Origin of the sequence: Rhizobium sp. RSm-3 (assembly GCF_001854685.1) — a bacterium.
Lineage (GTDB): Bacteria > Pseudomonadota > Alphaproteobacteria > Rhizobiales > Rhizobiaceae > Rhizobium > Rhizobium ecuadorense.
Genome location: NZ_MAWZ01000020.1, coordinates 1 through 53948, shown reverse-complemented (window position 1 = coordinate 53948; position 53948 = coordinate 1). Strand labels below are relative to the sequence as shown.

General features: G+C 62.3%; 58 protein-coding genes (1 of these 58 running past the window's edge). 33 read left to right on the top strand and 25 right to left on the bottom strand.

Features of this window, described 5'->3' with window-relative positions:
* The 10 genes from BBJ66_RS18245 to BBJ66_RS18195 form a co-directional block, all read left to right on the top strand.
* Positions 1 to 284 carry the final stretch of a ligase-associated DNA damage response exonuclease gene (locus BBJ66_RS18245; protein WP_071088773.1) on the top strand. Its footprint begins 727 nt before the window's first position, so the window shows 284 of its 1011 coding nt (coding positions 728–1011); its start codon lies off the left edge, out of view; it ends in the stop codon at positions 282 to 284.
* Positions 285 to 638: 354 nt separating this feature from the next.
* On the top strand, positions 639 to 2264 hold the full coding sequence (locus BBJ66_RS18235) for a cisplatin damage response ATP-dependent DNA ligase (RefSeq protein ID WP_071088769.1): 1626 nt from the start codon (positions 639 to 641) through the stop codon (positions 2262 to 2264).
* Positions 2265 to 2383: 119 nt separating this feature from the next.
* A complete protein-coding gene (locus tag BBJ66_RS18230; RefSeq protein ID WP_049734501.1) occupies positions 2384 to 3304 on the top strand; it encodes an alpha/beta hydrolase family protein in 921 nt (306 codons plus the stop codon).
* A 49-nt stretch (positions 3305 to 3353) separates the two neighbouring features.
* Positions 3354 to 3578 carry a hypothetical protein gene (locus BBJ66_RS18225; protein ID WP_071088767.1) on the top strand — a complete coding sequence of 75 codons (225 nt, stop codon included), beginning with the start codon at positions 3354 to 3356 and terminating at the stop codon, positions 3576 to 3578.
* 92 nt (positions 3579 to 3670) lie between these two features.
* Complete coding sequence (locus BBJ66_RS18220; protein ID WP_071088765.1) at positions 3671 to 4477, top strand: L,D-transpeptidase; 807 nt, start codon at positions 3671 to 3673, stop codon at positions 4475 to 4477.
* A 174-nt stretch (positions 4478 to 4651) separates the two neighbouring features.
* Complete coding sequence (locus tag BBJ66_RS18215) at positions 4652 to 5386, top strand: L,D-transpeptidase family protein (RefSeq protein ID WP_003569537.1); 735 nt, start codon at positions 4652 to 4654, stop codon at positions 5384 to 5386.
* Between the two features lie 269 nt (positions 5387 to 5655).
* The gene (locus BBJ66_RS18210; RefSeq protein ID WP_003546468.1) at positions 5656 to 5865 is read left to right on the top strand and encodes a cold-shock protein; all 210 of its coding nucleotides are present in this window, start codon (positions 5656 to 5658) and stop codon (positions 5863 to 5865) included.
* Between the two features lie 212 nt (positions 5866 to 6077).
* Positions 6078 to 6362, top strand: coding sequence for a cold-shock protein (locus tag BBJ66_RS18205; protein ID WP_071088763.1), 285 nt, complete (start codon positions 6078 to 6080; stop codon positions 6360 to 6362).
* Between the two features lie 56 nt (positions 6363 to 6418).
* Positions 6419 to 6655: a 30S ribosomal protein S21 gene (gene rpsU, locus BBJ66_RS18200; protein WP_003569533.1), complete on the top strand. Its 237-nt coding sequence runs from the start codon at positions 6419 to 6421 to the stop codon at positions 6653 to 6655.
* Between the two features lie 122 nt (positions 6656 to 6777).
* Positions 6778 to 7011 carry a hypothetical protein gene (locus tag BBJ66_RS18195; protein WP_003580252.1) on the top strand — a complete coding sequence of 78 codons (234 nt, stop codon included), beginning with the start codon at positions 6778 to 6780 and terminating at the stop codon, positions 7009 to 7011.
* A 43-nt stretch (positions 7012 to 7054) separates the two neighbouring features.
* Here the strand turns inward: BBJ66_RS18195 and BBJ66_RS18190 are convergent, their stop codons facing one another.
* A complete protein-coding gene (locus BBJ66_RS18190) occupies positions 7055 to 7543 on the bottom strand; it encodes a MarR family winged helix-turn-helix transcriptional regulator (RefSeq protein WP_049734498.1) in 489 nt (162 codons plus the stop codon).
* A 220-nt stretch (positions 7544 to 7763) separates the two neighbouring features.
* Between BBJ66_RS18190 and BBJ66_RS18185 the strand changes: the two genes are divergently transcribed.
* A complete protein-coding gene (locus tag BBJ66_RS18185) occupies positions 7764 to 8186 on the top strand; it encodes an organic hydroperoxide resistance protein (RefSeq protein WP_064837534.1) in 423 nt (140 codons plus the stop codon).
* A gap of 271 nt (positions 8187 to 8457) precedes the next feature.
* Here the strand turns inward: BBJ66_RS18185 and BBJ66_RS18180 are convergent, their stop codons facing one another.
* On the bottom strand, positions 8458 to 8964 hold the full coding sequence (locus BBJ66_RS18180) for a MarR family winged helix-turn-helix transcriptional regulator (RefSeq protein ID WP_071088761.1): 507 nt from the start codon (positions 8962 to 8964) through the stop codon (positions 8458 to 8460).
* An 86-nt stretch (positions 8965 to 9050) separates the two neighbouring features.
* On the opposite strand from BBJ66_RS18180, the gene BBJ66_RS18175 reads away from it, so the two are divergent.
* From BBJ66_RS18175 to BBJ66_RS18165, 3 genes are read left to right on the top strand one after another with little or no spacing between them, the layout of a single operon-like run.
* Positions 9051 to 9779: a DUF899 domain-containing protein gene (locus BBJ66_RS18175; RefSeq protein WP_071088759.1), complete on the top strand. Its 729-nt coding sequence runs from the start codon at positions 9051 to 9053 to the stop codon at positions 9777 to 9779.
* A gap of 36 nt (positions 9780 to 9815) precedes the next feature.
* Positions 9816 to 10280, top strand: coding sequence for a DUF1579 domain-containing protein (locus BBJ66_RS18170; RefSeq protein ID WP_049734494.1), 465 nt, complete (start codon positions 9816 to 9818; stop codon positions 10278 to 10280).
* A 52-nt stretch (positions 10281 to 10332) separates the two neighbouring features.
* Complete coding sequence (locus BBJ66_RS18165; RefSeq protein ID WP_071088757.1) at positions 10333 to 11112, top strand: VOC family protein; 780 nt, start codon at positions 10333 to 10335, stop codon at positions 11110 to 11112.
* Positions 11113 to 11310: 198 nt separating this feature from the next.
* Here BBJ66_RS18165 and BBJ66_RS18160 read toward each other — a convergent pair whose 3' ends face one another.
* From BBJ66_RS18160 to BBJ66_RS18145, 4 genes are all read right to left on the bottom strand, one after another.
* The gene (locus BBJ66_RS18160) at positions 11311 to 12831 is read right to left on the bottom strand and encodes an ABC-F family ATP-binding cassette domain-containing protein (protein ID WP_071088755.1); all 1521 of its coding nucleotides are present in this window, start codon (positions 12829 to 12831) and stop codon (positions 11311 to 11313) included.
* A 525-nt stretch (positions 12832 to 13356) separates the two neighbouring features.
* Positions 13357 to 13959 (bottom strand): hypothetical protein, encoded by a 603-nt coding sequence (locus BBJ66_RS18155; RefSeq protein ID WP_128146184.1) that lies wholly within the window; start codon positions 13957 to 13959, stop codon positions 13357 to 13359.
* Positions 13960 to 14150: 191 nt separating this feature from the next.
* Positions 14151 to 15743 (bottom strand): ABC-F family ATP-binding cassette domain-containing protein, encoded by a 1593-nt coding sequence (locus BBJ66_RS18150; RefSeq protein ID WP_071088751.1) that lies wholly within the window; start codon positions 15741 to 15743, stop codon positions 14151 to 14153.
* 356 nt (positions 15744 to 16099) lie between these two features.
* Positions 16100 to 17665 carry a helicase HerA-like C-terminal domain-containing protein gene (locus BBJ66_RS18145; protein ID WP_071088749.1) on the bottom strand — a complete coding sequence of 522 codons (1566 nt, stop codon included), beginning with the start codon at positions 17663 to 17665 and terminating at the stop codon, positions 16100 to 16102.
* Positions 17666 to 17864: 199 nt separating this feature from the next.
* Between BBJ66_RS18145 and BBJ66_RS18140 the strand changes: the two genes are divergently transcribed.
* Together BBJ66_RS18140 and BBJ66_RS18135 are read left to right on the top strand one after the other, a co-directional pair.
* Positions 17865 to 18260: a hypothetical protein gene (locus tag BBJ66_RS18140; protein WP_049734489.1), complete on the top strand. Its 396-nt coding sequence runs from the start codon at positions 17865 to 17867 to the stop codon at positions 18258 to 18260.
* Positions 18261 to 18407: 147 nt separating this feature from the next.
* Positions 18408 to 18722, top strand: a complete 315-nt coding sequence (locus BBJ66_RS18135) for a hypothetical protein (RefSeq protein ID WP_071088747.1) — start codon at positions 18408 to 18410, stop codon at positions 18720 to 18722.
* Positions 18723 to 18734: 12 nt separating this feature from the next.
* Here the strand turns inward: BBJ66_RS18135 and zwf are convergent, their stop codons facing one another.
* The 5 genes from zwf to BBJ66_RS18110 form a co-directional block, all read right to left on the bottom strand.
* Complete coding sequence (zwf, locus tag BBJ66_RS18130) at positions 18735 to 20252, bottom strand: glucose-6-phosphate dehydrogenase (protein WP_071088745.1); 1518 nt, start codon at positions 20250 to 20252, stop codon at positions 18735 to 18737.
* Between the two features lie 142 nt (positions 20253 to 20394).
* Entirely contained in the window at positions 20395 to 21165 is a 771-nt protein-coding gene (gene tam, locus BBJ66_RS18125) for a trans-aconitate 2-methyltransferase (protein ID WP_071088744.1), read from the bottom strand.
* A gap of 111 nt (positions 21166 to 21276) precedes the next feature.
* The gene (locus tag BBJ66_RS18120) at positions 21277 to 22551 is read right to left on the bottom strand and encodes a hemolysin family protein (protein WP_049734486.1); all 1275 of its coding nucleotides are present in this window, start codon (positions 22549 to 22551) and stop codon (positions 21277 to 21279) included.
* Between the two features lie 470 nt (positions 22552 to 23021).
* Positions 23022 to 23489, bottom strand: a complete 468-nt coding sequence (locus tag BBJ66_RS18115) for a cupin domain-containing protein (protein ID WP_071088742.1) — start codon at positions 23487 to 23489, stop codon at positions 23022 to 23024.
* A 341-nt stretch (positions 23490 to 23830) separates the two neighbouring features.
* Entirely contained in the window at positions 23831 to 24874 is a 1044-nt protein-coding gene (locus tag BBJ66_RS18110) for a zinc-dependent alcohol dehydrogenase family protein (RefSeq protein WP_071088740.1), read from the bottom strand.
* A gap of 248 nt (positions 24875 to 25122) precedes the next feature.
* Between BBJ66_RS18110 and BBJ66_RS18105 the strand changes: the two genes are divergently transcribed.
* The gene (locus BBJ66_RS18105; protein ID WP_071088738.1) at positions 25123 to 26010 is read left to right on the top strand and encodes a branched-chain amino acid aminotransferase; all 888 of its coding nucleotides are present in this window, start codon (positions 25123 to 25125) and stop codon (positions 26008 to 26010) included.
* A gap of 291 nt (positions 26011 to 26301) precedes the next feature.
* Here BBJ66_RS18105 and BBJ66_RS18100 read toward each other — a convergent pair whose 3' ends face one another.
* Positions 26302 to 27204, bottom strand: a complete 903-nt coding sequence (locus tag BBJ66_RS18100; protein ID WP_071088736.1) for a LysR family transcriptional regulator — start codon at positions 27202 to 27204, stop codon at positions 26302 to 26304.
* A 138-nt stretch (positions 27205 to 27342) separates the two neighbouring features.
* Between BBJ66_RS18100 and BBJ66_RS18095 the strand changes: the two genes are divergently transcribed.
* The 4 genes from BBJ66_RS18095 to nadE all read left to right on the top strand — a co-directional run bounded on the left by BBJ66_RS18095 (position 27343) and on the right by nadE (position 32473).
* Positions 27343 to 28584, top strand: coding sequence for an HlyD family secretion protein (locus tag BBJ66_RS18095; RefSeq protein ID WP_071088734.1), 1242 nt, complete (start codon positions 27343 to 27345; stop codon positions 28582 to 28584).
* Between the two features lie 72 nt (positions 28585 to 28656).
* Positions 28657 to 30276, top strand: coding sequence for an MDR family MFS transporter (locus tag BBJ66_RS18090; RefSeq protein ID WP_071088732.1), 1620 nt, complete (start codon positions 28657 to 28659; stop codon positions 30274 to 30276).
* A 29-nt stretch (positions 30277 to 30305) separates the two neighbouring features.
* Positions 30306 to 31511: an adenylate/guanylate cyclase domain-containing protein gene (locus BBJ66_RS18085; protein ID WP_071088730.1), complete on the top strand. Its 1206-nt coding sequence runs from the start codon at positions 30306 to 30308 to the stop codon at positions 31509 to 31511.
* 128 nt (positions 31512 to 31639) lie between these two features.
* A complete protein-coding gene (gene nadE, locus BBJ66_RS18080; protein WP_071088727.1) occupies positions 31640 to 32473 on the top strand; it encodes an ammonia-dependent NAD(+) synthetase in 834 nt (277 codons plus the stop codon).
* Positions 32474 to 32482: 9 nt separating this feature from the next.
* Here nadE and gstA read toward each other — a convergent pair whose 3' ends face one another.
* On the bottom strand, positions 32483 to 33166 hold the full coding sequence (gene gstA, locus BBJ66_RS18075) for a glutathione transferase GstA (RefSeq protein ID WP_049734477.1): 684 nt from the start codon (positions 33164 to 33166) through the stop codon (positions 32483 to 32485).
* A 128-nt stretch (positions 33167 to 33294) separates the two neighbouring features.
* Between gstA and BBJ66_RS18070 the strand changes: the two genes are divergently transcribed.
* Positions 33295 to 33906 (top strand): TetR/AcrR family transcriptional regulator, encoded by a 612-nt coding sequence (locus BBJ66_RS18070; protein ID WP_071088725.1) that lies wholly within the window; start codon positions 33295 to 33297, stop codon positions 33904 to 33906.
* A 2-nt stretch (positions 33907 to 33908) separates the two neighbouring features.
* On the opposite strand, the gene BBJ66_RS18065 is transcribed toward BBJ66_RS18070, so the two are convergent.
* Positions 33909 to 35144 (bottom strand): multidrug efflux MFS transporter, encoded by a 1236-nt coding sequence (locus tag BBJ66_RS18065; RefSeq protein ID WP_071088723.1) that lies wholly within the window; start codon positions 35142 to 35144, stop codon positions 33909 to 33911.
* Positions 35145 to 35259: 115 nt separating this feature from the next.
* Here BBJ66_RS18065 and BBJ66_RS18060 point away from each other — a divergent pair, with 115 nt between their 5' ends.
* A complete protein-coding gene (locus tag BBJ66_RS18060) occupies positions 35260 to 35601 on the top strand; it encodes a nuclear transport factor 2 family protein (protein ID WP_071088721.1) in 342 nt (113 codons plus the stop codon).
* A 15-nt stretch (positions 35602 to 35616) separates the two neighbouring features.
* Here BBJ66_RS18060 and BBJ66_RS18055 read toward each other — a convergent pair whose 3' ends face one another.
* The 3 genes from BBJ66_RS18055 to BBJ66_RS18045 form a co-directional block, all read right to left on the bottom strand.
* Complete coding sequence (locus BBJ66_RS18055; protein WP_049734473.1) at positions 35617 to 36348, bottom strand: sulfite exporter TauE/SafE family protein; 732 nt, start codon at positions 36346 to 36348, stop codon at positions 35617 to 35619.
* A 58-nt stretch (positions 36349 to 36406) separates the two neighbouring features.
* Positions 36407 to 37060 carry a class I SAM-dependent methyltransferase gene (locus BBJ66_RS18050; RefSeq protein WP_071088719.1) on the bottom strand — a complete coding sequence of 218 codons (654 nt, stop codon included), beginning with the start codon at positions 37058 to 37060 and terminating at the stop codon, positions 36407 to 36409.
* Between the two features lie 106 nt (positions 37061 to 37166).
* On the bottom strand, positions 37167 to 37493 hold the full coding sequence (locus BBJ66_RS18045) for a hypothetical protein (protein WP_071088717.1): 327 nt from the start codon (positions 37491 to 37493) through the stop codon (positions 37167 to 37169).
* Positions 37494 to 37704: 211 nt separating this feature from the next.
* On the opposite strand from BBJ66_RS18045, the gene BBJ66_RS18040 reads away from it, so the two are divergent.
* The 3 genes from BBJ66_RS18040 (at position 37705) to BBJ66_RS18030 (ending at position 40046) form a co-directional block, all read left to right on the top strand.
* A complete protein-coding gene (locus BBJ66_RS18040; protein WP_003569477.1) occupies positions 37705 to 38307 on the top strand; it encodes a superoxide dismutase in 603 nt (200 codons plus the stop codon).
* Between the two features lie 135 nt (positions 38308 to 38442).
* Entirely contained in the window at positions 38443 to 39135 is a 693-nt protein-coding gene (locus tag BBJ66_RS18035; RefSeq protein ID WP_071088715.1) for an HAD family hydrolase, read from the top strand.
* A 65-nt stretch (positions 39136 to 39200) separates the two neighbouring features.
* A complete protein-coding gene (locus tag BBJ66_RS18030; protein ID WP_071088714.1) occupies positions 39201 to 40046 on the top strand; it encodes a metallophosphoesterase in 846 nt (281 codons plus the stop codon).
* Positions 40047 to 40245: 199 nt separating this feature from the next.
* Here BBJ66_RS18030 and BBJ66_RS18025 read toward each other — a convergent pair whose 3' ends face one another.
* Positions 40246 to 40938, bottom strand: coding sequence for a helix-turn-helix transcriptional regulator (locus BBJ66_RS18025; protein WP_049734470.1), 693 nt, complete (start codon positions 40936 to 40938; stop codon positions 40246 to 40248).
* A gap of 130 nt (positions 40939 to 41068) precedes the next feature.
* Here BBJ66_RS18025 and BBJ66_RS18020 point away from each other — a divergent pair, with 130 nt between their 5' ends.
* Entirely contained in the window at positions 41069 to 41704 is a 636-nt protein-coding gene (locus tag BBJ66_RS18020) for a LysE family translocator (protein WP_071088712.1), read from the top strand.
* A 42-nt stretch (positions 41705 to 41746) separates the two neighbouring features.
* Here BBJ66_RS18020 and BBJ66_RS35375 read toward each other — a convergent pair whose 3' ends face one another.
* The 6 genes from BBJ66_RS35375 to BBJ66_RS17995 all read right to left on the bottom strand — a co-directional run bounded on the left by BBJ66_RS35375 (position 41747) and on the right by BBJ66_RS17995 (position 47805).
* Entirely contained in the window at positions 41747 to 42034 is a 288-nt protein-coding gene (locus BBJ66_RS35375; protein WP_083335583.1) for a MurR/RpiR family transcriptional regulator, read from the bottom strand.
* Between the two features lie 90 nt (positions 42035 to 42124).
* Positions 42125 to 43084 (bottom strand): sugar phosphate isomerase/epimerase family protein, encoded by a 960-nt coding sequence (locus BBJ66_RS18015; RefSeq protein WP_071088710.1) that lies wholly within the window; start codon positions 43082 to 43084, stop codon positions 42125 to 42127.
* Positions 43081 to 44085, bottom strand: a complete 1005-nt coding sequence (locus BBJ66_RS18010) for a Gfo/Idh/MocA family oxidoreductase (protein WP_071088708.1) — start codon at positions 44083 to 44085, stop codon at positions 43081 to 43083. Before BBJ66_RS18010 ends, BBJ66_RS18015 begins: the two co-directional genes overlap by 4 nt.
* A gap of 110 nt (positions 44086 to 44195) precedes the next feature.
* Positions 44196 to 45119: a sugar ABC transporter substrate-binding protein gene (locus BBJ66_RS18005; RefSeq protein ID WP_049734467.1), complete on the bottom strand. Its 924-nt coding sequence runs from the start codon at positions 45117 to 45119 to the stop codon at positions 44196 to 44198.
* A gap of 101 nt (positions 45120 to 45220) precedes the next feature.
* Positions 45221 to 46231 carry an ABC transporter permease gene (locus tag BBJ66_RS18000; protein ID WP_071088706.1) on the bottom strand — a complete coding sequence of 337 codons (1011 nt, stop codon included), beginning with the start codon at positions 46229 to 46231 and terminating at the stop codon, positions 45221 to 45223.
* Entirely contained in the window at positions 46231 to 47805 is a 1575-nt protein-coding gene (locus BBJ66_RS17995; protein WP_071088704.1) for a sugar ABC transporter ATP-binding protein, read from the bottom strand. Before BBJ66_RS17995 ends, BBJ66_RS18000 begins: the two co-directional genes overlap by 1 nt.
* 160 nt (positions 47806 to 47965) lie before the next feature.
* Between BBJ66_RS17995 and BBJ66_RS17990 the strand changes: the two genes are divergently transcribed.
* The 3 genes from BBJ66_RS17990 (at position 47966) to BBJ66_RS17980 (ending at position 50686) form a co-directional block, all read left to right on the top strand.
* Positions 47966 to 49000 (top strand): LacI family DNA-binding transcriptional regulator, encoded by a 1035-nt coding sequence (locus BBJ66_RS17990; RefSeq protein WP_071088702.1) that lies wholly within the window; start codon positions 47966 to 47968, stop codon positions 48998 to 49000.
* A gap of 139 nt (positions 49001 to 49139) precedes the next feature.
* Entirely contained in the window at positions 49140 to 49580 is a 441-nt protein-coding gene (locus tag BBJ66_RS17985; protein WP_071088700.1) for a c-type cytochrome, read from the top strand.
* 191 nt (positions 49581 to 49771) lie between these two features.
* A complete protein-coding gene (locus BBJ66_RS17980) occupies positions 49772 to 50686 on the top strand; it encodes a cytochrome c (protein ID WP_071088698.1) in 915 nt (304 codons plus the stop codon).
* 12 nt (positions 50687 to 50698) lie between these two features.
* On the opposite strand, the gene BBJ66_RS17975 is transcribed toward BBJ66_RS17980, so the two are convergent.
* Positions 50699 to 51193, bottom strand: a complete 495-nt coding sequence (locus BBJ66_RS17975; protein ID WP_071088696.1) for a GNAT family N-acetyltransferase — start codon at positions 51191 to 51193, stop codon at positions 50699 to 50701.
* 236 nt (positions 51194 to 51429) lie between these two features.
* Between BBJ66_RS17975 and dmeR the strand changes: the two genes are divergently transcribed.
* From dmeR to bla, 3 genes are all read left to right on the top strand, one after another.
* Positions 51430 to 51702 carry a Ni(II)/Co(II)-sensing transcriptional repressor DmeR gene (gene dmeR, locus BBJ66_RS17970; protein WP_049734460.1) on the top strand — a complete coding sequence of 91 codons (273 nt, stop codon included), beginning with the start codon at positions 51430 to 51432 and terminating at the stop codon, positions 51700 to 51702.
* A gap of 23 nt (positions 51703 to 51725) precedes the next feature.
* The gene (gene dmeF / locus BBJ66_RS17965; RefSeq protein ID WP_071088694.1) at positions 51726 to 52769 is read left to right on the top strand and encodes a CDF family Co(II)/Ni(II) efflux transporter DmeF; all 1044 of its coding nucleotides are present in this window, start codon (positions 51726 to 51728) and stop codon (positions 52767 to 52769) included.
* Between the two features lie 127 nt (positions 52770 to 52896).
* Positions 52897 to 53802 (top strand): class A beta-lactamase, encoded by a 906-nt coding sequence (gene bla / locus BBJ66_RS17960; RefSeq protein ID WP_071088692.1) that lies wholly within the window; start codon positions 52897 to 52899, stop codon positions 53800 to 53802.
* The last annotated feature ends 146 nt before the right edge of the window (positions 53803 to 53948 follow it).

Below are 53948 nucleotides of genomic sequence, written 5' to 3'. Positions count from 1 at the left end.
CCTTCGCCGACCGCTGGGCCCGACGCTTCAACGAGCCGCTGCCGGCCTTCGCCTCCGGCTGGATGATGGTGCGCCAGCGCGCCAAACAGCTCGGCGTCGAACTGCCGCTGGTCATCTCCGATCATTGCGACTGGCCGGAACTGACGGAAACGATCCGCGAGCTGCACCCGGCCGAAGTCTGGGTGACCCACGGCCGCGAGGAGGCGCTGGTGCGCTGGTGCCAACTGCAGGGCATCAAGGCCAAACCGCTGCATCTGGTGGGCTATGAGGATGAGGCGGATTGAGATGAGCCGTGTGCTGGATCAATACCTGTCCATAGCCAACCTTGCTGCCGGCGCCGGCACTTTGGATGTGGCAGCGACGCCTGCTCCACACTCCCTCATTCCTGTGCTTGTCACAGGAATCCAGCCACCGCGCGTCGGCGCGGTGAATGACTCATGCAACGCTCAAGAGTTTCTCGCGCCCAAGGACTTGGGCGCACTGGATTCCTGTGACAAGCACAGGAATGAGGGTGGGGAGACGGGCGGCGCCCTGTATCAAGACCCCTCCAGTGCCGACCTTGCCGCCACTTTGGATGTAGAAGCGACGCCTGCTCGACACTCCATCATTGAGCCTTCCCCCCAAACCGGGAGGCTCTCATGAAAGCCTTCGCCGACCTCCTCGACCGCCTCGTCCTCACCCCCAGCCGCAACGGCAAACTCAAGCTGCTGACCGATTATTTCCGCGATACGCCGGATCCCGACCGCGGCTATGGCCTTGCCGCCATTGCCGGCACCCTGGAGGTGCGCAACGTCAAGCCCGCCATGCTGCGCGAACTGGTGCTGGAGCGCATGGACGAGGTGCTGTTCCGCTATTCCTACGACTATGTCGGCGATCTCGCCGAAACCATCTCGCTCGTCTGGGACAATGAGCGGGATATCGACCGCTCCGCCCTTTCCCAGCCGCGGCTCGGCGAGGTCGTCGCCGGCATGAATGCGCTCGGCCGCACCGAAGTGCGCAGCTTCGTCCGCGACCTGCTCGACCAGCTGGATTCGTCCGGCCGGTTCGCCTTCATCAAGCTGGCGACCGGCGCCATGCGCATCGGTGTTTCCGCCCGTCTTGCCAAACAGGCGCTGGCCGATCTCGGCGACAAGGACGTCACCGAAATCGAAACCCTCTGGCACGGGCTGCAGCCGCCCTATGAGACGCTGTTCGAATGGCTGGCGGACGGTGGCGAAAAACCGGTGCTGGCGACACCGGCGATCTTCCATTCCGTCATGCTCGCCAACGCGGTGGAGGAGGGGGACTTGAGCGGTCTCGATCCCGCCGACTACGCCGCCGAATGGAAATGGGACGGCATCCGTGTCCAGCTCTCCCGTTCCGGCGACCGGCGCAAGATCTATTCACGCTCCGGCGACGACATTTCAGGCGCTTTTCCCGATATTGTCGACGCCATCAGTTTTTCCGGCGTCGTCGACGGCGAGCTGCTGGTCGGCGGCACCGCCCGCTCCAACAGCCCGACCCGCACCTTCTCCGACCTGCAGCAGCGCCTCAATCGCAAGACGGTGACGCCGAAGATGCTGGCCGACTATCCGGCCTTCATCCGCACCTATGACCTGCTCTTCGACGATGACGAGGATGTGCGCGGGCGGAGCTATACCGACCGCCGCGACCGTCTGACCGAGATCATCGATCGCGCCCCCCACGACCGTTTCGACCTCTCGCCGCTGGTGCCTTTCTCGTCCTGGGACGAGCTCGACCGCCTCCGCGCCGCCCCGCCGGATCCGGTCATCGAGGGCGTGATGATCAAACGCCGCGACAGCATCTACCAGGCCGGCCGGATGAAGGGTCCCTGGTTCAAGTGGAAGCGCAATCCCTATAATGTCGATGCGGTGCTGATGTATGCCCAGCGCGGCCATGGCAAGCGCTCGAGCTACTATTCCGATTTCACCTTCGGCGTCTGGGCCGACGACGAGGATGGCGAACAGCTGGTGCCCGTCGGCAAGGCCTATTTCGGTTTCACCGATGCCGAGCTCGAAGTGCTGGACAAATTTGTGCGCAACAACACCACCGAGCGCTTCGGGCCGGTGCGCGCCGTGCGCGCCGACAAGGATTTCGGCTTCGTCGTCGAGGTGGCCTTCGAGGGCATCAACCGCTCGACGCGGCACAAATCGGGTGTCGCCATGCGCTTCCCCCGCATCGCCCGCCTTCGCCCCGATAAGCCGCCTTACGAGGCCGACCGGCTGCGCACGCTGATCGCCATGATCGACGCCAAGCCGGAATAATCTCAAATCCGCCTGCGCAACAATGACGCAGTCCCAAAATTTCAACAGGATGTGTATTGGCGGCAACGATCTTCCGGTGCAAATCTTGTGTGCCGGGAAAATGATTTGGGTGCTGCGTTATGAGCTCGCATGAACGAAATTCCTTTTTCCGCCAACGCCGCGCCGTGCTGGCGGGGCTTGCCGGTGCGCTCGTCCTGCCGCGCATGGCGGCCGCTTTCGATGTCCCGGACGAGCCGCGCCTTGCCAAGCATGATTACGCCAAGGTGCGCAGCCATTTCCGCACGAAGCTGTTGCAGAAGGGGCCGGCGCCAGACAAATACGAACCGCTGAGCGCGCCTGCCGACGCCGAGAAGATCTTTTACCGCTCCGGCTATGGCGAACTCGAACTGGCCGCCTGGGTGTCGAAGTACAAGCGCGAGCGCACCGCCAAGCCGGCCGTGCTCTTTCTGCACGGCGGCAACGCCATGGGCATCGGCCACTGGGAGTTGATGAAGCCCTATATGGATGCCGGCTATGTCGTGATGATGCCGTCACTGCGCGGCGAAAACGGCCAGATGGGCAATTTCTCCGGCTTCTACGATGAGGTCGACGACGTTCTCGCCGCCGCCGAGCGCATGGCGCATCTGCCGGGGGTCGATTCCGGACGCCTATTCATCGCCGGCCACAGCATCGGCGGCACGCTGACCATGCTGACGGCGATGAGCACGCATAAATTCCGCGCCGCCGCGCCGATTTCCGGCAATCCCAATGCCTTCCGCTTCTTCGACCGCTATCCCCAGGATATCCGCTTCGACGACAGCAATGCGCATGAGTTCGAGGTGCGTTCGGCGCTCTGTTACGCCGAAAGCTTCAAATGTCCCGTCCGTGTCGTCCACGGCACGGAAGAGGTCCATTTCAACGACCGGGCCGATCTGCTCGCCCGCCGCGCCCGCGCCGCCGGCATCCATATCGAGACCGAAACCGTCGCCGGCAACCACACCTCGGCGCTGCCGGCCGAGATCGAACAGAGCATCCGCTTCTTCCATGGGGTGGCGGCCTGATTTCGCGCCGTTGCTTCAGATGCAGGCCAATTAGGCCTATATTTCTGGCATGACGACGAACGCAGAGACCGTGATCGTGCCGAACGACTTCCCCGAGCTGAAATCGCTCGTCTGGAATCGGGATCCCTTGCGCGCGATGCCTGCCCGCGAGGCCTTCGCGTTGTATGAACGCAACTGGCGTTTCGTCGATACAGGCAAACTGACTGAGCGGGAGATGCGACTGATCCGTGATCTCGCCGCCGCCTATGGCAACGGTGTTCTGCTCGTCTCCTGATTTTCCGCCTCAACGCCAGCCTCGCGCCAGCCGCGGATGCCATCGTCGCGCCAGATATCGCTGTCTCGCCGATCGTTGATAAGGGTGGTTCCATGAATTTTCTGCTCCGGGTCTTCCCGCTTGCCGGGCTCGTGACTGCAGTCGCGTCGCTGAGCGGCTGCAACATCCTCATTCCCGATGTCGCCGCCGATTCGCCCGCCCGCTTCGTCCAGGAAACCTCGCCGGTCTTCTATCAGCCGCCGGGCGTCGATCCGCGCCGGGTGCGGCCCATTCCCGATCAGCCGGTGCCGCAGACGCGCGAGCTCTACCAGACCCAGTTCCACCAGACCTACGGCCTGCCGGTCAGCAATCCGGTGCACATGGCGATGTATGGCGCGCTGCGCGATGAGGATTTCACCCTGCCGGCGATTCCGGTCAGCCGGGTGCAGCCGCAGTTCCTGCGCCAGGAAGTCGATTACCAGACGACCGAGCGCCCCGGTACTGTCATCGTCGATACCAAGGCGCATTTCCTCTATTTCGTCGAGGCTAACGGCAAGGCGATGCGCTACGGCGTCGGCCTCGGCCGCGAGGGTTACGCCTGGTCGGGCCGCGGCGTCATCCAGTGGAAGCAGAAATGGCCGCGCTGGACACCGCCGGTCGAAATGGTCTCGCGCCAGCCCGATGTTCGCGCCTTTTCGGCCGAAAACGGCGGCATGAATCCGGGGCTGCAGAACCCGCTCGGCGCCCGCGCCATGTATATCTTCAAGGACGGGCAGGATACGCTCTATCGCATCCACGGCACCCCCGACTGGCAGTCGATCGGCAAGGCCACCTCGTCGGGCTGTGTGCGCATGCTGAACCAGGACGTCGTCGATCTCTATGACCGGCTTCCCGCCAAGGCGGAGATCGTTGTGATGTAGCGCTGCAACAGCGCCGCTGATATCGTCCGATCGAGGCCGGACACGTCTGCGTGAAGCTATGGTTTATTTGGCGCAAGCCGATAGATCTTCTGATGTTGTTCTCGGCATCGGGCGAATCGCCGTTCACGCGCGGTTTCGTCCGGCTCCCGCATCAGAGGAAATCAGTCCCGCGTCATGAGCTTCGATAGACATCTTTCCCGCCGCAGCTTTCTTTCCTTTTCGGCATTGACCGCAGCCTCCGCGCTCACCGGTTGCGCCTCTTCGGCCAATACGGTCACTTCGGGCGATACGACGATCATCTACCGTTCGCCGATGCGCCTGTTCCAGTCCCCGGGAGCATCGAGCGTGCCGAGCGGGGCCGAGCTTGCCGTCATGTATGGCCCCGTCGAGGATGGCGGCTTTCTCATCCCCGCCGTTCCCTATGAGCAGATCGACCCGCGCTACTATCGCCAGCGCGTTCTCGACCCAACCGGCCAGCCGCCCGGCACCATCGTCGTCGATACGCCGTCGCGTTTCCTCTATCTCGTCCAGGGTGACGGCATGGCGATGCGCTACGGTGTCGGCATCGGCCGCGAGGGTTTCGCCTGGCAGGGCTCGGGCGTCATTCAGTGGCGTCAGAAATGGCCGCGCTGGAAGCCGCCGAACGAGATGGTCGCCCGCCAGCCGGAACTCGTCAAATATTCGATCGACAACGGCGGCATGGAGCCGGGCCTGAAGAACCCGCTCGGCGCCCGCGCGCTCTATATCTTCTCGAATGGCGAAGACACGCTCTACCGCCTGCACGGCAATCCCGACTGGCGCTCGATCGGCAAGGCGGTCTCCTCCGGCTGCGTACGGCTGATGAATCAGGATATCATCGATCTCTACGATCGCGTTCCGACGAAGGCGCCGATCGTCGTCTGGCAGTGATGTCAATCCGGGCGGCCGAGATCCGGTCGCCCGATCTTGCCTGATCCAGACGGCCGTTCAGGGGTAAAAGCTTCCGCTTTCCACCGCTTGGAAAGTTTTATTTTCAAAAAACCATTGCTTAATTCGCTAAATAACCTACATCGTGCGTATCGAATTGCTTGCGACCTTTGTCCAGGCGCTGAAGCGCTCCGTCAGATATCCTCTCAACATCGATACGGCTTGTCGGACATTCCGCAAGCGAAACACAAACGGTTGAAAAGGAGATCGTTATGAATTCAGGCGTCGTCAAGTGGTTCAATGGCACCAAGGGTTTCGGCTTCATTCAGCCCGATGATGGTTCTACGGACGTTTTTGTCCATATTTCAGCGGTCGAACGCGCCGGCATGCGCGAACTCGTTGAAGGCCAGAAGATCCGTTACGATCTCGTTCGCGACAAGAAGTCGGGCAAGAATTCGGCCGACAACCTTCAGGCCGCATGATTTGTCATTCGCCTATGCTGACCAGATGCTGGCAGCGCGCTGACCACGGATGTACTGGCAGCGAGTTGACCTATTGGCAGAGAAATGGCTGAGTGACTGGAAGAGGTCGGGTGCCAACCCGGCCTTTTTGCTTTGATCGCTGGTCATCCGGAACGGCTCCCGGTCGTTCTGATTGACCGGTTGAGCAGCCGAAGAGTTGAAGGGACGCTGAAATGGGCAGGCCAAACTATCAAATCGGCGATATGATCGTGCTGAAATCGGGTCTCACCCGCACGGCGAAAGCCGATAAGCGCTGCCGGATCGCCAGCATCCTGCCCAACGACCACGGGCATGTGCAATATCGCGTCCGGTTCGATGCGGAGAATTTCGAGCGCCGCATCACCGAGGCCGACATCGATACCGGGGAATCGCCCTCCAGGCTTTCCCCCGAGGCGGCGGCCAAATCCGACGGCGCCGAGCCTTGGCTGAAGTTTTCGAGCATCCGGACGGGCAAGTAGTCCAGCCGTTTTCACTATCACAGCGCGGCTTGGCCGCCGACAGGAAGGATATCGTTTTGCAGGTTCTCGTCAGGGATAACAACGTCGATCAGGCGCTCCGCGTGCTCAAGAAGAAGATGCAGCGGGAAGGCCTTTTCCGGGAAATGAAGGCGCGCAGCGCTTTTGAAAAGCCGTCCGAGAAGCGCGCCCGAGAAAAGGCCGAGGCCATTCGCCGCCAGCGCAAGCTTGCCCGCAAGAAGCTGCAGCGCGAAGGCCTGCTGCCGGCACCGAAGAAAGTTCTCCGCGCCCGCTGATCCCCGGCCGCGGAATCGCGGCCAACGTGGAATCACGGCCCCCGCCGTGAACAGCCGTGGAACCATGGTTTCGGCCACGGGGCCATGGCTAAATCAGCCGTCATCACCTGAGAAAGGGGCACATGACCGCCACCAAGGGAGAATTCTTCAATCCCGCCAAGCTTTCGTCGCGCGACAAGGCGGAAGCGACCGATCACACGGCGCGCGCCATCATCGCGGCCGAGGCATCGGCCCGTGACAAGAAGACGGAAAAGCTGAAGGCCCTGCGTCTGCAGCAGGAGGCCGAGGCAGCACCTGAAGCGGCGCCTGCCAAGAAACGCCGGTCGCCGGCCAAGGCGGCTGTGAAGCGGCCCTGATCCTCGGGCGCACACCCGTTTTGGGCTGGCCCGGCGGATGCGGTCAGTCGCCGCTCGTGGCGGCCCGGCCGAGATTGCCCCGCAGCCGATGCAGCATGTCGCGCATCGCTGCCAGTTCCTCGAGGGTGCAGCCGGCAGCTTGGCCGATCGCCGTCATGATCGTATCGATCTCCCCTTTCATCGCCTCGCCCTTCGGGGTCAGCGACACGATCACCTGCCGTTCGTCGCGCAGGTCGCGCAGGCGCTTGATCAGTCCGCTTTGCTCCAGCCGTTTCAACAGCGGCGACAGCGTGCCGGAATCGAGATCGAGCTGTTCGCCGATCGTCTTCACCGGCAGTTCGCCGCGTTCCCACAGCACCAGCATCACCAGATATTGCGGATAGGTGAGACCCACCCTGTCCAGGATCGGCTTATAGGCGCGGGTGAAGGCGTGCGCCGTCGCGTAGACCGCGAAGCACAACTGCTTTTCCAGCCGTTTCTCCTCCTGCGGTATCTCCATCGTTTTTATCGTCTGCGCTTTCATATCCATCATCCCCAGAGCATGATGCCGAAAAGTGTGAGCGATTTTCGGATGACATCATGCTCTCACTCTTTAACGTAGGCCGAGCCGGCCTAAAATCATCCTGCTCTTAAGGCCGTGATTGTCGTCTTTTCCTTGTCGAAATGCAATTTGCAAAATTCACTTGCGTACAATTTAATTGTGCGATAATAAAAATCCAACCCGATCGAAGGGTCAACCAAAGGAGATCGTCATGCCTATTCTCTATACGACCAAAGCCTCTGCCACCGGCGGCCGCGCCGGCCGCGCCGTTTCCGAAAACGGCGTTCTGGACGTGACCCTGACCGTTCCGAAGGAACTCGGCGGCGACGGCGCAACCGGCACCAATCCCGAGCAGCTCTTCGCTGCCGGCTACTCCGCCTGCTTCCTCGGTGCCCTGAAATTTGTCGCGGGCCAGCAGAAGGTCAAGATTCCAGAGGAAACGACGGTCTCCGCCAAGGTCGGCATCGGCCCGCGCGAGGATGGCACCGGCTTCGGCATCGAAGTGGCCCTGACGGTCGACATCCCCGGCCTCGACCGTGAAACCGCCGAGAAGCTCGCCGCCGCTGCCCACATCGTCTGCCCTTACAGCCACGCCATGCGCACCTCGACCGAAGTTCCGGTCACGGTCGCCTGATCCGGGCGCGTCCAGTGAAATGCGGGCGATGGCTTTCGGCTTCGGTCGGGGCCGTCGCTTTTCTGTTGCTGATATCAACGTAGTGCTCGTCGCATGGGTTGCCGTCGATCCGCGATCGCAGCCCCTCACCCTAACCCTCTCCCCGTAAAAACGGGGAGAGGGGACGTGCCCTGCGAGAGGTTGGTGGGGAACGGAGAGGTCGCGGCTTGCCCCCTTCGCCCCGCGAGCGGGGAGAAGGTGCCGGCAGGCGGATGAGGGGCAAGCCCGCGCCCTATTCGCCCATCGCCCGCCCGCTATGGCGCGGCCGGCGCAGCGGCGTCTCAACCGCCATCCCGGACACTGCCAGCAACTCCTGCCGCAGCCGCGCCGAACCGCCATCCGGCAACCTGCCGTCAAGCATCGCATGCGTCTCTTTCCAGATCGGCAGCGCTCTTGCGAGCACCGCCTTGCCTTCGGCGGTGAGAACAAGCAGCCGGCGGCGTCGGTCCTTCGGATTTTCCATCACCATCACCCAGCCTTTGCGCTGCAGCGGCTTCAGCGCCGCCGTCAGTGTCGTCTGGTCCATGGCGAGCAGAGAGGCGACCGGCCCCATCGGCGGCGGCTCCGGCCGGTTCAGCGACATCATCAGCGAAAACTGCCCGTTGGTCAGCCCGGCCGGCCGCAACGCGTCGTCGAACAGCCGGGCGAGCGCCCGTGCCGCCCGCTGCGCATGCAGGCAGAGGCAGGTATCGCGCACCAGCAGCGTTGTAGAGAAAGGAATTTCAACCGAATTTGACATGCCTCATTTCTATTGATATCAATGTATTTAGTCAAGGAGAAGGAGATGTGCCGGCTCGCCGGCAGCGCCGGAGGAGGGCGCATCCCATGCAGAATGAGGTTGTGTCCCGTGAACAATGGCTTGAGGCCCGCCGTGCCCTGCTCTTGAAGGAAAAAGAGGCGACGCGGCTGCGCGACAGCGTCAATGCCGCCCGCCTGGCGCTGCCCTGGGTGAGGGTCGACAAGGATTATGTTTTCGACACGCCCGAGGGCAGCAAGTCGCTCGCCGATCTCTTCGATGGCCGCAGCCAGCTGCTGATCTACCATTTCATGCTCGGCCCGGATTGGGATGCCGGCTGTCCCGGCTGCTCCTTCCTGTGCGATCACGTGGACGGCGCCCTGCCGCATCTCAACCATCACGACGTCACCTGGGTCGCCGTCTCGCGCGCCCCGCTTGACAAGATCGCCGCCTACAAAAGCCGCATGGGCTGGAAATTCCCCTGGGTCTCGTCCTTCGGCAGCGAATTCAATTTCGATTATCACGTCTCTTTCAGCCCCGATGACCTTGCCAAAGACAAGGTCCTCTACAATTTCACCGCTATCGAGCCGGCCGAGGCCCATGACGAACTGCCGGGGCTGAGCGCTTTCTACCGCAATGACAAGGGCGAGGTCTTCCATACCTATTCGAGTTATGCCCGTGGGCCGGAGGAACTGATCGGCACCCTGATGATCCTCGACCGTGCCCCGAAGGGCCGCAACGAGGACGGCACGATGAATTTCGTGCGTCGCCACGACGAATATGAGGAGGCCGCCAAGACGCCATCCTGCTGTCACTGAAGTTAAAGCCAACATCACGCAAGGGAGAGAAGGACGATGAAGACCGCAGAAGCGCTGAAGGAACATTCCTTCCTGGAAAGGCTGATCGGCGAATGGACCGTCACCGCACCGGAAATGTCCGGCGACGAGCCCTGGACCGAAACCGTCCGCTCGCTGCACGGCATCTGGTGGGTTGCCGAAGGCACGGGCCGCATGCCGGATGGCAAACAAGGCACCAGCATCCTGACGCTTGGCTACAACGCCGCCAAAGGCAAATATGTCGGCAGCTGGATCGGCAGCATGATGGACTACATGTGGGTCTACGAGGGCGAGCTCGACGCTTCGGGCAACATTCTGGATCTCTATACCACAGGGCCCGACTTTAATAGCGAAGGGCTTGCCGATTACCGCGAGCAGATTGCCTTCGTCGACGCCGATCACCGCACCTTTATCTCCAGTGTCAAGCAGGCCGACGGCTCATGGAAGCAGTTCATGGAAGCGCGCTACACCCGCAAGATCTGACAGTCACGGCGCGCAAATATCGGAAAAGCGGCGCCTCCAAAGGGAGAGTATGATGTCTGAGACGCATGGAAAGTTTATCTGGTGCGAGCTGATGACCCCCGACACATCGGCTGCCGTGACATTCTACAGCTCTGTCGTCGGCTGGACGACTTCCGAAATGAAAGTAGAGGGCATGCCGCCCTATACGATCTTCGAGGCGAACGGCATCGGCGTCGCCGGCCTGATGGAATTTCCGGCCGAACTCGAGGGCAGCGGCATCCCGCCGAACTGGACGGGTTATGTCGATGTCGACGACGTCGACCAGGCGGCCAAGGATTTCGCCGCCAATGGCGGATCGGTCCGCCGTCCGCCGGACGACATCCCGGGCGTCGGCCGCTTTGCCGTCGTTGCCGATCCGCATGGCGCGGTGCTCTGCATCATGACGCCGGCGCCGATGGACAAAGCCTGGCCGGAACTGGCCCCCGATGCTTCAGGCAATATCGGCTGGCATGAACTCTATGCCGGCAATGGCAAAGACGCCGTCGCCTTCTATTCCAAGCTGTTCGGCTGGACGAAGGACAGTGAAATGGACATGGGCCCGATGGGCGTCTACTACCTCTTCGCCCGCAACGGCAAGCAGATCGGCGGCATGATGACCAAGCCGGACAACATGCCAATGCCCTTCTGGTGCTATTATTTCATCGTGCCGGCGCTTGATGCCGCGATCGAACGCGTCACCTCAGGCGGCGGCAAGGTCGTCAACGGCCCGATGGAAGTCCCCGGCGGCAGCTGGATCATCCAGGCGACGGACCCGCAAGGCGCCTTCTTCTGCCTGGTGGCGCCGAAGCGGTAGACAGTTGCCTTCAACCGTGGCCCCYCATCCGCCTGCCGGCACCTTCTCCCCGTAAAACGGGGAGAAGGTGATATGCCAGGACCTCTCGGTTCCCATTTACCTCGCGTAGAGCACGTCCCCTCCGTTTGGGGCCGAAGGAGATTTGTTGCGGGCCGCGATGGCGGATGAGGGGGCTGCACGGCACCCCCTCACCACCCATCACCCCGCCACCGAAGCAAAGAACCCTTCCGGGCTGTCGACTTCCACCAGCCGCTTCTTCTCGATTAGCCAGAACCGGTTGCCCACCGCCCGCACGAAACTGCGGTCGTGCGAAACCAGCAGGCAGCTCGCCTCCTGCGCCATCAGCTCGCTTTCGAGTGCTTCCTGTCCCTCGATATCGAGGTGATTGGTCGGCTCGTCGAGCAGATAAAAATTCGGCTCCGTCAGCCTGAGCACCAGCATGCCGAGCCGCGCCTTCTGGCCGCCGGAAAGCTGGCCGATCGGTTTTGCCTGCATGTCGATCGTCATGCCGGCCCCGGCCAGCAGCGCGCGCGCCCGCTGATCGCCGACATCGAAGCGGCGGATGATCGTGCCGATCGGCGTGTCGGTATCGGCAAGGTCGGCAAGCGCCTGATCGCCATAGCCGAGAACCAGCGACGGCGTCGTCTTGATGCCATCCCGAGCGGTCTCCGGTCTTTCGATCGCCTGCTTCAGCATCAAGACCAGCCGCGATTTGCCGGTGCCGTTGAGACCGAGAAGCACGATCCGGTCGCCCTGGCAGATGAACTGCCGGCCGGTCTTGACGAGCAGCGTGCCATCCGGCGTCGTCACCGCCGCATCCTCCAGCGTCACCAGCACCTTGGCATGGGTGCCGCGGTTGGAAAGCCGGATGGCGCCGGCAGTGCGTTCCAGATGCGCCGGTTTTGCCGCATCCTCCAGTTTCTCCGCCCGCTGCTTCAGCTGTTTCGTCTTAACGACGAGCAGATCGCTGCCGGAATTGATGCCGATATTGTTGAGCTTGGCCGCCTGCTTGCGCAATTGCTCCGCCGCCTTCATGTCGCGCTCGTAGCGCCGGGCTTCGGAGGCGTCGGCCTCGTCGAGGGCGGCGCGCGCCCTGCTATAGGGCAGGGCGAAGACCGGCGATTGCTCTGGCCGCAGGAACAGCGTCCGGTTGGTCGTCGCATCGAGGAAGGCGCGGTCATGGCTGGAGAGGATAACCGGCACGTCGCGCGGCAGCGCGTTCAGCCAACCCTCCAGCTGGGCGATCTTTTCGAGGTCGAGATGGTTGGTCGGTTCGTCGAGCAGCAGCACGTCGGGTTCGCTGACCCAGCTGCGGGCAAGCATGGCAAGCCGCTGCCATCCGCCGCTCAACTGCTTCAGCGGCCGCCGACGCATGACCTCCGGCACCTCGAGCGATTCCAGCACCACGTCGACGCGCCAGCTTTCGCTTTCGGCCTGATCCGCCGGCAACGCCTGCAGCACTGCATCGTAGAACGGCGTGTCGAAAAGGGCGGCCGGCACATTCTGGGCGACATGGCCGACGGTCAGTCCGCGCGCCTTGGTGATCTCACCCGCGCTCGGCTCCAGCGCGCCGGTGATGCAGGCAAGCAGGGTCGATTTCCCTCGTCCGTTGGCGGCGACGAGGCCGATGCGGTCGCCTGAATTGACGACGAGATTGAGTTTTGAAAACAGCGGATTGCCCAGCGTTACGCCGAGATTGCGGATATTGATGAGGGTCATGATCGTTCTCTGGTCTTGACCGGGGACGCGATCCGGGGCGTTCAGCCATCACGGAATTGCGCCTATCGGGCCCGGGAAGTTTACAGGAATGCGGGAGCCAACCATAGGTTACGGCGCCGCATTGGCCACGAAGGGCAGACCAGGAAGAGATGTCGGGAAACGGTCTCTGGGTCAGCCCTGCAAACGCATTTGCAGGGCGTCGACGGGACCACGCTGGCGATTAAACCGGAAATAATACTGCATGGCGTGATCCTCCTTTCTCGAAAGGGTTGCAGGATTGAAATACCATTGCCTGGAGTAGGAGGCAAGGGAGGCGCCGTTGCCCGGCGCCCAAGAGAGCCTCAGGTGCACTGGTGGTTGGACGCGAGGAGCAGCGCTGGAGCGTGTCCTTCGAGGCTCCGGCCTTTGGCCTACGCGCCTCAGGATGAGGGAGGGTGCCGCGCTCCCGAAAGGTAGGGGAATGGAAAGGTGCCGCTGGCGGAGGCTCCCGATGCTCTCGAGAAACGTCGATGCGCCGTTCAGAAGTCATTGACGGCAAAGGTTACTTATTGCTCCAACCTTTTGCTGCAGGTCCGCAAGGGCTTTGGCAGCCAGTTCAGTACCCAATTGTTTGTACGTCGTGATGTCGGCCATCTTTTCGGCGAAACAGGTGCAATAGGTTTGGATTTGCTGCTGGGTAATAGCTTGGTTGAGTGAGGCCTGCTTTCGAACGCAAGCAAACTGGGCGTCGGCGATGAATGATTTTCGAGCTTCGCCACCGATTGCTTCGTCGCGAGAGAACACAAACTCTCCGTAGGCAAAAAGGCCGACGAAAATTGTGACAAAGAGCGCCGCGAACGTGACTGCCCCCCGGATGGCACTTGCGTTCGACTTAGCTTGCTCCCTTTTGAAAACGTTTCGTATGGCTGCAATCACCACAAATAATAGTGGCGCGGCGAGAACCTGCCCACCTAAAGCGCTAATCGTTTCCGCACTCCGAGTGTGGGCGTAGTTTGCTAGTTCAAAGCCTCGACCGTTCACGGCCTGAAGTAACAAGATGGCAGCGCTGAGACCAACGCCAATATTGGCGCTTCTCCAAAGGCTCCACCTTTGCGCCTCACGATGCCCGATCGCCTCGTCCATAGTCATGCCCTTCTCCTCCAAGTCGCCGCGGTAGCTGTCATAGGTTGAATTTGTTATATCTTGCAAGTATGGCATCGCTTTCGAACTGGGGACATGAAGCCTTTTCATGGCGAAACGGGCTAGGATGCCGCGCTCTCCCCAAGGCGGGTGGGAATGGACAGGTGCCACTGGCGGAGGCATTGCTGCTTCCTCTGAAATCACCCACCGACACCGCCAGCCAACTCCAGCCGCCGCCCTATCCCGATGCTCTCGAGAAACGTCTCATCATGACTGACGACCAGCAGTGCGCCGTCATAGGCACGCAGCCCGGCCTCGACCGCTGATATCGAATCTATGTCGAGATGGTTGGTCGGCTCGTCGAGGATCAGCAGCGGCGGCGGTGCGGAGCCGAGAACGCAGGCAAGGCCGGCGCGCAGCAATTGTCCGCCGCTCAACGTCGAGACAACCTGCAGCGCCGCGTCGGCCCTGAACATGAAGCGGGCGAGGGCGGCCCGGCAGGTGTTTTCATCGGCCTGCGGGTTGATCCGGCGGAAATTGTCGCGGATCGAGGCCGAGGGATCGAGAAGGCTGACCTTCTGATCGAGCATTGCAAAGCCGGTCATCACGGCGACGGTGCCGGTCCAGGGCTTGAGCTCGCCGGTGATCAGCGAAAGCAGCGTCGTCTTGCCCGAGCCGTTGCGGCCGGTGACGGCAACGCGTTCCGGTCCCGTCACGTCGAAGGAGAGATCGCCGATGACCGGGTCACCCGGCCGATAGCCCGCTGTGACGCCCTCCATCTTCAACACAATCTTGCCGGCGGAGAGCCCAGTCGGCGGCAGGCGCACCGACAAGGGCTGGAGGATCTCGATCTTTTCGCGCGCGGCCGTCGCCTCCTCCATTGCCTGGGCGCGCCGGCGTTCGGCGAGCCGGGCGTTGTCGCCGCCGGTCGTCTCGCTGCGCTCCTTCATGCCGCCGAGCATGATGCGCGGGATGCCGCCCTTGGCGGCCATCTTCCGCCCAGTGCTGTCCCTGTGCGCCTGGCGCTCCACGGTCGCCTGCGCCTTCCGCGCAACCTCGGCCATACGCTTTTCGGCATCGGCGAGATCGTGCTCTGCCGCCGCAAGTTCCAGCGCCTTGCGCTCGCGATAATGGCTCCAGTTGCCGCCATAGCGGGTGGCGCCGAGCGAGGTCAGTTCGACGATCGCATCCATGCTTTCGAGCAATTCCCGGTCATGGCTGACGATGATCGCGCCGGCCCGCCAGCACGATATCAGCGCGATCACCGCCTCGCGGCCGTCGCGGTCGAGATTGTTTGTTGGCTCGTCGAGCAGCAAAAAATCCGGTTCGGTGAAAACCAGCGCGGCAAGCCCGGCCCGCGTCCGCTGCCCGCCGGAGAGCGCAGCAAGCGGCGTCTGCGGCTCTGCGTTGAGCCCCGTGCGATCAAGCGCAGCGGCCATGCGCGCCTCCAGCGTCCAGTCCGCGGATAAAAGTTCGTCGGCCGTTGCCGTGCCGGTTTCGGCCCGCTGAAGGACGGCGAGCGCATCGGTCGCGCCGAACAGATCGGCGACGGTTTCATTGGGTGCCACCTGCACGTTCTGGCGCAGGATGCCAAGGCTGCCGCTGACGGACAGCGTCCCCGACTGCGGCCGGATGCCGCCGGAGACGAGCTTCAGCAGCGTCGTCTTGCCGACGCCGTTGCGCCCGACGAGGCCAGTGCGGTCAGTCCCGAAACTCAGGTCGAGATCGGAAAAAAGCGGCCGTCCGTCAGGCGTGGCCCATGAAATTTGCGAGAGAGTGATGGATGCAGGCATGGATGTGGATTTCCCCGTTGGCAAGGCGAACTGGCATTGCGATCGGGTTGAAATCCATTGCGGCACACATCCTGTTGAAATGGTCGATGGCGGGTAATTTAGGGGAGGAAAGCAGGTGATTCAAGGCAGGGAACAATCACGCTTTCTTCCAGAAAGCCGCCCCTCACCCTAACCCTGCCGGGGTCGAGCCGCTTGTCTCGACCCGTCCTTCGGACCCCCGTAAACGGGGCGAGGGGACGTGCCCTGCGAGGCGCTGGTGAGTACGGAGAGGTCGCGGCAAGCCTCCTTCGCCCCGCAAGCGGGGAGAAGGTGCCGGCAGGCGGATGAGGGGCTTACAGCGCGCCGCCTGCGAATAACTACCGCTTCAAGCTCCCCAGGATCCCGCGCACCAGCGCCCGGCCGACCTGGGTTGCCACCGTGCGCGCCACGCTCTTCATCGCCGCTTCCACCACCGTTTCGCGCTGATAGCCGGAAGAGCGGCCGCGGGATTGGCCGCGGCCCTGCTGGTTGTCGTCATTGCTGCCGCCGAAGCCCGGCAGGCTCCAGCCGGATGTGCTGTCCGGCTGCTGCTCGGCCGCTTCCTCCTGCGCCCGCTTGGCGGCGTCGGCATCCGCCGCCTTCTTGGCGCGCGTCGCCAGGATCTCGAAGGCGGATTCGCGGTCGATGTCCTCGTCATAGACGCCGAGCACCGGGCTCCGGTCCATGATCTGCTGGCGTTCACCATCCGTCAGCGGGCCGACGCGGCCGGAGGGCGGGCGGATCAGCGTGCGCTCGACGATCGATGGCGCCCCCTTGGCCTCCAGCGTCGAGACCAGGGCCTCGCCGGTGCCGAGATTGGTGATGACGGTGGCGCAATCGAAGGCCGGGTTCGGGCGGAAGGTATCGGCCGCCGTCCTCACCGCCTTCTGCTCGCGCGGCGAATAGGCGCGCAGCGCGTGCTGCGCCCGGTTGCCGAGCTGGGCGAGCACCGTTTCCGGCACGTCGAGCGGGTTCTGCGTCACGAAATAGACGCCGACACCCTTGGAGCGGATCAGCCGTACCACTTGCTCGACACGTTCCGTCAGCACCTTCGGCGCGTCGTTGAACAGCAGATGCGCTTCGTCGAAGAAGAAGACGAGCTTCGGTTTTTCAGGGTCGCCGACCTCCGGCAGTTCCTCGAACAGTTCCGAGAGCAGCCAGAGCAGGAAAGTGGCGTAAAGGCGCGGGTTCATCATCAGCTTGTCGGCGGCAAGCACCGAGATCTGACCGTAGCCATTATTGCTGGTGCGCATGATGTCGGAGATCTTCAGGGCCGGCTCGCCGAAGAAATGTTCCGCGCCCTGCTGTTCGAGAACGAGCAGCGCCCGCTGGATCGAGCCGACCGAGGCCTTGGAGATCAGCCCGTACTGGGTGGAAAGTTGGGTGGCGTTCTCGCCCATATAATTGAGCAGCGAGGTGAAATCCTTGAGGTCGAGCAGCGGCAGCCCGGCCTGGTCGGCGATCTTGAAGGCGATGTTGATGACGCCTTCCTGCGGTTCGGAGGCATCCATCAGCCGGGCGAGCAGCAGCGGCCCCATCTCGGCGACGGTAGTGCGCACCCGGTGACCCTTCTCACCGAACAGATCCCAGAAAATCACCGGGAACTGGTCGAATTCATAATCGGTAAAGCCGATCTGCTCGGCCCGTTTGGTGAGGAAATCCTTGGCCTCGCCCCTGGCGGCGATGCCGGAAAGATCGCCCTTGATGTCGGCGGCAAAGACCGGCACACCGGCCCGCGAGAAGCCTTCGGCCAAGACCTGCAGCGTTACCGTCTTGCCGGTGCCGGTGGCGCCGGTGACGAGGCCGTGGCGGTTACCGAATTTGAGGTCGAGATACTCAGGCTTGTTGATGCTGTCGTCGGGATTGCGGCTCGCGCCGATGAAAATCTTGCCATCCTCGATCATCCGCAATTCTCCCTTCGGCGCTGCCGCTCTTTGTCGGAAGACTGGCTTGCGCCGCCTTCATCGAACCATCGTTTCTCTGTTATAAGCAGGCAGGCGGATGCGGACAACTGTTTGCATCGAAAGCAAAACCGGACATTGAGTTGCGCTCGAATCTCGATTAACGCTGACGTTAACGTCAAAAAATAACAGGAGGCTGACGATGAATGAAATTGTGACCCAGATCGCCGATCGTGTGGGTATCGCGCCTGATCTGGCCGAAAAGGCGCTCGGCATGATGCTCGGCTTCCTGCAGCGCGAGGCGGCCGACGGCCCGGTCGCCCGGATGATCGAGGCAATCCCCGGCGGCGCCGATCTCGTCGCCCAGTTCAACGGCGAAAGCGCCGGCGGCGGTGGCGGTCTGCTCGGCGGGCTGATGAGCGCGCTCGGCGGCGGCGGCATCATGGGCCTCGGCCAGCAGCTGATGGCTGAAGGCCTCGGCATGGGCGAGATCACCTCGCTCGCCAAGGAAACCATCGCCATCGCCAAGCAATATGCCGGCGAAGAGGTCGTTGACGAAGTCGTGGCTTCGGTGCCGGGGCTCAGCCAGTTCGTCTGATACACAGAGTCGAAAGGAGCCTCGCGGCGTCGCTGCGGGGCTCTATACTGCTCGCCAAACTTTGATCGTCCGCGCCCGCTCTATGGGGAACAATGAACGCATATCGTCTGTTTCTGTCGCATCGCCGACACCAGAAGGAATAGGATCATGCGCAGGCTTATTGCAGCAACGACGATCGCTCTCCTCAGCCTCTCCGCCCCGGTTCTTGCCCAGTCGAATATGGGCATGGATGCCAGCGGCCGGATCGACGGCACGCCGCCGCTCGGCACAGCGCCGGGTGCCGAAACCCAAAGCGGGCTGGTCATTCCGCTCGACTCGATCGAAACCGGCAGCGTCGACAACGGCGCCCCGAACGGACGGGTCGATTGGGCGCGCTGCCCGCCGCGCAAGGCCCGTGGCGCGCTTGCCACCGAAGGCGGCAATAGCGGCGCCTCCGTCAGCGCGGCCTGCCGCGATCGATAACACAGGAGCGTTCTATTTGCCGTCCTTGCCGTTGCGATGCAGCAGGACGCCAAGTTCGTGCCATTGCCGCCCGTCGCGCTCGATGAGGCGATCGGCGCAGTCCGGTCCCATGCTGCCCGGCGTGTAAGCGTCGGGTGTGCTCGGGTCCTTCGCCCAGATATCGAGGAAGGGCTGCACCGCCGCCCAGCCGGCCTCGATGCCGTCGGCGCGCTGGAACAGCGTCTGGTCGCCGATGAAGAGATCGTAGAGCAGCGATTCATAACCGGTGGTCTTGCCGATATCGAATTTGTCGGCATAGCGGAAATCGAGTGAAACCGGCGTGGTATCGACCGAAAGCCCCGGCGACTTGATCGAGATTTCCATGCTCATGCCCTCGTCCGGCTGCACCTGGATCACCAGCCGGTTCGGCGGCAGGCGGCGATTGACCTCGGTCTCGCGGAACTGCGCGAAGGGCACCGGCTGGAAGGTGATGACGATTTCGGTGTCGCGCGCCGTCAGCGCCTTGCCGGTCCTCAAGTAGAAGGGCACGCCCGCCCAGCGCCAGGTATCGGCATAAAGCTTCAGCGCCACATAGGTCTCGGTCCGGCTGTCGGGCGAAACGTCCTTGCTGTCGCGATAGGCCGGAAGGTCGGCGCCGTTGAGCGGACCTGCGCCATAGGCGCCGCGCACGCCATGCGTCTTCGCCTCATCGGGCGTATAGATGCGCAATGCCTTCAGCACCTTGCTCTTCTCGTTGCGGATCGCTTCGGCATCGAAACTGTTCGGCGGTTCCATGGCAATCATCGCCAGCAGCTGGAACAGATGGTTCGGCACCATGTCGCGCAGCGCGCCAGTCGCATCGTAGAATTTGCCGCGGCTGCCGACATCGACGATCTCGGCGGCGGTGATCTGCACATGGTCGATATAGCGGCTGTTCCACAGCGACTCGATGATCATATTGGCAAAACGCGCCGTCATCAGGTTCTGCACCGTCTCCTTGCCGAGGAAATGATCGAGCCGGTAGACTTGGCTTTCGCCGATCTGGGCGAGAATCTGCGCATTGAGCGCCCGCGCCGAGGCGAGATCGGTGCCGAACGGCTTCTCGATGGCGACGCGGCGGAAGGTGCCGTCCTTTTCATCGGTCAGGCCATGGGCGGCGAGTTTCTCGACGATCGAGCCGAAGAAGGACGGCGGCACGGCGAGATAGAAGGCGGCATTGGCATCCGGCCCCAGCCGTTTGCCGATCTCGAGGAAGATATCGTCCTTGGTGAAATCCCCGGCCATATAGGAAATGCGCCGGCGCAGGCTCTCCCAGACCTCGTCCTTTTGCGTCTGCTCCTCACCGCTCAGATGCTTTAGGAATTCGTCGAGCCGTCCGCGCAGGAATTCGTCGTCGCCCGGCTCGATGCCGATGCCGAGAATGTGGAGATCGTCACCGACGAGGCGGCCGCGCGTCAGATTGATGATCGCCGGCACCAGCAGCCGGCGCGTCAGGTCGCCGGTGGCGCCGAAGATGACGAGGGTGACCGGCGGGGTAGGGGTAGCGTCCATATGTGTCATCTCCTTTTCCGGCCGACTATAATGCGCGCCGGTTTCGCCGCAACATATGAGAGCGAGGGATAACAGGCATTTGACAGCTTGCGGGCCTGCCCCTCATCCGCCTGCCTAAACCGGAGCACTGATCAGCGCCCGCCTACCTCTTCACCGCCACCATGAAAATCCGCGGAAACCGCAGCAGCACCCGCCCGTCCGACATCTTCGGATAAGCCTTTTCCACCCGTGCAAGATAATCCGCCAGAAAGGCCTCGCGATACTCCTCACCGGCCCGGGCGAGGTAAGGCATCAGCCCAGTGCCCTTCACCCATTCGACGATCGCTGCCGCATCCGCCATCGGGTGATTGTAGATGGTGTGCCAGATATCGACGCGCGAGGCTTTGCCCGTCAGTCTGGAGTAGTAGGCGGACGGCGCAGGCAAACCCTTGCGGCGTACGCTCTTTCCCTCGAAGGCGCTCTTCCAGGGGCCGTTATTCGCCGTCTCCTCCATCAGGAGATGACTGGGTTCGCCAAGATTGTCGGGCATCTGCACCGCCAGCGCTCCGCCTGGGGAAAGCCCGTCCATCAGCCGGTCGAAAATGTCGAGATGATCGGGCAGCCACTGGAAGACGGCATTGGCAAAGAGCAGGTCCGTGGGCTCGGTCGGCTTCCAGCTGCCGAGATCGGCCTCGGCGAAGGCGGTGCCCGGAAGCCGCTTGCGGGCTGCCTCCAGCATGTTGAGATCGCTGTCGAGGCCCGAGACGCCCTCGGCACCATACCGCTCGATGATGAGTTCGGTCGAATTGCCCGGCCCGCAGCCGAGATCGACGGCGCGGCGGATGCTCTGCAGCGGCACTTGCGCCAGAAGGTCGCGTGCCGGTCGTGTGCGTTCGTCCTCGAATTTCACATATTGGCTGGCGGACCATGCCATGGCGGTACCTCCTGGTGTCGGGCCACGTCTTCCCTTTGGCGAATACGGATCTTGTCGACGTTGCGGCCGGGTCGGACAGCTTCGAGGCGCGACATAAGGCGCCCGCAACCTTCACTCCGCGGACACAAGTATCTTGTCCACGCGCCTGCCGTCGAGATCGACGACTTCGAAGCGCCATCCATCCCTCGTGAAGCTCTCCCCCAGTTCGGGCAGATGTTTCAGCTCTTCCAGCACCAGGCCGGCCACGGTCTGATATTCGAGATCGTCATCGAGCTTGAGGTTCAGGAATTCGGCGAATTCGTCGATCGGCGTCCAGCCGGATACCAGGTAGGAACCGTCGTCCCGGCGAGCGATGGCCTGTTCATCCACCGGTCCCTCCTGGAGAGCGCCCATGATCGCTTCCAGAATGTCGCCTGAGGAAACGATCCCTTCGAAATGGCCGTACTCGTCAAAAACCAGCACCATGTGGACCGGCGATTTCCGGATGGCTTCAATCACATGGATGGCGGTTGAAAGGTCGGAAACCACCGGCACGTCCTGCGTCAGAGCCTTGATATCGGCGCTGCCGTGTTCCGACATCGAGTCGTAAAAGTCCTTGACCGGAAGGATGCCGATCACCTCGTCCGAACTGCCTTTGCGAACGGGCAGCCGAGACCGTTTCGTCCGGTGCAACTGCGCCCGGATTTCATCAAGGCTGTCGTCGATATCGATAATTTCGACGTCGCGCCGGGGCGTCATCAGCGCCCGGGCGGTGCGGTCCGCCAGCCGCATGACGCCCGATATCATCGCCGACTCTTCGCTTTCGATCACGCCGGCCGACTGCGCTTCGGCGAGAACGGTTTTGATCTCCTCGTCGGAGACATTGTCGCCGCTTTTGCCTGTTTGGCCGAGGAGCTTCAGCACAAGATTTCCGGAGGCGTTCAGAAGCCAGACGAGCGGCAGCGCGATTTTGGAAAGCACCGCCATGGCGGGTGCGACCTTCGCCGCAACGGCTTCGGGTTCCCGCAACGCGATCTGCTTTGGCACAAGTTCGCCGACGATCAAGGAAAGATAGGTGATGGCGACGACAACCGAACCGACGCCGACGGCGTCCGCGGCCGTCGACGACATTCCCTGCGTCTGCAGCCATCCCGCGAGGCGGCCCCCGAGCGTGGCCCCCGAAAAAGCGCCGGAGAGAACACCGACCAGCGTAATGCCGATCTGCACCGTGGAGAGAAAGCGGCCGGGGTTTTCGGCAAGTTTGATGGCTTGCGCCGCCCCCTTGCTGCCATTGTCGGAGAGAACCTTCAGGCGGGCCGTTCGAGAAGACACAACAGCCAACTCCGACATGGCGAGCACACCATTGAGGATGGTGAGAAGCACCACAATTCCAATTTCCAGAAACACGGGGACCCTATTCGTTGAGGTTTCAATGCCGCATTGATCAGGCGACACGGCCAAGCATTCGAAGAGACGCTATATCAGCATCGCCCTTCGTCTTTCCATCGTCGTATTAACATCGAGGCGGCCCGTCATTCGCAATGATCTGGAAGAAGGCTGCTCCCTGCGGGATATGCTCAAGGCGAGGCGGAGATCATCGCACGGTCTACAGCGGTTGCCACCTTCCTCGGTCGGGAAATCCCGACTGGAACGGGCGGAGCTTGTACTGGACGGGTCGCTGTCGGGCATGTCGCAATTTTGGCGGTGAAACGGTGCCGACGCAAGAGGCGTCCAGCAAAAATCATAGTACCGTATTGATATGACAGTTTCGAAAAGGTCGGCGGGCCCACGTTCCGGCCGGCAATTTCTGCGGGATTTTTCGCATTTCTGCATGATGCCGAACCGCTCGAAACGGTCCGGCATCATGTATGCGCGCATCAGGCCGCCAGGATCGTAATCCCGTAGGCATTGGCGGCTGCCGTCATACGGGCGATGGTCTCCGCCGAAGGGCTGGCCTTCGGAGGCTCCGTCACGCCTTCCGCTTCGATGAATTCGGCCATGTCGCGATCGACGACCGCGGAAAAGATTGCGGGGGCGGTCCCGCGATTGGAATAGCCGTGCACCACGAAAGGCGGGATGCTGACGATGTCGCCGGCGCCGGCCTCGATCTCTTCAGGGCCGTTGTCGGTCAGCCGCCAAATCGTGAGCCGTCCTTCGAGAATGCGGAACACCTCGGGGCTCGCATGCGCATGTTTCGGCGTCCGGCTGCCTGATGGTACGGTGACGTCGAAGATGTTGAGCCAGTTTCCGCGGATACGAACCCGTCGTTCGACCCGGTCGCCGAGGACGAAGAAGCGCTTCGCTTCGTCGCCGGCATGCGTTTTCACAAATGAGTTGGACATCATGTCTCTTTCTTCTTCTTGGCTTTTTCTTGCGGACGCAGCCGTTAGGCCTTTGTGCCGTCTTTGGCAACCACCGCAATAATGCGTGTTGGCAAACCAATGGCCCCGATATCGGTGCGGCGGGACGCTTTCGCAAGACCTGCCAGGCGGTGGCAAGAGCTGGTTGTTCGCTCCGCCTGCCCTTGCCATGCGTTCGTGCCAAAGCGGGAAGCCAGAGAGCGATGGCTAGGGGCACGGCTTGGCTCCGTCCTTCGGACCCCCGCTGGGGAGAAGGGGAGTCGTGGCAACGCATTGCCGGGTCTCTTTGGCCATAGCATATCGGAGGAACGAGAAGCGGAATTGCCTCAAGAAAACCGCGTGATCACGCTGATGCCCGTCGCCTCCGCCTTGTCGAGCGTCATTAGCGCCGGCACGGCTTCCTCCAGGCTGATACGGCGGCCGATCAGCTTCTGCGGGGCGATCTTGCCGGCGGAAAGCATCGACAGCATGGCGTCGTAGCGCCAGGCCTGCATGCCGTGGCTGCCGTAGATCTCCAACTCGTGGCCGATCACCTGCGCCATCGGAATCTGCGGCGTGGCATGTTCGCCGAGCATCAGCCCCACCTGCACATGCCGGCCGCGTCGGCGCAGATTCTTGATCGAGTTGAAGCAGGTGGCGGGGTGGCCGAGTGCGTCGATCGAGACATGCGCGCCGCCCTTTGTGATCTCGCGCACCGCCTCTGCCACATCGGCAACGCTCGAGGCATTGACCGTCGCCACCGCGCCGCATTCTCTGGCGAAGGCGAGTTTCTCCTCCGATATGTCGATGCCGATCGCATTGGCGCCGAGTGCCGTGGCGATCATGATGGCCGACAGGCCGACGCCGCCGCAGCCATGCACGGCGATCCATTCGCCGGGACCTGTACGCGCCTGATCGGCGACGGCGCGGAACGAGGTGGCGAAGCGGCAGCCGAGGCTCGCCGCCGTCGCATCGTCGATCGTGTCGGGCAGATGCACCAGATTGGTATCGGCATAATCGATCGCCACATATTCGGCGAACGATCCCCAATGGGTGAAGCCCGGCTGGAACTGGTTCGGGCAAACCTGCTGGTTGCCGGAATGGCACTCCCCGCAATGGCCGCAGCCGGAAACGAAGGGCACGGTCACCCGGTCGCCCACCTTGAAACGCATCACGCCGCGGCCGGTGGCGACGACCTGCCCGGCAAGCTCGTGCCCCGGCACATGCGGCAGGCGGATATCGGGATCGTGTCCCATCCAGCCGTGCCAGTCGCTGCGGCAGAGCCCGCTGGCGCCGACCGATATGACGACGCCGTCCTCGGAAGGGGTCGGATCGGGCAGGGTACGGATTTCGGGCGCCTGTTCGAAGGCTTCGTAATACATCGCTTTCATCGGCGTCTTCCCTTGCTGCTGTCCCGCGTTTTTCTCTATGATCGCACGCGGCAGGCCGCCGTTCCAACATCCCATTCCATCATTTTTGCTGATGCACCCATCGCTGAAGGCGTGGGCGTCGCGCACGAATATTGCGGGCTGGACCCATCCTCCGGCATTTTCTTGCTTCCGCATTTCCCATCCGGATTTGTCCTTGACCCCGCCCGCTGCGGCGGTTTTTGCTTCCGAGCTTTACAGGGGAGGGCAGCATGGCCGTCGATACATCACCGCGTTCAACCACCTGGACTCATGTCGACGGGGAGTGGCTTTCCGGCAATCCGCCGCTGATCGGGCCGACCTCGCATGCCATGTGGCTCGGCTCCACGGTCTTCGACGGCGCCCGCTGGTTCGACGGCATAGCGCCCGATCTCGACCTGCATTGCCAGCGCATCAACCGCTCGGCGCTTGCCATGGGGCTGAAGCCGGTGAAATCATCAGAGGAAATTGCTGCGCTCGCCTGGGAAGGCGTTGGCAAATTCGATGGCGCGACGGCGATCTACATCAAGCCGATGTATTGGGGCGAACACGGCGCACCGGGCAGCATTGTCTCCGTCGATGCCGAATCGACCCGCTTCGCGCTCTGCCTGTTCGAGGCGCCGATGGGCGGTCATGCCGGCACCAGCCTCACCGTTTCGCCCTATCGCCGCCCGTCGCCTGAGACGGCGATGACCGAGGCAAAGACCGGCTCGCTCTATCCGAACAGCGGCCGCATGATCGCCGAAGCCCGCGGCCGCGGCTTCGACAATGCCTTGGTGCGCGATCTCAACGGCAACGTCGTCGAGACCGCCTCGTCGAATGTTTTCCTGGTGCGCGACGGCGTAGTCATGACCCCGACCGCCAACCGCACCTTCCTCGCCGGCATCACCCGCGCCCGCGTCATGGACCTGTTGCGCAAGGCCGGTTTCGACGTCGTCGAGGCAACGCTGTCCGTCGAGGATTTCCTCGCCGCCGATGAAGTCTTCACCACCGGCAACTACTCCAAAGTCGTCGGCGTCACCCGCCTCGACGGCCGCGATTTCCAGGAAGGCCCGGTCACCCGCAAGGCGCTGGACCTCTACATGGACTGGGCCCACGGCAGAAGCGAGAGTGAAGAGTGAGCCACGATCCCGCGAAGCCGGAGCAATCGATCCAGTGAATCGATTGCAGTGGCGAACGCCCGAAGCGCAAGCGCAGGGCTGGAATGGTCCGTCGGCAGAGTCCGGTCCGCCCCTCATCCGCCTGCCGGCACCTTCTCCCCGTAAACGGGGCGAAGGGGATATGCCGCGACCTCTCCGTCCCCATTTACCTCTCGTATGGCACGTCCCCTCGCCCCGTTTACGGGGAGAGGGTTAGGGTGAGGGGCAGCTGATTCGCTGTGAGAGCGGCCTATTACAGTGAAATCGCCCCCCTCACGTCATCCACTTCCGATGCTCCGCAAATCTCTCCGCCAGGAGGTCGATGAACAGCCGCACCTTGGTCGCCAGATGGCTGCGGTTGGGATAGACGGCGTTGATGTTGAATTCCACCGGCCGGTAGTCCGGCATGATCTTCACCAGCCGCCCTTCGGCGATATCGTCGAAGACCACGAAACTCGGGGCCAGGAAGATGCCCTGGCCATTCAGCGTCAGGAAACGCAGCATCTCGGCGCTGTTGGAGACGGCATTGCCGCCGATCTTGACGCTTTCCTGCCGGCCTTCGCCATCCTCGAAGCGCCATTCCTCACCATAGGGGTAGTAGGCATATTGCAGGCAATTGTGATCGGCGACCTCGGCCGGCCTTTGCGGCATCGGATGGCTGTCGAAATAGGCCGGCGAGCAGACGAGCATATGGCGCCAGGGCGTCAGCTTACGGGCGACGAGCGAAGAATCCGGCGGCGGCACGGTGCGGATCACCAGATCGTAGCCGTCCTCGATCATGTCGACCATCCGCTCGCCGACGCTGAAATCGAGCGCGATCGACGGATAGAGTTCCATATATTCGCCGACGACGGGCAGCAGGAAGCGCACGATGGCGCTGCTGGTATAGACCTTCAGCGTGCCGCGCGGCGTGGTGCTGAGCGCGCCCGCCGTCCGGTCGGCCTCGTCGAGTTCGGCAAGGATCTGCGAGGATCGTTCATAATAATATTTGCCGGTTTCCGTCAGGCTGACTTTGCGGGTGGTGCGGTTGAGCAGCCGCACGCCGAGCCGGTCCTCCAGCGACTGCACATGATTGCCGACCATGGTGACGGACATGTTCAGCCGGCGCGCGGCGGCGGAAAAACCGCCGCATTCTACCACCCGGCCAAAGACGGCGAGGCTTGTCAGTCGGTCCATATTGTCTCCGGATTATCCGCTGAGAGTTGATGATCCTTCCCGATATAAGCAGATTATCAAAAGGAATGGCAGGGTGCATTTTCCGTCGCATCGAACAGGGCCTCGCAGAAACGGGGCGACAGACGAAGGAAAAGGACGATGGTCGAGCTACCCCGCAAGCAGGTTTTCGAAAGTGCTGGAGAGGCCGAGCGGATCTTGGCCGAGGAGGCCGCTAGAGCGCCCACCGCTGAAGCACCCGCGATGCCCGTGGCCGGAACCCCGGTTGCGCAAGCGCCTGAGAAGACCGGCCGCCGGATGCTCAAGCGTGCGGTCATCGCCGCAGCACTGCTTGCCGGCGCCGCTTTCGCGGGCGATTTCGGCCATCGCTACTGGACGGTCGGCCGCTTCATCGAATCCACCGACGATGCCTATGTGAAGGCCGACTATACCACCGTCGCCCCGAAGGTTGCCGGCTATATCAGGCAGGTGCTGGTCAATGACAATGACCAGGTCAAATCAGGCCAGGTTCTCGCCCGCATCGACGACCGCGACTTTCAGGCCGCATTGTCGCAGGCGAGGGCCGATGTGAAGGCGGCCGAGGCCGCCATTACCAATATCGACGCCCAGATTGCCCTGCAGCAATCCGTCATCGGCCAGGCCAAGGCGACGATCGATGCCTCGCAGGCCTCGCTGGATTTTGCTGTGTCCGATGCCGCCCGCTCCGCCCGCCTGATCACCAACGGCGCCGGCACCCAGTCCCGCGCCGAACAGAGCCAGTCGGCCCGCGACCAGGCCGCTGCCGCCGTCGAACGCGATCGGGCAGCGCTCGTCGCGGCGGAGAACAAGGTGCCGGTGCTCCGGAGCCAGCGCGAACAGGCGGTTGCCGAGCGCGACCGGGCGGCCGCGGCCGCACAGCAGGCCGAACTCAACCTCTCCTATACGGATATCGTCGCCGCTGTCGACGGCACGGTCGGCGCCCGTTCGATCCGCGTCGGCCAATATGTCACATCGGGTACGCAACTGATGGCCGTCGTGCCGCTACATGCCGTCTATGTCGTCGCCAATTTCAAGGAAACGCAGCTGACCTATGTCCGTCCCGGCCAGTCGGTCGAGATCAAGGTCGACAGCTTTCCCGATATCGCCATCAAGGGTCACGTCGACAGCGTTTCGCCGGCAAGCGGTCTGGAATTCTCGCTGCTGCCGCCGGACAATGCCACCGGCAACTTCACCAAGATCGTCCAGCGTATCCCCGTCAAGATCGTCATCGACGACGAGGCTTTGAGCGGGCTGCTGCGCTCGGGCATGTCGGTCGAGCCTGAAGTCGATACCAAGGCTGCCCAGAGCGAGGCTTCCCAGGCCTCCGGACAAGCCGAGGAGGAATTATCCAGCCACGCTGGATGATCCTTCTCCTCCCGAAATATCGCCGAACCCCATCGTCGGAAAGTTTCCGCAACAGTCGGAAGGAGATAGGTCATGGCCACTGTTCAGATCGCAGCAAACGGCAATTCGCTTGCGCGCCCCGCCGCTGCAGTGCCCGCGACGCCTGCCGTCATGAGCCCGCTACGCGTGTGGATGGCTGTTGTCGGCTCGACGCTCGGCGCCTTCATGGCGGTCCTCAACATCCAGATCGTCAATGCCTCGCTCGCCGATATCCAGGGCGCCATCGGCGCCGGCACGGATGACGGCGGCTGGATCTCGACCTCCTATCTGATCGCGGAGATCGTCGTCATTCCGCTCAGCGCCTGGCTGGCGCGCGTCTTTTCGCTGCGCAGCTATCTGCTGGCCAACGCCATCCTGTTCCTGATCTTTTCCGTTGCCTGCGCCTTCGCGGCAAACCTGCAGCAGATGATTATCCTGCGCGCCATTCAGGGCTTTGCCGGCGGCGTGCTGATCCCGATGGCCTTCACCATCATCATCACGCTGCTGCCCAGGGCCAAGCAGCCGATCGGCCTTGCCCTCTTTGCCCTGTCGGCCACCTTCGCACCGGCGATCGGCCCGACGATCGGCGGTTACCTCACCGAGAACTGGGGCTGGGAATATATCTTCTACGTCAATCTGGTGCCCGGCGCGCTGATGGTCGGCCTGCTCTTTGCCTCGCTCGACCGGGCGCCGATGAACCTGAAGCTGCTTTTCAACGGCGACTGGCCTGGTATCGTCACCATGGCGATCGGCCTGGCCGCTTTGCAGACCGTGCTGGAAGAGGGCAACAAGGAAGACTGGTTCGGCTCCGATTTCATCCTGCGGCTGACGGTTGTCGCCGCTGTCTCGCTGACGCTGTTCATCGTCATCGAGCTGAGAGCGGCTCATCCGCTCCTGAACCTGCGTCTGCTGCTGCGCCGCAATTTCGGCTTCGGCATTGTCGCCAACTTCCTGCTCGGCATCGCGCTTTATGGTTCGGTCTTCGTGCTGCCGATCTACCTCACCCGTATCCAGGGCTATAATTCCGAGCAGATCGGCATGGTGCTCGCATGGACAGGCATCCCGCAGCTGCTGCTGATCCCGCTGGTGCCGCGGCTGATGAAGCGTTTCGACGTCCGCCTGCTGATCGTCGTCGGCTTTGCCCTGTTTGCCGCCTCGAACTTCATGAACGTGCATATGACCGGCGATTATGCCAGCGACCAGCTGTTCTGGCCGAATATCGTGCGCGCCATCGGTCAGGCGCTCGTCTTCACGCCGCTGTCGGCGATCGCCACATCTGGCATCGAGCAGGAGAATGCCGGCTCGGCGTCCGCCCTCTTCAACATGATGCGCAATCTCGGCGGGGCGGTCGGCATTGCCTCGCTGCAGACCTTCCTGTCGAAGCGCGAACAGTTCCATTCGAACATCCTGACCAACTCGGTCTCGGTCTTCGAGGAGGCCACCCGCGATCGTGTCGCGAGATTGACGGCCTATTTCATGAACCACGGCCTCAGCGATCAGGCGCTCGCCAGCCACAAGGCCATCGTCGCCATCGCCCTCAAAATACGCAGGCAGGCCAATATCATGGCCTTCAGCGACACCTTCTTTCTGCTCGGCGTCGCCCTTGTCGTCGCCCTGCTGGCAAGCCTGCTGCTCCGGAAACCCGGCCAACTCTCCGGCGGCGGCGCTCACTAACGCCGCCTGCCCGAAAGGAGGAGAACACGATGACAACTGCGATCCATGCCCCCGATCTCGACCGGTTTCAGCCAAGGGCTGCCGGCCATGCCGTCAGCACCGGCGCGTTGCTCTCCATCATCGAATGGCTCTCCGGCGACGAATGCCATGCGCTCGACGAGGCGGGCCTTGTCTCCGGCCTTGGCCGCAGGCTTCAGGCGCTTGGCCTGCCGGTGGACCGGTTGACCCTGCATCTGATGACGCTGCATCCCGAGTTCGTCGGCCGCACCATCGCCTGGGCGCCGGGCGAGCCGGTCGAGATCCACGACCGCGAACACGGCGCGCGGGCCGCGATATCAAACACGCCGCTGCGCAAGGTCATGGAAAGCCGGGAACCGCTGGTCGTCGGTCCTGACGAAAGCGTGCACGGCCGCTGGCAGCATATCGACGTCTTCGCCGATCGCGACCTGATGCAGCTTGTCATCGCGCCGCTCTGCAATATCGACGGGCCGGTCGGCGCCGCCGTCTTCGGCACGAGGCGGCCGGCCGGCTTCACAGCCTCCGAACGTCAGGTGATCGAGCGCATTCTGCCGGCGCTGCGCAACACCAGCGAGCTGCGTATTCTTCGCCAGGTCGAGCTCAGCCTGCTCGACACCTATGTCGGCCCGCTGACCGCAAGCCGGATTCTCGCCGGCCGCATCCGCCAGGGCGAAATCGAATCGATGGAGGCCGCCCTGCTGCTCTGCGATCTGCGCGGCTTTACCGAGCTGTCGAACCGGCTGCCCGGCAGCACCGTGCTTGGGCTGCTCAACGCCTATTTCGACCGGGTCGTCCCGGCCATTACCCGGGAAGGCGGCGAAGTGCTGAAATTCATGGGCGACGCCGTGCTTGCCTTCTTTCCCGGCTACGCTGCGGCCCATGCCTGCGGCGCCGCCCTGGCATCGGCCCGCGCCATCCTCGATGAGATCGAGCGCTTCCAGTACGACGGCATCGGCGTGAACGCCGGCATCGCCCTGCATTACGGCGAGGTCAGCTACGGCAATGTCGGCTCCGGCCGCCGTCTCGACTTCACCCTGATCGGCGGCGACGTCAATCTGGTCAGCCGCATCCAGACCGCCTGCAGCGAATTGGGAGAGGCCCTGCTGATGTCGGCGCCGTTCTGCCAAGAGGCCGGGGCAGGGGATGTGGTGTCGGTCGGGGCGCATGGGTTGAAGGGGTTTGCCGAGCCGGTGAAGCTATTTACGATCGTGCGGTAGATGTGCGGTGCTCCGCCCACCAGCGCGCACCTGCACGAAACGCAGGGCAGGCTTGCCCCAAAACGGCTTCGCTTCCCCATAGCTTTCCGCCATAGTGCCCGCGACTCCAGATACCGAGGAAAAGGCCTATGACCGTGCTGTCCGACGAACAAGGCGAGATCATCCGTGAACTGGGCGTTGCCGCCGAGATCGATCCCGAGCGCGAGATCGCGCGGCGCACCAATTTCCTCAAGGATTATCTCGTCGCCTCAGGGCTGCGCGGCTATGTGCTCGGCATCAGCGGCGGCGTCGATTCGCTGACGGCCGCCTTGCTGGCGCAGAAGGCCGTGCGCGAACTGCGTGACAGCGGCCATACTGCTGAATTTATCGCCGTGCGTCTTCCCTATGGCGTCCAGGCTGATGAGGCCGATGCGCAGAGGGCGCTCGCAACGATCGGCGCCGATCGTTCGGTAGTGGTCAACATCAAGGCCGCGGCGGATGCGATGCTGGCCGCCGCTCAGGACGGCGGCCTCGCTTTCGCCGATGCCGGCCGGCAGGATTTCATCCTTGGCAACATCAAGGCCCGTCAGCGCATGATCGCCCAGTTCGCGCTTGCCGGGGCGCTCGGCAGCCTCGTCATCGGCACCGATCATGCCGCCGAGGCGGTGATGGGCTTCTTCACCAAATTCGGCGATGGCGCCGCCGATATCCTGCCGCTCGCCGGCCTCAACAAGCGCCGCGTCCGCCTGCTGGCAAAGCGGCTCGGTGCCCCGGACGAGCTGGTCTTCAAGGTTCCCACAGCCGATCTTGAGGACCAGCGGCCGCTGCGCCCCGACGAGGAGGCCTATGGCGTCAGCTATGACGAGATCGACGATTTCCTCGAAGGCAGGCAGGTCGGCGAGATTGCCCGCCGCCGCATCCTCGCCGCCTATCGCGCCACCGGCCACAAGCGCGCGCTGCCGGTGGCCGTCAACGCCCTCTGAGGGTTTGGTTTACGGTCGAACCGGCGAGCCGGTCCGACCGGACGATGCGACGTAGGCATGCGGGGCGAAGTAGACGCCACCGGCATCGAAGGCTTCGAGGTCTTCGGCCTGCATCGCCTCGCGCACCTTCGGTCGCGCCGCCACACGGGCCATAAAGGCGTGCAGCGCCGGCCATTTTCTGAGATCGATTTCGATCCAGGGCGACCAGTTCAGGCAGACGAAGAGATAGGCGTCTGCCACCGTGAAGGCCTCGCCGGTGAGATAGGGTACGGCAAGACGGCCGTTCAGCCAGGCGAGCCGCTTCGATATCAACGCGCGAATCTCGGCATGCACGCTCGCATAAAGCGGGTTGAAGAGCAGCACCATCGGCTTGTGCAGCTCGGCGGTGATGAAATTCAGATAGGATTGCACCTCGTTGCGGCTGAGATTGCCGACTTCGGGCAGCATGGCTGATCCCTGCGGCACGCTGTCGGCGAGGAACTGCACGATCGCCGGCCCTTCGGTCAGCACCTTGCCGTCGTCGAGCACCAGCGCCGGCACATATCCGTTGCCGTTGACGGCGAGGTAATCCTCGCCGTCGCTCGCTTTGTGGGTTTGCCGGTCGACCTCGACGAGTTCGATATCGAGCCCCAGCTCGCGGCAGACGATATGCGGCGAAAGCGAGCAGGCTGCGGCGTTCATATAGAGTTTCATGGCGATTTCCTCTCTCTGTTCCTCTCTTGGCGCAGCCGGTCGATGCCGCCTGTCGATCCCATTGAATATTTGTACTGTTCCGCATAAAATAACTTTCGTCAAGAATTTAATGCGAAACGGTACAAAATATGAAGGATGGAAGGAAGCGTGGCCGCCCGAGGGCTTTCGACGCCAAGGCCGCACTCGGCAAGGCGCGCGACGTCTTCTGGGACAAGGGCTTCGCCGCCGCCTCGCTCGACAATCTGAGTGCGGCGACCAATCTCAACCGCCCGAGCCTTTACGGCGCCTTCGGCGACAAGGAGGATCTTTATCTCGATACGCTGGAAGGTTATCGGCAGGACGGCATGGATGCGCTCGCCGAAGCACTCGATCCGTCGCTTCCGCTGCGCGACAATCTCGCCCGCGTCTATGCCGGCGCGTTGGCGGTTTATCTGCATGGTGAAACCGCCGCCCGCGGCTGTCTGCTGATCGGCACGGCGACGGTCGAGGCGGTCGAGCGTCAACGGGTCCGCGAGGTGCTCGGCCGCAGCCTCGGCGATTTCGACGGCGAGATCGAAAAGCGCATGCGCCTTGCGGTGGAACGCGGCGAGCTTGCCGAAGGCGCCGATCCGCAGATGCTGGCAAGGCTTGCCTCCGCTGTCATGCATTCGCTTGCCGTGCGCGCCCGCGCCGGCGACAGCCGCGAGACGCTGGAAGCGATCGCCCGCTCCGGCGTCGAACTGATCTGCGGACGCTCCTAAACTCAGCTTGGTTTCTTCTGATCGCGCGGCCGCACCAGCCAGGCATAGGCAGCACCCACGACAAGCAGCACCGAGGTACCGAGGAAAACCGCCCGCATGCCGATATGCCCGCCGACGAAGCCGCCGAGGATAGGGCCGGCCACCTGGCCGACATATTGCGAGGAAATGGAAAAGCCGAGAATGCTGCCCGCCGCACTGTCCGGCACGCTGTGGCGGATGACGGCGGCGATGCAGGGCAGCAGCCCTCCAAGCGCTGCCCCCATCAGGAAACGCAGGACGATCAGCTGCCAGGAGCTGGTGACGAAGGCCTGCGGGATCAGCAGCAGCCCGGCGACGGCGAGCGCCCCTGAGATCACCGGCCAGTGGCCGATCCTGTCGGCAAGCCGGCCGAGCCATGAGGCCGAAAGAATGCTGCCGAGGGCGGCCGCCGACATGACGATGCCGGAGATCATTGTCACCTCACCGGCGGCCGGCACGATCTGCGCGACATAGACGGTGATGATCGGCTCGATCGACATATTGGCGAACATCAACAGCATGCCGGTCGCCAGCATGGCGATCACAGGCCGCCTATCGCTGATGGATTTCCAGCCGCCGCTTGCCTTGGCGGCCTGTTTGCGGGCCGGCGATTTCTCCTCCTTGATCAGCAGTGCGGTGGCGAGAAAGGCGAGGAAGATCATCGCCCCGGCGGCGAGAAACGTGCCGCGGATGCCGATAACCGGCGGCAGCACCCCGCCGATCAGCGGCCCGACAAGATTGCCGGCCATGATGCCGGAAGAAAGCACGCCGAGCGCCCAGGCCGAGCGGTCTTTCGGCGTCTGCGTCGCCACCAGCACCATCGATCCGGAGGAATAGCCGCCGGCAAGCCCGACGAAGAGGCGCAGTGCCACCAGCTGCCAGACATTGCCCGCCATGCCCATCAGTGAAATCGCCACCGTCATGCCGAGGCTGGCGCGCACCAGCATCAGCTTGCGCCCGTAAATATCGCCGAGCCGGCCCCAGAGCGGCGCAACGAGCGCCGCGGCCAGGAAGGTGGCGCCATAGGCAATGCCCGACCATTGCACGATTGCCGCATGGTCGCTGACGCCGAGTTCCTCGACATAGAGCGGCAGGAAGGGCAGCAGCAGCGTCATCGCGACGATGGTGGTGAAGGAGCCGATCAGCGAGATGGCGAGGTTGCGCTTCCAGTAGATCGAGCCTGTCCTAACGCTCGCCGCGTCCAATTGCGTATCGGTCATTCCTTGCCTCGGCATCGATCATGAGGGCGCGATTGCGCCGAAACTGGATCATCTCGGATAAAAGTGCTAGATATACTGATTGCGAAATGCAATCGGTTAATCGGAGGATATTGCCATGAACGATATGCGCACGAGGCGGCAGATCGTCCGCGATCTCTACGCCGCCTATCTGGCTGACCGCAAGGATAAAGTCGGCGCCATGCTGACGGAGGATTTCACCTTCTCCAGCCCGCGCGACGATCATATCGACCGGGCGACCTATTTCGAGCGCTGCTGGCCGAAGCAGCCGGTCTTCCGCGCTATCACGATCGAATTCCTGGCGGTCGAAGGCGACGAGGCGGTTGTTCGCTACAGTGTCGATAAACTCGACGGCGGCAGCTTCGGCAACGTCGAGAGCCTGCGCTTCCGTGGTGATAAGATTGCTTCCGTGGAGGTCTATTTCGGCCGGAATCTGTAGTCCGGGCGGTACCGTTTAAAGAAGCCTTATCGCCGAAGTGGCGATGATGACCATCGAGACCGCCACCATCAGCGCCCGCACCGGCAGCCGCTTGACGAGGATGGCGCCGAAAGGGGCGGCGATGACGCCGCCGATGATCAGGCCGATCGCCGAATTGAGCTCCGACCAGCCGAGCGTCAGGATGAAGGTCAGCGAAATCGTCAGCGTCACCGCGAATTCGGTGAAATTGGTCGAGCCGATCACCCGCTTGAGATCATGGCCGCGGCCGACGAGCGTGCTGGTGACGACAGGTCCCCATCCGCCGCCGCCGATCGCATCGAGAATGCCGCCGCAAAAGCCGACGGGCGGCACTGCCCAGTCACGCACCTCGCGCTTGCCTGGCGGCCGAAAGGCCTTGTAGAGAATCAACAGGCCGATGGCGATCAGATAGGCCGACACGAAGGGCGCGATCACCTTGCCGTCGATATTGGCCAGCAGATAGGCGCCGATCGCGCCGCCGATCATGCCGGCCGGTGCCAGCCGCGCCACCAGCCGCCAGTCGACATTGCGATGATAGGCATGCGAGATCCCCGATGCGGCGGTCGTGAACATCTCCGTCACATGCGTCATGGCGCTGGCATTGGCGGCCGGCACGCCGAAGGCGAGAAGGCTCGTCGTCGACAGCACGCCGAAGGCCATGCCGAGTGCGCCATCGACGATCTGCGCACAGAAGCCCACCACGATGAAAAAGAAGATGTCCGATGTCATACGGTCCCCTCAGACGAACGGTAGCATCAGAATCTGCGATGCGGGAAAAATTCTGGTGTCAGGCGGAAAGTCCGCGCTGCTTCAGCCGGACGATCTTGAAGAAGCCGTTTGGAAAGACCGGCATTATATCGGTCGCGGAAATATCACCGCGCCGCTCCGCCCATGCGAGGATGCGATGGATGCGAAAGGCGGAGGACCAGCCGATGTGACGCACGAGCGGCGCCACCGCCGCCTCGATCGCGCCCTGCAGGCCTGCGCCGTCGCCGAGCTTGCTGGCGAGAATGATCTCGCCGCCCGGCCGCAGCACCCTGGCGCATTCGTCGAGCGCCCGCTCGGGCTCGGGGATCAGGGTGATGACGAAGGGCAGGCAAACCGCATCGAAAGACCGGTCGGCAAAGCTCAGCGCATGCGCATCCATCACCTCCAGCGCCTTGACATGCTGCAGCTTGGCGCGGCGTACCTTTTCGCGTGCCCGCGCGATCATGTGTTCGGAAATATCGATGCCGGTCACCCGGCAGCGGCTGGGATAGTGACCGAGCGTCAGGCCAGTGCCGACGCCGACCTCCAGAATATCGGTGCCGGCCGCAGCGGCGAGCGCGGCAAGCTTGCGGTGGCCGTCGCTGAGAATGCCGCGATAGACACGGTCATAGACCGGCGCCCAGCGCTGATAGATTTTCTGCTGATCGTCCGCCCTGCCGCGAATCTCTGCCATCCCGCACCTCCCTGAAGCCCAGTCCTCAACTCCTAAGGGTAGCGTCCGGTTCCCCCAGAAATGTGACGGAAGGCACATATTCGCAGAGCGGATCGTACCGGGCAGCCTATCTTGCCGGCGCGAGACCAAGTTTCTTGGGGTCGAGCTCGCTGCCGATCTCGACGGTTTTCGTCTGCTTGTCATAAACGCAGATCTGGACGACCAGGCCCTTGGCGCCTTTCGGCTTTCCCGTTACCAAAGCCAGTCCGTAATGGCTGGTGCCGAAGGGATCGACGCTGGCCGCCGGGTTCTCGATCGCGACAGCGGCCGTCTTGCACTTGGCCTCGACGTCGGCTGCCAGCTGTTTCCAGGCCTCGTCCGAAGAGGCATGTGCTGCGCCCGCGAGACTAATAAGCGCGGCAATGGTCGGAAGCGGGATTATATTCCTGTTCATATTGATCTCCGTTGCGGCGTATCGCCGGGAAGTGGTTTCCGGGGCGGGCATCCCGGGCGATTTTCTCGCCGGATTCCAGCCTGGTAACTGAGGCAAATTTTCCTCCGACGGATCGTTTTTTGACATTTCGCCGGTTGCCTCTCCGTGCTTCCCCTCCTATGTTCCGCCTCACCTGCCGATGACGCAATCTATTGCCAAGAGGAGATCTGACATGGCTTTCGAATTGCCTGAACTTCCCTATGATTACGAAGCACTTGCTCCCTTCATGTCGAAGGAAACGCTGGAGTTTCACCACGACAAGCACCACAAGGCCTATGTCGACAACGGCAACAAGCTCGCAGCCGAAGCCGGCCTTTCGGATCTGTCGCTCGAAGACGTCGTGAAGAAGTCCTTCGGCACCAATGCCGGCCTCTTCAACAACGCCGCCCAGCATTACAACCACATCCATTTCTGGAAGTGGATGAAGAAGGGCGGCGGCGGCAACAAGCTGCCGGGCAAGCTCGAAGCAGCCTTCGCCTCCGATCTCGGCGGCTACGACAAGTTCAAGGCCGATTTCGCCAATGCCGGCGCCACCCAGTTCGGCTCCGGCTGGGCCTGGGTTTCCGTCAAGAACGGCAAGCTCGAAATCTCCAAGACCCCGAACGGCGAAAACCCGCTCGTCCACGGCGCCACCCCGATCCTCGGCGTCGACGTCTGGGAACATTCCTACTACATCGACTATCGCAACGCCCGCCCGAAATACCTCGAGGCTTTCGTCGATAGCCTGATCAACTGGGACTATGTCCTGGAGCGCTACGAAGAAGCCACGAAGTAAGCGGCCCCGGACTCGCAGCCCACGGCGGCGATGTCTTAGCCTTTTTAGTGCAGCACCCGGCGCCCAAACGCCGGGTGTTTCGTTTTATGCGCCAGTTGCGAAATCTTTAAGTTTTGAGCGGCCAAAGATCGATTGATGAAGCAGCTTCCATTCAAGCCCGAAGCCGTCCTGTTCGACATGGACGGTGTAATTTTCGATACCGAGGCTTTGTATCGGGACGCCCTTATCAAGGCCGCTGAGGAAAACGGGTTTGATATCCCGGTGTCCGTCTATCTGGAAACGATTGGTTTACCCGGCACGTCGGCCAGAGCGTTTTTGGGCACGCATCTTGGCGGAGAATTTCCCATTGAGGACGTGTGGAAACAAGCCTCAGACTGGTTCCAGACGATGGTCGCCACAGAGTTGCGCCTCAAGCCGGGGGTCATTGAAATATTGGACTGGCTGGAAGAAATTCAGCTCCCGTGGGCCATCGTCACCTCCTCGGACCACGACACGGTGCTTAGCCATCTGCTGGCGGTGAATCTGAAGGATCGCTTTGCGCACATCATTGCCCGCGGAGACTATACCGCGGCCAAACCTCATCCAGAGCCGTATCTGAAGGCCACAAGCCGGTTAGGGGTGAACCCGAGCCGTTGTGTTGCACTCGAGGATTCCTGCAACGGTGTGCTTTCGGCATCTCGCGCCGGCCTGATGACCATTATGGTGCCCGACCTCGTTCAGCCAACGCTGGATATCCAAAATCTATGCGCCTATGTCGCGCCAGATCTACACGACGTTCTTGCCGTTTTGATCGATAGGCTCCACACACTTGGGGATCTCGACAATTGACGCAGTTCGATCATGGTTTAGGACACCGTCACATCCCTGTCACCCGCCGCTCCTAATCACGCTCCATGTCATCTTCCGCTCTTCCCCTGTTCCGCTTCGGCATCATCGCCGACCCGCAATATGCGGCAGTCCCGCCGCATGCGACCATGGACCGCTATTACGCCAACAGCCTTGCCAAACTCGCCGAGGCGATCGAGGTCTTCAATGGCGAGGAGTTGAGCTTCGTCATGACGCTCGGCGATGTCATCGACCGCAGCTTCAAGAGCTTCGACGATATCCTGCCGGTCTATGAAACGCTGCGGCATGAGGCGCTCTTCCTGCTCGGCAATCACGATTTCTCGGTCTCCGCGGGGCATCTCTCCGAAGTCGCCGCACGTCTCGGCATGCCGTCGCCCTATTACAGCTTCCACCGCCACGGCTGGCGCTTCATCGTGCTCGACGGCAACGAGGTCAGCACCTTCGCGCCGCCCGAAGGCCATCCGCATCGCGAGCTCGCCGCACGGATGCTGGCGGAGCTGCAGGCTAAAGGCGCCAGGAATGCGCATCGGTGGAATGCCGCGCTGAGCGACGCACAGTTCGCCTGGCTCGGAGACGAGATCGCTAAAGCGGGTGAGGCCGGCGAAAAGGTGATCGTCATGAATCACTATCCCGTGCATCCGCCGAGCGAGCACGGCATGTGGGACAGCGAACGCATCGTTACGCTGCTCGCCGCGCACGACAATGTCGTCGCCTATCTCAACGGCCACGATCATGTCGGCAATTACGGCAAGGTCGGCGCCTGCCATTTCGTCAATTTCAAGGGCGTGGTCGACACCGAGAGCGAAAACGCCTTCGCCATCGTCGACGTCCATCCCGACCGAATCGAAATCCGCGGCTTCGGCCGGGAAGAGAGCCGGACGCTGGCTTATTAGGTGATGATTCGCACGCCCGGTTCGTGCGATGGCTGCCCCTCACCCTAACCCTCTCCCCGTTCTGACGGGGAGAGGGGACGTGCCCTACGCGACGTTGGTGAAAAATGGAGAGCTTGCGGCTTGCCCCCTTCGCCCCGTTTACGGGGAGAAGGTGCCGGCAGGCGGATGAGGGGCAGGCGGCGATCGCAGTCCTCACATTTCACCCCGGCACAGCCTTCTCCGTCCAGCCGCTGGTCCACAACTCCCGCAGCCTGTCGCCATCGCCCTTGAAGAATTCGTCACGCGCCGCGCAGTGTTCCACCCGGTCGCTGCGGAAATTGCGGATTGCCTGGCGCAACTCGCACCAGGCGACGATATTGGCGGTCTGCGAATAGTAGATCAGCGCGATCGGCTGGATCGTCCGCTCGCTGGCGCGGCCGAGTTCGTCGCGGTAGCCGAGCATCAGCTTGCATTCGTCGCGGATCGCCCGGCGCACGATCGCAAGGTCGAAGCCCGCCGGCTGGGCGGTCGAGCCCCAGGCATAGAGCGCCTTGCTGTCCATCGCCTGGCGAAGCGGCGCCGGCACGGCGCCGGATATCTTCCGGTTGACTCGGCGGGCGGCCTGCTTCAGCTCTTCGTCGGCGGTGCGTTCGAGCAGCGCCAGCGACAGCACGATCGCCTCCATCTCCTCGATCGAGAACATCAGCGGCGGCAGGTCGAAGCCCGGCCGCATGATGTAGCCGATGCCGCGCCCGCCCTCGATCGGCACCCGCATCGCCTGAAGGGCGGCGATATCGCGATAGATCGAGCGCACCGTCACCTCAAGCGTCTCGGCCATCGCAGCCGCCGTCATCGGTTTTCTGGCGAGCCGCAGGATCTGAATGATCTCGAAAAGCCGTGAGGCCTTGCGCATTTTGCCTCTCCCATCCCTTAGGCTCCTGACAATACACTGTCAGTTGGGTTTGCGTATAGAGCCGCCTATCGAATTGAAATCAATCAGGGTCTTTCAAAACGGCCCATGGACCGACAAGGCGGTAACTGACATGAACTACCACGAAAACCTCTGGCTCTTCTTCACCCTTCTCTTCGGCATCATTATCGTGCCCGGGATGGATATGCTCTTCGTGCTCGCCAATTCACTGACCGGCGGCATCAGGCGGGGGCTGGCGGCGACCGGCGGCATCATGGCCGGCGGCGCGGTGCATTCGGCCTATGGCGCGGCCGGCGTCGGCTTGCTCGTCACCATGCTGCCGCAGCTTTTCAACGTGCTGCTCCTCGCCGGCGTCGCCTATATGATCTGGATCGGCATTTCGCTGATCCGCAGTTCGATCACCGTCGAGGCGGTCGGGCCGGGAACGGCACGCTCCGGCTGGCGCGCCTTCCGCCAAGGTGCGGTCACCTGTCTCGTCAATCCGAAGGCCTATATTTTCATGTTCGCCGTCTATCCGCAGTTCCTGAAGCCGGAATATGGCCCGGTCTGGATGCAGGGGCTGATCATGGGCGCCATGACGGTTGCCACCCAGTTCGCCATCTACGGCACGCTGGCAATGACCGCCGGCCGCAGCCGCGATCTGCTCGTCGCCAATCCCGATGCCACGGCCTTTGTCGGCCGCTTCGCCGGGCTGCTGCTGGTTGCGGTTTCCGCATTCAGCCTCTGGCAGGGCTGGAAAAGCGCCTGAGCCTGCGAGTCCCCCGACGCGGCGGCGAACACTGCGACAGGTTCAGCAGTGACGGGCGGCAGTCCTGCGGAGATGTTCTCTTATCATCGCGCGAAACTCGCCGAATGTCTTGAACCCGATGTGCCGTACCAGTCGGTGGACCGTCGTTGGAGAAACGCGGCACCTGCGCGCAACCGCTGCCGCACTTTCAAAGGCGGTCATCTCCGGCCTTTCCAGGATTTCCCGGGCGACGCCTTCGAGGCCAATGGGAAATACGAGCTGTCGGCGGGCGACCAGGCACTTCAGTTCGTGCAGTGTCGAGGGAGGAGGAGAGGGCTGATCCCGTAGCATTGCAATCACTTTCGAAAGATCTCCCTTCGGGCAAGCGCGCCGCGATCTCTCGCGGCGGTCGAGGTGAAATCGGATGCGTTCCGCTCTCGACTAGATCGCTTGCGGCTTGAAATCGCTGGCCGCAACCGGCATGACGCCCTGCAACAGAGCGACGGACTTCTCCAGCCCTTCCAGACTGTTCAGAAGCACGTCCTCATGCTCGATCGAAAGCCAGCCATCGTAACCGGCCATTTTCAGCCTGTAGCAGAACTGCCGCCACCATTCTTCGCCATGCCCGAAGCCCAGCGTGATGTAGGACCAGCTACGCGCCGGGATGTCCATCAGGCTGCCGTTCTCCAGAAGGCTTGTGACGGCCTGCTTCGGAGCGTTGAGGAGGGTATCCTTGGCATGAACGTGGTATATGGCGTCGCCGAGCGCTTCTGCGGCGACAAGGGGATCGGCGCCCATCCAGAAGAGATGGGACGGATCCAGGTTCGCTCCGACGATCGGGCCCACGGCTTGGCGCAGTTTCAGCAGCGAAGGCACGTTATAGGCGCACTGGTTGCCATGGAGTTCCAGCGCGATACGTTCCACGCCGTGATCCCTGGCGAGTGCCACGATCTTGGTCCAGTAGGGGAGGAGCTTTTCCTCCCACTGGTAGCGAAGGATCGCCTGCGTCTCCGGCGGCCACGACGAGACCACCCAGTTCGGCATGGTATCGGTGGCATTTCCGGCCGGAAGTCCCGACATCGCGCAGACGGTCTTGATACCCAGTTCGCCCGCCGCGCGGATCGTATCCTCAAGACCCTGCCCCTGGGCAGGATCGGTCGGATGCAGCGGATTTCCGTTGGCGTTCAGACTTATCACTTCCAGTTCGCGATCGGCGAAAGCGCCCAGGAATGACTTCTGCGCATTCTTGTCCCGAAGGATTGTCGGCAGATGGAAATGCGGCGCCGTCGACCAGCCACAGGTATTGACCTCGACGCCGGAGACGCCCAGTCTTCGAGCGTGATCCAGCATCGCCTCGAAGGGCAGCGCGCCGAGGCTGTCTGATACGAATCCAAGCTTCATGCGTAAAACTCCGGTCTGGCAATCATTTCCACGGGAATCTTGCGGCCGTCGTTCAAGGCTCTGACGCCGGCTTCGGCGACCTTCGCGGCGCAGTATCCATCCCAACTGCTCGAAGCGATGTTCGGGAATACCCCTGTTTCGACGAACCGGACAAAAGCGCGGTTCTGGCGGCGATAGGCTTCGGCGTAGCGGCTGCGCCAATCCGCCTCGTAGCTTGTGCTCTGGCCGAGTTCCCGGTCGACGCGGGTGTAGTTGACGGCGTTCATGGCGATCGTCGCCTTCTCGCCCACCAGTTCCGCGCGGACGTCGTAGCCGTAGGCGGCGTTGTTGTTGATCTCGATATTGACGAGTTGGTCATCCGCCGTTTCGAGCACCATATAGACCGGTGCGACCAGCGCGTCTGAACGCTTCGGCTGGAAGGCGGAGATCGATACGTATTCGGTGTCGAGGACGTGTCGGACGACATCGAACTCGTGCGGGGCGGAATTGGTGATCGCCATCGCTCCGGTAAAGTCCGACGCGGGAGTTGCGACATTGCGATGAAAATTGTGCATCATCAGCGCGCGGCCAATCGCACCGTGCTCCAGAGCCCGTTTCATTTCGACATAGGACTGGTCGAAGCGGCGCATGAAGCCGAGCATTATGAACTTCGATCCCGCGGCTTCTTCCGCCTGCATGATCTCCACGCATTCTTGCGAGGATTGCGACAGCGGCTTTTCGCAGAGAGCCCGTTTGCCGGACTTTATGCAGGAGAGCGACAAGGGCGCGTGCGTGAAATCGGGGCTTGCGATGATAACGGCGTCCACGTCCCGACGAGCGGCGACCCGGCCGGGGTCGGAGCCGACATCATGAGCACAGTAGGCGTCTGCCACTTTGCGGGCGCGGTCCGCATCCATGTCGCAGACGACCTGGAGGCTTGCTCCTGGCAGATCTTCGGCGATGATCCGCGCGTGATCGGCTCCCATCAGTCCCGCCCCGATGACGGCGATCCTTACTGTCATTTCGATATTTCCTGTCGTTTGGAGAACCAGCGATTTGCGGCTTACAAGCATGACCCCTGGTGGGAAACGCGTGCCGGTAGCCCCATCCCGGCACGCACCCTTGGGAGGGCTTACTTCTTTGCGTACTGGTCAACGTTGTCCTTGGTGATCGAAGCGAACGGCACCAGCTTTTCGGCCGGAGCATCCTCCCCCTTTTTCAGCCCTTCCACGACCTCGAAGGCGGTCTTCGCCTGGCCTGCAGCGTCCTGGAAGATCGTCTGGGACATGGTGCCGGCCTTGATCGCATTCAGAGCATCGGCCGTGCCATCGACACCGGAGATCATCACGCCCTTGAGGCGGTCAGCGCCCTGAAGTGCTTCCAGCGCCCCCAGCGCCATCTGGTCGTTGGCTGCGACGATCGCATCGAATTTCGGAAAGCTCTGGATCCAGTCTTCCGTGACCTTCATGCCTTCTGCGCGGTCGTAATTGGCTGAGAGACTGGCGAGAGTGGCCACGTCAGAACGGCCGAGCGCATCCTCGAAGCCCTTTTTGCGCTCCTGCGTGTGCGAGAGCCCCGGTGTGCCTTCGAGGTAGAGGATCTTGGCGTCCTTCGGCAGGTGTTCCTTCATGTACTCGCCCTGAAGGCGGCCGGCATCGATATTCTTCGAGCCGACGAAGGTGTACTTGCCGCCTGCCGATTGGATGCCGAGAGCGATGACGGGAATGCCGGCCTGGTTCGCCTTCTCGACGCCCGGTACGATGCCTTGGTAGTCGACCGGCACGACGACGATCGCGTTGACTTTCTGCGCTATGAAGTTGTCGATCTGATCGAGTTGCTTGCTGACGTCGTTGTTGGCGTCGGAGAAGTTCACTTCGACGGCCGGATCGGATTTCGACGCTTCGATGAAGGCGTTCTTGCGCGCCATGACGAAGACGTCCGTATCCGCCATGTTGGCGTATCCGACGACGAATTTATCTGCGGCGAATGCGGCGCCGGTGGAGATGGCAGCAAGGGATATGGCGCAGGCGAGAGCGAGTTTGGAAATGGCTTTCATAGGATCCTCCCATAGAGTTTCAGGTTCATTCCAGATGCGGGAAATCCCCGCCGACAAAGAGGTGGTTCGGAAGCAGGCGCTGGCCTGCCGAAGAACGTCGGTCATGCCTTCTTTTTGCTGCGGGCAGATTTGGTCCAGACATCGAGGATCACGGCGATCGCGATGATCAGACCCTTGATGATCTGCTGCCAGTACGAGCTGACATTCATGAGATTGAGCATGTTGTTGATGACGCCGATGATCATCGATCCGATGATCGTGCCGGTGATGGTTCCGGTGCCGCCCATCAGGCTGGTGCCGCCGACGACCACAGCGGTGATCGCATCGAACTCGTAGCCGACGCCGCCTGCCGGCTGCCCGGAATTGATGCGAGACATCAGGACGATGCCTGCGACGGCGCACAGGATGCCGTTGAAGATGAAAGCCTTCACGACGATACTGTCCGGATTGATGCCGGAAGCGCGTGCGGCTCGCTCATTACCGCCGACCGCATAGACATATCGGCCGAACTTGGTCTTGTTGAGAAGAATCCAGGATAGGACGACGATGGCCGCAAGAATAGTCACGGAAATCGGCACCGGGCCAAGCGAGCCCTGGCCGATCACCTTGAAGTCGCCTAGTCCCGTCACTGGCGAACCGCCCGTGTAAAGCAGCACAGCGCCGCGTGCCACCGTCGTCATGGCCAAAGTCATGATGAATGACGGGATGCGGAAAAAGGTGATGACGAAGCCGTTGATGACGCCGGTGACGATCCCGACCGCAACACCCGCAGTAACCGCGAGAACGATGCTTCCGGTCATCGCCATCACGCTGGCCGCCAAGACGCCGCAGAGCGCCAGGACAGATCCCAGCGAGACGTCGATATGCCCCAGAATGATGATGAAGGTAACGCCGCAGGCAAGCAGGCTCACCACGACGACTTGACGCAGGACGTTGGTTAGATTGGCCTCTGTCAGAAATGTCGGGCTCAAGATCGAGGCAAGGATGCAGATGCCGATGAAGATCAGGATTGTGCCGTACTTGCGGTAAATCTGGGAGAAGCTGATGGTCCGAGGGCCTGAAGTGAGCTGGCCCTCTCGTTTCACAGCCGCGTCTGCGCGTTCGATGCTCATCAGTGTCCTCCCGTGGCGAGGCGCATGATGTTTTCCTGAGTGGCCTCGTCTCTTGTTAGTTCGCCGGTGATCCGGCCTTCGCTCATCACCACCACGCGATCACTCATGCCGAGGATCTCGGGCAGCTCGGACGAGATCATGACGATCGCGAGTCCCTGACGCGCGAACTCGGTCATCAGTCTGTGAATTTCAGATTTCGACCCGACATCGATGCCGCGCGTGGGTTCGTCGAGAATGAGCAGCTTCAGATCACCCAATAGCCATTTGGCCAGGACGATTTTCTGTTGATTGCCGCCGCTGAGGTTCTCCACGATCATTGCCGTATCGGGCGTCTTGATCTGGAGCATCCTGATCATGCGCTGCGAGGCTGCCTCTTCCTGCCGCTCGCTGATGAAAAGGCCGGAGGCAAACTTCTTAAGGTTCGCAAGCGAAATGTTCTCGCCGACGGACCGGCAAAGCACCAGGCCTTCCGCCTTGCGATCTTCCGAGGCCATGGCGATGCCGTTGGCGATGGCATCCTTCGGCGACGTGAGCTTTAGCGGTTGTCCATTCAGGCGGATCACACCGGCGTCCGCCGCGTCCAAGCCGAAGATCACCCGGGCTACCTCCGTCCGCCCGGCGCCGATCAGGCCGGAAAGGCCAACGATCTCGCCGGCACGCACCTCGAAGCTGACATTTTCGAAAACGCCGTCACGAGAGAGGTTCTCGACGGAAAGGACGATCTCGCCGATCGGCACCTCCTCTTTCGGAAAGATGCTGGAGATCGTGCGGCCAACCATCTGAGAAATCAGCTTTGCGGGCTCGTAGTCGCTCGCCGGCGCGGCAGCGACGAACTGGCCATCACGCATCACCGTGATGTAGTCGGCGATCTGAAAGATCTCGTCCATCTTATGGGTGATGTAGATGATCGCGACGCCCGCTGCTTTCAGGTCTGCGATCTGCCTGAAGAGCATCGTAACTTCCGTGTCGCTGATCGCCGATGTCGGTTCGTCCATGATGACGAGAGAGGCCTCGCGCGAAATCGCCTTGACGATCTCGATGAGTTGCGTCGTCGCGATGGACAGATCTCGCATCTTGGTTTGGGGGCTGTATTTCAGACCCAGACGATCGAGGAGCGCCTGCGTGTCCGAATTCATGCGATTGAAATCGACGAACCGGGACAAAATGCCCGTCCTGCTATAAGTGGGTTCGCGGCCGAGAAAGATGTTTTCGGCGATGGTCATGTCGAGCACCGGGCTAAGTTCCTGATGGATCATCGAGATCCCTCGATCCAGCGCGGCTGCGGCGTTCTGGTGGTCGAGCTTTTCGCCTCTGAAAAGGATCTCTCCGCCGTCGATGGCGTAGATGCCGCTCAGAATCTTCATGAGCGTCGACTTGCCCGCGCCATTTTCCCCGACGAGGACATGGACCGTGCCGGCACGAACCTTCAGGCTCATGCCATCGAGCGCGAGAACACCAGGGAACGCCTTGGTGATTGAGCACATTTCAAGAACGAAACCGGCTCCGCTATCCATAGGCGTGCGATGGCCTTCGCCGCCCGAAGGCGGCGCCACCTTTTGAAAGGTCGCAGACATGAGAGTATTTCCTCCAGATGAGAGAGCTCTCCCAAGCCCTCCTGCCAAACTGGCTTTTACTGGAAGACGAAATTGCGAAAATTTCACAACGTGTCAACGAACTGGTGGATTTTTCTCCCAAAACCTCTCATAAATAACATCAGATAATGAGAGGTTCGCGATGTCTCGTGCAACGATCCCTGACTTGGCAAAGGCCGCAAATGTGAGCATTTCAACGGTCGATCGTGTGCTGAATGGTCGCGATCCCGTGCGTCCGCAGACGGCGGAACGGGTTCTCAGCGCGGCCCGCCAGATCGGTTTTCATGGGGTGACCGCCATCGCTCGGCGACTTGAGCACGACAAGCCGGTGATCAAATTCGGTTTTCTTCTCAAGCAATCTCACCGCAAGCTTTATCAAATGTGGAGCGACGTCCTCATTGCTGCGACCGAGGCATTTCCCGACGCCCATGGAAGAGCCATCGTCAGATTCATGGATGACCTTGCGCCCGACAAGGCTGCCGAGGCGATCTATGCTCTCAGTCGCGAAGCCGATGTCATCGGAATGATCACCTCCGACCACCCGCAGGTGAACCACGCCGTCGATGGTCTGGCGGCAGAAAACATTCCGGTTGTGACCATGATTTCCGACATTTCCACTGCCTCCCGTGCGGCTTATGTCGGCAACGACTGCGTCAAAAAGGGCCGCACGGCCGCGTGGTTCATAGCCGGGTTGAATGGCAACGGCGGTAAGGTTTCCGTCTTCGTCGGAAGTCACCGATATCTGGCCCAGGACCTGAACGAAATGGGCTTTCGGTCGTATTTCCGGGAGAGTGCGCCGGGCTTCCAGATGCTGGAGACCGTTGCTACTCTTGAAGAGCCCGAAATTGCCTATGAGGCGACGCGCCGCCTTCTGCAGACCGAGCCGAATTGGGTCGGACTCTACGTTGCCGGCGGCGGCATCACGGGCGTGATGCGAGCCCTGCGGGAGGATGGCGGGCCGGCAGCTAAACGCCTGGTGGTCATCGCACACGAGCTCACGAACGAAACGAGAGCCGGGCTTGCCGAGGGGCTGATCAAGGTCGTCCTGTCTCATCCGGCAAAGTTGCTGGGAGAGACTCTGGTGCACGCAATGGCGGAAGCTCTCGATACCGGCCGATCGGCAACAGTTTCGCAGCACATTGTCCCGTTTGAATTTTACACTGCCACGAATATTTGAAGCTTCTTTCAGCTGCGTATCACATTGTTTTTATGGTGATCCGGCAAAACGTGACTGCCCGGAGGGCATGGATTTTGTCATGCTCCCGGTGCAGATTGGCCACCGGCCGCCTTGGCCTTCAGAAAATTGGAGAGGAAATATGAATTGGAAAGCAGTAGCTGCCGCCGCAGCGATGGCAGGAATAGCCTTCGGTTCGGTGACCGCCGCCGACGGCACGCATGATTCGCGCATTGCCCTGATGAAGCAGATCGGCGGGGCGGCCGGCGCCTTGGGAGCCATCGCCAAGGGCACCAAGCCTTACGATGCGGAAGCGGTGAAGACGGCGCTGACGACGATCGCCGCAACGGCCAAGGTTTTCCCCGATCAGTTCAAGCCGGGCACGGAAACGGGCGACGCAGAAGCGAGCCCGAAAATCTGGGAAAACATGGATGATTTCAAGGCGCGCGCCGCGAAGCTCTCCGCCGATGCCGAAACCGCGCTCGCCCAGCTTCCGGCCGATGCCGCGGCTGTCGGCGCCACAGTCAACACGCTCGGCGCCAGCTGCGGCGGCTGTCATAAGGCCTATCGCATCAAGGAGTGAGCGATAGGCCGTTTTGATCAGGAGCAATTCCAGCAAAAGTGTGCAGCGGTTTTGCGTCCGGAATTGCGCAGGCAAAGACACCGATCCGCGCCGGCCTTGCCGCTGGCGCGGATCACCTTATTCTCCGCCCGTGCGGGTTGGTGGCAGAATCGTTCGGCCCGGGAAAATCTCGGCAAAAGGGGAGGCGGAGCATGATCCGCAGGTTCATCCGGTTTCTGCTCTGTCTGATCGGCGTCGCCGTGCTGGGCGGAGGCGCCTTCTATCTGGTGACCGCGCCCGATCCGCTGCCGGAGAGCCATTGGGCCGGTCTCGGCGCGCCGGATCCGGCAAACGGTCAGATGGTTTTCTGGGCGGGCGGCTGTGTCAGCTGTCATTCCGCCCCCGGATCCGAAGGCGATGCCAAGCTGACGCTGTCGGGCGGCCTGGCGCTGAAGAGCCCTTTCGGCACCTTCCACGTGCCGAACATCTCGCCGGATGAAAAGGCCGGCATCGGCGCCTGGACGCTCGCCGAGTTCGGCAACGCGATGAAGCGCGGCGTCGGGCCTGATGGACAGCATCTCTACCCGTCCTTTCCCTATGGTTCCTATTCCCGGATGAGCGACAAGGACGTCAACGATCTCTTCGCCTTCCTGAAGACGCTGCCGAAGAGCGCCAACGTCGCGCCCCCGCATGAGCTGCCGTTCCCCTTCAGCATCCGGCTGGCGCTCGGCGGCTGGAAATTCCTCTATTTCAGCGATCAGCCGCGTGTCGCGCTTGCCAAGAGCGACGACAAGATCAAGCGCGGGCAATATCTCGTCGAAGGCCCCGGTCATTGCGGCGAATGCCACACGCCGCGCGATGCGCTCGGCGGCTTTGAGGCCGGTCAGTGGCTCGCCGGCGCGCCCAATCCGGAAGGCAAGGGCCGCATACCCGATATCACCCCGGCGTCGAAAAGCATCGGCGGCTGGAGCGAGACCGATATCGCCAGCTACCTCGAAACCGGCTTCACCCCCGATTTCGATAGCGTCGGCGGCTCGATGGTCGATGTGCAGCAGAACATCGCCCATCTTCCGGCCGCCGATCGCGAAGCGATCGCCGCCTATCTGAAGGCGGTGCCGGGACGGTAGGACAGGCCTGCCTCAAGCGATCGACTGCATGTAGCGCATGCCGGTGACCGGCCGCGGGGTGAAATCCAGCTGTTCGTAGAAGCGGTGCGCCAGCACGTTGCCGGTGGCGGCGCTGACGGAGAGATAACCGCAGCCGGCATTGCGCGCGGTCTCGCGGGCGCGGTCGACGAGCAACTGGCCGGTGCCGTGGCCGCGATGGCCGTCGCGCACGAAGAGATGGTGCAGGTCCATGCCGCGCTTTCCCTCCTGCGCCCTGTAGAGCGGCACGAGAATGGCGTAGCCGATCAGCCCGTCGCCGGTTTCGGCGACCAGCGCATGGATCCAGGGCAGGGGGCCGAACAGATCGCGCTCCAATTGTTCGGCCGTCGTCGCCGCGGCATCGCCGTGATGGGCGGCCAGCAGGGCGATCATTTCGTTGAGTTCGGGCAGGTCGCGCGGCTTGGCGGCACGGATCGTCACCACCGACGGGCGCATCAATGAAATTTCGCTGTCTTCGATTTCGGTCATGGTCTTCGCGTCCTTTGATAGTCTGCCGTCAGGACGCTGCCGATACAACAAAGCCGCCTGACGGCGGCTTGTTGACAATATGATCTGTCCGGCCGCCCTTTACAGGTACAGCCAAAAATACGAGCGGCTCTGGTGCGCGTTTTTGATCATGACGCATCAATCGTCGGAAACGCGGTCTTTGTCAATGGCCGATTTTCTGTCTTGATAGTATACCCCCCTATGCTACATAAGAGCCCATGTCCCACACCACCCTGCAGAAAAAGAAACTCATCGCCCGCGTCAGCCGCTTGAAGGGTCAGATGGAAGCCGTCGAACGCGCGCTCGAGGCCGAGCGCCCCTGCGGCGAGATATTGCAGTTGCTCGCCTCCGTCCGCGGCGCCCTGACCGGGCTGACCGGCGAGGTGCTGGACGATCATCTGCGCGAACATGTGCTGAATGCCGATGACGATGCCGCGAGAGCAGAGGCGGTCGAGGAAATATCGGAAGTGCTGAGAACCTATATCCGCTGAGTGCCGTGACGAAGGAACCTGTAATGAGTGCTGGGATCGAGAAGGCTGGAACGAACGCCCTGGAGCATGATCATATCTTCCTCGGTGCCGATCATGCGGTGAACGAGCGGCGCATCTGGCTGGTGATCGCGCTGACAGCGGTGATGATGGTGGCGGAAATCGCCGCCGGCACGGCGTACGGCTCCATGGCGCTGGTTGCCGATGGCTGGCACATGTCGACCCATGCCAGCGCGCTTTTGATTTCGGCGCTTGCCTATCTCTTCGCCCGCAAACAGGCGCGCAATCCGCGTTTCACCTTCGGCACCGGCAAGCTCGGCGATCTCGCCGGCTTCGCCAGCGCTATCATCCTCGCCTTGATCGCCCTGCTGATGGCCTGGGAAAGCTGGCTGCGCCTTTCGAACCCGGTGCCGATCGGCTTTGCCCAGGCGATCGCCGTCGCGGTGATCGGCCTTGCCGTCAACCTCGCCAGCGCCTGGCTGCTTGGCGGCGGCCACGCACATCACCACGGCCACCACGCGCATGGCCACCACGCGCATGGTCACCACGCGCATGGTCACCATGCGCACCATCACGGCGACCATGCCCATCACGGTCATGGTGCCCATGCCCATGATCATCACCCCCAAGACCATCACGCAAAGCGCGGCGACAACAATATCCGAGCCGCCTATCTGCATGTCATGGCCGATGCCATGACCTCCGTGCTCGCCATCGCGGCGCTGACGCTCGGCAGCCTCTATGGCTGGCTATGGCTCGATCCGATCATGGGCATCGTCGGCGGCCTGGTCATTGCCAACTGGTCCTGGAGCCTGATGAAATCCTCGGGCGGCGTGCTTCTCGACGTCGTGCCGCACGGCGAGACGTTGCCGGCAGAAATCCGCGACGCGATCGAGACCGAGGAGGACCGGATCACCGATCTGCATGTCTGGCAGGTCGGCCCCGGCCACCACGCCGCCATCGTTGCCGTCGTCACCCCGAGCCCACGCGAACCGGCTTTTTACAAGGGCCGGCTGTCGGCGCTGACGGAATTGTCGCATGTGACGGTCGAGGTCACGCGCGCCGCGTAATCGCCGCGGCGCACGATGGATTGCTCGGCGGACGACTTCGTCGCTCGGCGGACAACAGAGTTGCCGCGGGGACGAGATGCCGCCGCAATCGCCCTTTAGCCCTATCCTCCTCACCGCCGGAGGAATCATGGATCTCAATCTTACCCGCCGCATGCTGATAGGCTCGGCGCTTTGTCTGCCTACCTTGGGCCTGCCTGCGCTTACGCTTCCCGTCCGTGCCGAGGAGAAGGCCGGGGAGGGCGACGACGATATCGAGAAGCGCCTTGCGGCGCTGGAAAAACGCACCGGCGGCCGCCTCGGCGTCTCGGTGCTCGATACCCAGACGAGCATCTCCTTCGGCTATCGCGGCAGCGAGGCCTTTCCGATGTGCAGCACCTTCAAGGCGCTGGCCGCGGGCTTCGCGCTTGCCCGCGCCGACAAGGGTGAGGAGAGCCTCGACCGGCGGGTGACCTACGGCAGGGACAAGCTCGTCGACTATTCGCCGCTCAGCGAAAAACACGCTGGCGCCGACGGCATGACCATCACAGAACTCTGCGAGGCGGCAGTGACCGTCAGCGACAATACCGCCGGCAACCTGCTGCTCGAAAGTTTTGGCGGCCCGGCCGGGCTGACCGACTGGCTGCGCTCGATCGGCGACGGTACCACCCGCCTCGACCGCACCGAACCGACGCTGAACGAGGGCAAAAAGGACGATCCGCGCGACACGACGACACCGGACGCGATGCTCGACACGCTCGGCAACCTGACCCTCGGCTCGATCCTCACGGAAGCCTCCTCGGACCGGCTGATCGCCTGGCTGGTGGCAAGCACGACCGGCGGAGAGCGGCTGCGGGCCGGCCTGCCTAAGGAGTGGAAAGTCGGCGACAAGACCGGCACCGGCCAGAACGGCTCCCTCGGCGACATCGCCGTCATCTGGCCCCCCGACCGCAGCCCGATCGTCGCCGCCGTCTATATCGCAGAGGCGACCGCGCCGGTGAAGGAGCTCAACCCGGTCTTTGCCGAGGTTGGGCGGATGATTGTCGAGATGGTTTGAATTGGGGAAGATACATCGGCTGTCCGGTCCGTGCGTGAAAACCCCTCCCCAACCCCTCCCCACAAGGGCAGGGGAATCGCATATAAGTATTGCGTCTTTGGATGTGCTGGATTCAGTAGGGGCTTTCTCTGATTTGGGGAGAGCCG

What these genes read in the sequence shown, in the direction of transcription:
- BBJ66_RS18170 (WP_049734494.1), top strand. Translation starts at nt 9,816, where the DNA reads ATGAAGACCGCAGAAGCGCTGAAGGAACATTCCTTCCTGGAAAGGCTG.
- BBJ66_RS18235 (WP_071088769.1), top strand. Translation starts at nt 639, where the DNA reads ATGAAAGCCTTCGCCGACCTCCTCGACCGCCTCGTCCTCACCCCCAGC.
- BBJ66_RS18215 (WP_003569537.1), top strand. Translation starts at nt 4,652, where the DNA reads ATGAGCTTCGATAGACATCTTTCCCGCCGCAGCTTTCTTTCCTTTTCG.
- BBJ66_RS18015 (WP_071088710.1), bottom strand. Translation starts at nt 43,084, where the DNA reads ATGAAGCTTGGATTCGTATCAGACAGCCTCGGCGCGCTGCCCTTCGAG.
- BBJ66_RS18135 (WP_071088747.1), top strand. Translation starts at nt 18,408, where the DNA reads ATGCGCAGGCTTATTGCAGCAACGACGATCGCTCTCCTCAGCCTCTCC.
- BBJ66_RS18005 (WP_049734467.1), bottom strand. Translation starts at nt 45,119, where the DNA reads ATGAAAGCCATTTCCAAACTCGCTCTCGCCTGCGCCATATCCCTTGCT.
- BBJ66_RS18070 (WP_071088725.1), top strand. Translation starts at nt 33,295, where the DNA reads ATGAAGGATGGAAGGAAGCGTGGCCGCCCGAGGGCTTTCGACGCCAAG.
- dmeR (WP_049734460.1), top strand. Translation starts at nt 51,430, where the DNA reads ATGTCCCACACCACCCTGCAGAAAAAGAAACTCATCGCCCGCGTCAGC.
- BBJ66_RS18020 (WP_071088712.1), top strand. Translation starts at nt 41,069, where the DNA reads ATGAACTACCACGAAAACCTCTGGCTCTTCTTCACCCTTCTCTTCGGC.
- BBJ66_RS18195 (WP_003580252.1), top strand. Translation starts at nt 6,778, where the DNA reads ATGACCGCCACCAAGGGAGAATTCTTCAATCCCGCCAAGCTTTCGTCG.
- BBJ66_RS17985 (WP_071088700.1), top strand. Translation starts at nt 49,140, where the DNA reads ATGAATTGGAAAGCAGTAGCTGCCGCCGCAGCGATGGCAGGAATAGCC.
- BBJ66_RS18140 (WP_049734489.1), top strand. Translation starts at nt 17,865, where the DNA reads ATGAATGAAATTGTGACCCAGATCGCCGATCGTGTGGGTATCGCGCCT.
- BBJ66_RS18110 (WP_071088740.1), bottom strand. Translation starts at nt 24,874, where the DNA reads ATGAAAGCGATGTATTACGAAGCCTTCGAACAGGCGCCCGAAATCCGT.
- BBJ66_RS35375 (WP_083335583.1), bottom strand. Translation starts at nt 42,034, where the DNA reads ATGCTACGGGATCAGCCCTCTCCTCCTCCCTCGACACTGCACGAACTG.
- BBJ66_RS17975 (WP_071088696.1), bottom strand. Translation starts at nt 51,193, where the DNA reads ATGACCGAAATCGAAGACAGCGAAATTTCATTGATGCGCCCGTCGGTG.
- BBJ66_RS18105 (WP_071088738.1), top strand. Translation starts at nt 25,123, where the DNA reads ATGGCCGTCGATACATCACCGCGTTCAACCACCTGGACTCATGTCGAC.
- BBJ66_RS18210 (WP_003546468.1), top strand. Translation starts at nt 5,656, where the DNA reads ATGAATTCAGGCGTCGTCAAGTGGTTCAATGGCACCAAGGGTTTCGGC.
- gstA (WP_049734477.1), bottom strand. Translation starts at nt 33,166, where the DNA reads ATGAAACTCTATATGAACGCCGCAGCCTGCTCGCTTTCGCCGCATATC.
- BBJ66_RS18230 (WP_049734501.1), top strand. Translation starts at nt 2,384, where the DNA reads ATGAGCTCGCATGAACGAAATTCCTTTTTCCGCCAACGCCGCGCCGTG.
- BBJ66_RS18145 (WP_071088749.1), bottom strand. Translation starts at nt 17,665, where the DNA reads ATGATCGAGGATGGCAAGATTTTCATCGGCGCGAGCCGCAATCCCGAC.
- bla (WP_071088692.1), top strand. Translation starts at nt 52,897, where the DNA reads ATGGATCTCAATCTTACCCGCCGCATGCTGATAGGCTCGGCGCTTTGT.
- BBJ66_RS18175 (WP_071088759.1), top strand. Translation starts at nt 9,051, where the DNA reads ATGCAGAATGAGGTTGTGTCCCGTGAACAATGGCTTGAGGCCCGCCGT.
- BBJ66_RS18225 (WP_071088767.1), top strand. Translation starts at nt 3,354, where the DNA reads ATGACGACGAACGCAGAGACCGTGATCGTGCCGAACGACTTCCCCGAG.
- BBJ66_RS18035 (WP_071088715.1), top strand. Translation starts at nt 38,443, where the DNA reads ATGAAGCAGCTTCCATTCAAGCCCGAAGCCGTCCTGTTCGACATGGAC.
- BBJ66_RS18155 (WP_128146184.1), bottom strand. Translation starts at nt 13,959, where the DNA reads ATGACTATGGACGAGGCGATCGGGCATCGTGAGGCGCAAAGGTGGAGC.
- BBJ66_RS18165 (WP_071088757.1), top strand. Translation starts at nt 10,333, where the DNA reads ATGTCTGAGACGCATGGAAAGTTTATCTGGTGCGAGCTGATGACCCCC.
- BBJ66_RS18100 (WP_071088736.1), bottom strand. Translation starts at nt 27,204, where the DNA reads ATGGACCGACTGACAAGCCTCGCCGTCTTTGGCCGGGTGGTAGAATGC.
- BBJ66_RS18065 (WP_071088723.1), bottom strand. Translation starts at nt 35,144, where the DNA reads ATGACCGATACGCAATTGGACGCGGCGAGCGTTAGGACAGGCTCGATC.
- BBJ66_RS18085 (WP_071088730.1), top strand. Translation starts at nt 30,306, where the DNA reads ATGACAACTGCGATCCATGCCCCCGATCTCGACCGGTTTCAGCCAAGG.
- BBJ66_RS18090 (WP_071088732.1), top strand. Translation starts at nt 28,657, where the DNA reads ATGGCCACTGTTCAGATCGCAGCAAACGGCAATTCGCTTGCGCGCCCC.
- BBJ66_RS18030 (WP_071088714.1), top strand. Translation starts at nt 39,201, where the DNA reads ATGTCATCTTCCGCTCTTCCCCTGTTCCGCTTCGGCATCATCGCCGAC.
- dmeF (WP_071088694.1), top strand. Translation starts at nt 51,726, where the DNA reads ATGAGTGCTGGGATCGAGAAGGCTGGAACGAACGCCCTGGAGCATGAT.
- nadE (WP_071088727.1), top strand. Translation starts at nt 31,640, where the DNA reads ATGACCGTGCTGTCCGACGAACAAGGCGAGATCATCCGTGAACTGGGC.
- tam (WP_071088744.1), bottom strand. Translation starts at nt 21,165, where the DNA reads ATGGCATGGTCCGCCAGCCAATATGTGAAATTCGAGGACGAACGCACA.
- BBJ66_RS18205 (WP_071088763.1), top strand. Translation starts at nt 6,078, where the DNA reads ATGGGCAGGCCAAACTATCAAATCGGCGATATGATCGTGCTGAAATCG.
- BBJ66_RS18180 (WP_071088761.1), bottom strand. Translation starts at nt 8,964, where the DNA reads ATGTCAAATTCGGTTGAAATTCCTTTCTCTACAACGCTGCTGGTGCGC.
- BBJ66_RS18160 (WP_071088755.1), bottom strand. Translation starts at nt 12,831, where the DNA reads ATGACCCTCATCAATATCCGCAATCTCGGCGTAACGCTGGGCAATCCG.
- BBJ66_RS18060 (WP_071088721.1), top strand. Translation starts at nt 35,260, where the DNA reads ATGAACGATATGCGCACGAGGCGGCAGATCGTCCGCGATCTCTACGCC.
- BBJ66_RS18050 (WP_071088719.1), bottom strand. Translation starts at nt 37,060, where the DNA reads ATGGCAGAGATTCGCGGCAGGGCGGACGATCAGCAGAAAATCTATCAG.
- BBJ66_RS18150 (WP_071088751.1), bottom strand. Translation starts at nt 15,743, where the DNA reads ATGCCTGCATCCATCACTCTCTCGCAAATTTCATGGGCCACGCCTGAC.
- BBJ66_RS18185 (WP_064837534.1), top strand. Translation starts at nt 7,764, where the DNA reads ATGCCTATTCTCTATACGACCAAAGCCTCTGCCACCGGCGGCCGCGCC.
- BBJ66_RS17980 (WP_071088698.1), top strand. Translation starts at nt 49,772, where the DNA reads ATGATCCGCAGGTTCATCCGGTTTCTGCTCTGTCTGATCGGCGTCGCC.
- BBJ66_RS18115 (WP_071088742.1), bottom strand. Translation starts at nt 23,489, where the DNA reads ATGATGTCCAACTCATTTGTGAAAACGCATGCCGGCGACGAAGCGAAG.
- BBJ66_RS18025 (WP_049734470.1), bottom strand. Translation starts at nt 40,938, where the DNA reads ATGCGCAAGGCCTCACGGCTTTTCGAGATCATTCAGATCCTGCGGCTC.
- BBJ66_RS18095 (WP_071088734.1), top strand. Translation starts at nt 27,343, where the DNA reads ATGGTCGAGCTACCCCGCAAGCAGGTTTTCGAAAGTGCTGGAGAGGCC.
- BBJ66_RS17995 (WP_071088704.1), bottom strand. Translation starts at nt 47,805, where the DNA reads ATGTCTGCGACCTTTCAAAAGGTGGCGCCGCCTTCGGGCGGCGAAGGC.
- BBJ66_RS18220 (WP_071088765.1), top strand. Translation starts at nt 3,671, where the DNA reads ATGAATTTTCTGCTCCGGGTCTTCCCGCTTGCCGGGCTCGTGACTGCA.
- zwf (WP_071088745.1), bottom strand. Translation starts at nt 20,252, where the DNA reads ATGGACGCTACCCCTACCCCGCCGGTCACCCTCGTCATCTTCGGCGCC.
- BBJ66_RS18190 (WP_049734498.1), bottom strand. Translation starts at nt 7,543, where the DNA reads ATGATGGATATGAAAGCGCAGACGATAAAAACGATGGAGATACCGCAG.
- BBJ66_RS17990 (WP_071088702.1), top strand. Translation starts at nt 47,966, where the DNA reads ATGTCTCGTGCAACGATCCCTGACTTGGCAAAGGCCGCAAATGTGAGC.
- BBJ66_RS18040 (WP_003569477.1), top strand. Translation starts at nt 37,705, where the DNA reads ATGGCTTTCGAATTGCCTGAACTTCCCTATGATTACGAAGCACTTGCT.
- BBJ66_RS18010 (WP_071088708.1), bottom strand. Translation starts at nt 44,085, where the DNA reads ATGACAGTAAGGATCGCCGTCATCGGGGCGGGACTGATGGGAGCCGAT.
- BBJ66_RS18055 (WP_049734473.1), bottom strand. Translation starts at nt 36,348, where the DNA reads ATGACATCGGACATCTTCTTTTTCATCGTGGTGGGCTTCTGTGCGCAG.
- BBJ66_RS18045 (WP_071088717.1), bottom strand. Translation starts at nt 37,493, where the DNA reads ATGAACAGGAATATAATCCCGCTTCCGACCATTGCCGCGCTTATTAGT.
- BBJ66_RS18000 (WP_071088706.1), bottom strand. Translation starts at nt 46,231, where the DNA reads ATGAGCATCGAACGCGCAGACGCGGCTGTGAAACGAGAGGGCCAGCTC.